The 56748-nt window shown below is 63.9% G+C and carries 55 protein-coding genes (1 of these 55 only partly in view); 38 read left to right on the forward strand and 17 right to left on the reverse strand.

The genetic code is table 11. From position 1 onward, the window contains the following. On the reverse strand, positions 1–377 hold a 377-nt coding region (locus tag F757_RS34115), incomplete at its 3' end, for a citrate/2-methylcitrate synthase (RefSeq protein ID WP_035467463.1). 217 nt (positions 378–594) lie between these two features. Between F757_RS34115 and prpR the strand changes: the two genes are divergently transcribed. Continuing rightward, positions 595–2568, forward strand: a complete 1974-nt coding sequence (gene prpR / locus F757_RS0125515; protein WP_027213851.1) for a propionate catabolism operon regulatory protein PrpR — start codon at positions 595–597, stop codon at positions 2566–2568. Here prpR and F757_RS0125520 read toward each other — a convergent pair. From F757_RS0125520 to F757_RS0125570, 11 genes are all read right to left on the reverse strand, one after another. Beyond that, positions 2525–2935: a helix-turn-helix domain-containing protein gene (locus F757_RS0125520; RefSeq protein WP_035467464.1), complete on the reverse strand. Its 411-nt coding sequence runs from the start codon at positions 2933–2935 to the stop codon at positions 2525–2527. The genes prpR and F757_RS0125520 overlap by 44 nt on opposite strands. After that, entirely contained in the window at positions 2932–4098 is a 1167-nt protein-coding gene (locus F757_RS0125525) for an NAD(P)/FAD-dependent oxidoreductase (RefSeq protein WP_027213853.1), read from the reverse strand. Before F757_RS0125525 ends, F757_RS0125520 begins: the two co-directional genes overlap by 4 nt. Beyond that, positions 4095–5474 (reverse strand): FAD/NAD(P)-dependent oxidoreductase, encoded by a 1380-nt coding sequence (locus F757_RS0125530; protein WP_027213854.1) that lies wholly within the window; start codon positions 5472–5474, stop codon positions 4095–4097. The genes F757_RS0125525 and F757_RS0125530 overlap by 4 nt, the downstream gene beginning before the upstream one ends. Beyond that, positions 5459–5773 carry a (2Fe-2S)-binding protein gene (locus tag F757_RS0125535; protein ID WP_027213855.1) on the reverse strand — a complete coding sequence of 105 codons (315 nt, stop codon included), beginning with the start codon at positions 5771–5773 and terminating at the stop codon, positions 5459–5461. Before F757_RS0125535 ends, F757_RS0125530 begins: the two co-directional genes overlap by 16 nt. Next, complete coding sequence (locus F757_RS0125540; protein ID WP_027213856.1) at positions 5770–7611, reverse strand: ABC transporter ATP-binding protein; 1842 nt, start codon at positions 7609–7611, stop codon at positions 5770–5772. The genes F757_RS0125535 and F757_RS0125540 overlap by 4 nt, the downstream gene beginning before the upstream one ends. After that, positions 7611–8561, reverse strand: coding sequence for an ABC transporter permease (locus tag F757_RS0125545; RefSeq protein ID WP_027213857.1), 951 nt, complete (start codon positions 8559–8561; stop codon positions 7611–7613). Before F757_RS0125545 ends, F757_RS0125540 begins: the two co-directional genes overlap by 1 nt. Next, positions 8558–9511: an ABC transporter permease gene (locus tag F757_RS0125550; RefSeq protein ID WP_027213858.1), complete on the reverse strand. Its 954-nt coding sequence runs from the start codon at positions 9509–9511 to the stop codon at positions 8558–8560. Before F757_RS0125550 ends, F757_RS0125545 begins: the two co-directional genes overlap by 4 nt. Positions 9512–9645: 134 nt before the next feature. Beyond that, a complete protein-coding gene (locus F757_RS0125555) occupies positions 9646–11262 on the reverse strand; it encodes an ABC transporter substrate-binding protein (protein WP_027213859.1) in 1617 nt (538 codons plus the stop codon). A 94-nt stretch (positions 11263–11356) separates the two neighbouring features. Continuing rightward, complete coding sequence (locus F757_RS0125560) at positions 11357–12631, reverse strand: NAD(P)/FAD-dependent oxidoreductase (protein WP_027213860.1); 1275 nt, start codon at positions 12629–12631, stop codon at positions 11357–11359. Positions 12632–12779: 148 nt separating this feature from the next. Continuing rightward, positions 12780–13448 carry a haloacid dehalogenase type II gene (locus F757_RS0125565; RefSeq protein ID WP_027213861.1) on the reverse strand — a complete coding sequence of 223 codons (669 nt, stop codon included), beginning with the start codon at positions 13446–13448 and terminating at the stop codon, positions 12780–12782. Positions 13449–13732: 284 nt separating this feature from the next. Then, positions 13733–15226 (reverse strand): aldehyde dehydrogenase family protein, encoded by a 1494-nt coding sequence (locus F757_RS0125570; RefSeq protein ID WP_027213862.1) that lies wholly within the window; start codon positions 15224–15226, stop codon positions 13733–13735. Between the two features lie 283 nt (positions 15227–15509). On the opposite strand from F757_RS0125570, the gene F757_RS0125575 reads away from it, so the two are divergent. From F757_RS0125575 to F757_RS0125590, 4 genes are all read left to right on the forward strand, one after another. After that, on the forward strand, positions 15510–16376 hold the full coding sequence (locus F757_RS0125575; protein WP_027213863.1) for a GNAT family N-acetyltransferase: 867 nt from the start codon (positions 15510–15512) through the stop codon (positions 16374–16376). A 6-nt stretch (positions 16377–16382) separates the two neighbouring features. Continuing rightward, complete coding sequence (locus F757_RS0125580; protein WP_027213864.1) at positions 16383–17309, forward strand: 2-hydroxyacid dehydrogenase; 927 nt, start codon at positions 16383–16385, stop codon at positions 17307–17309. A gap of 194 nt (positions 17310–17503) precedes the next feature. Further along, entirely contained in the window at positions 17504–18925 is a 1422-nt protein-coding gene (locus tag F757_RS0125585; RefSeq protein WP_027213865.1) for an aspartate aminotransferase family protein, read from the forward strand. 53 nt (positions 18926–18978) lie between these two features. Further along, positions 18979–19476, forward strand: a complete 498-nt coding sequence (locus F757_RS0125590; RefSeq protein WP_013341808.1) for an Lrp/AsnC family transcriptional regulator — start codon at positions 18979–18981, stop codon at positions 19474–19476. 53 nt (positions 19477–19529) lie between these two features. Here the strand turns inward: F757_RS0125590 and F757_RS0125595 are convergent, their stop codons facing one another. Further along, entirely contained in the window at positions 19530–20453 is a 924-nt protein-coding gene (locus F757_RS0125595; RefSeq protein WP_027213866.1) for a LysR substrate-binding domain-containing protein, read from the reverse strand. Positions 20454–20618: 165 nt separating this feature from the next. On the opposite strand from F757_RS0125595, the gene F757_RS0125600 reads away from it, so the two are divergent. The 7 genes from F757_RS0125600 to F757_RS0125630 all read left to right on the forward strand — a co-directional run bounded on the left by F757_RS0125600 (position 20619) and on the right by F757_RS0125630 (position 27391). Then, positions 20619–21701: a tartrate dehydrogenase gene (locus F757_RS0125600; RefSeq protein ID WP_027213867.1), complete on the forward strand. Its 1083-nt coding sequence runs from the start codon at positions 20619–20621 to the stop codon at positions 21699–21701. Positions 21702–21727: 26 nt separating this feature from the next. Beyond that, a complete protein-coding gene (locus F757_RS0125605) occupies positions 21728–22708 on the forward strand; it encodes a succinylglutamate desuccinylase/aspartoacylase domain-containing protein (RefSeq protein WP_027213868.1) in 981 nt (326 codons plus the stop codon). 40 nt (positions 22709–22748) lie between these two features. Beyond that, a complete protein-coding gene (locus F757_RS0125610) occupies positions 22749–23093 on the forward strand; it encodes a cupin domain-containing protein (RefSeq protein WP_027213869.1) in 345 nt (114 codons plus the stop codon). Between the two features lie 414 nt (positions 23094–23507). Then, positions 23508–24866: an MFS transporter gene (locus tag F757_RS0125615; protein ID WP_027213870.1), complete on the forward strand. Its 1359-nt coding sequence runs from the start codon at positions 23508–23510 to the stop codon at positions 24864–24866. Between the two features lie 134 nt (positions 24867–25000). Further along, positions 25001–25195, forward strand: a complete 195-nt coding sequence (locus tag F757_RS0125620; RefSeq protein WP_027213871.1) for a hypothetical protein — start codon at positions 25001–25003, stop codon at positions 25193–25195. A gap of 87 nt (positions 25196–25282) precedes the next feature. Further along, a complete protein-coding gene (locus tag F757_RS0125625; RefSeq protein WP_027213872.1) occupies positions 25283–25603 on the forward strand; it encodes a hypothetical protein in 321 nt (106 codons plus the stop codon). 312 nt (positions 25604–25915) lie between these two features. Then, positions 25916–27391, forward strand: coding sequence for an NAD-dependent succinate-semialdehyde dehydrogenase (locus F757_RS0125630; RefSeq protein ID WP_027213873.1), 1476 nt, complete (start codon positions 25916–25918; stop codon positions 27389–27391). Between the two features lie 42 nt (positions 27392–27433). On the opposite strand, the gene F757_RS0125635 is transcribed toward F757_RS0125630, so the two are convergent. After that, positions 27434–28153, reverse strand: a complete 720-nt coding sequence (locus tag F757_RS0125635; RefSeq protein WP_027213874.1) for a haloacid dehalogenase type II — start codon at positions 28151–28153, stop codon at positions 27434–27436. A gap of 78 nt (positions 28154–28231) precedes the next feature. On the opposite strand from F757_RS0125635, the gene F757_RS0125640 reads away from it, so the two are divergent. The 5 genes from F757_RS0125640 (at position 28232) to F757_RS0125660 (ending at position 32750) form a co-directional block, all read left to right on the forward strand. Further along, positions 28232–29131 carry a LysR family transcriptional regulator gene (locus tag F757_RS0125640; RefSeq protein ID WP_027213875.1) on the forward strand — a complete coding sequence of 300 codons (900 nt, stop codon included), beginning with the start codon at positions 28232–28234 and terminating at the stop codon, positions 29129–29131. Between the two features lie 126 nt (positions 29132–29257). After that, positions 29258–30580 (forward strand): MFS transporter, encoded by a 1323-nt coding sequence (locus F757_RS0125645; protein WP_027213876.1) that lies wholly within the window; start codon positions 29258–29260, stop codon positions 30578–30580. A gap of 54 nt (positions 30581–30634) precedes the next feature. After that, a complete protein-coding gene (locus tag F757_RS0125650) occupies positions 30635–31675 on the forward strand; it encodes an amidohydrolase family protein (RefSeq protein WP_027213877.1) in 1041 nt (346 codons plus the stop codon). After that, positions 31672–32340: an RraA family protein gene (locus F757_RS0125655; protein ID WP_027213878.1), complete on the forward strand. Its 669-nt coding sequence runs from the start codon at positions 31672–31674 to the stop codon at positions 32338–32340. Before F757_RS0125650 ends, F757_RS0125655 begins: the two co-directional genes overlap by 4 nt. Positions 32341–32351: 11 nt before the next feature. After that, the gene (locus tag F757_RS0125660; protein WP_027213879.1) at positions 32352–32750 is read left to right on the forward strand and encodes a hypothetical protein; all 399 of its coding nucleotides are present in this window, start codon (positions 32352–32354) and stop codon (positions 32748–32750) included. A gap of 127 nt (positions 32751–32877) precedes the next feature. Here the strand turns inward: F757_RS0125660 and F757_RS0125665 are convergent, their stop codons facing one another. Further along, the gene (locus F757_RS0125665; protein WP_027213880.1) at positions 32878–34344 is read right to left on the reverse strand and encodes an esterase-like activity of phytase family protein; all 1467 of its coding nucleotides are present in this window, start codon (positions 34342–34344) and stop codon (positions 32878–32880) included. Positions 34345–34887: 543 nt separating this feature from the next. Next, the gene (locus tag F757_RS35915) at positions 34888–35190 is read right to left on the reverse strand and encodes a hypothetical protein (protein ID WP_156923733.1); all 303 of its coding nucleotides are present in this window, start codon (positions 35188–35190) and stop codon (positions 34888–34890) included. Positions 35191–35337: 147 nt separating this feature from the next. Between F757_RS35915 and F757_RS0125675 the strand changes: the two genes are divergently transcribed. The 15 genes from F757_RS0125675 to F757_RS0125745 all read left to right on the forward strand — a co-directional run bounded on the left by F757_RS0125675 (position 35338) and on the right by F757_RS0125745 (position 50458). Then, positions 35338–35511, forward strand: a complete 174-nt coding sequence (locus F757_RS0125675) for a Flp family type IVb pilin (RefSeq protein ID WP_027213882.1) — start codon at positions 35338–35340, stop codon at positions 35509–35511. A gap of 107 nt (positions 35512–35618) precedes the next feature. Next, complete coding sequence (locus F757_RS0125680) at positions 35619–35792, forward strand: Flp family type IVb pilin (protein ID WP_013341827.1); 174 nt, start codon at positions 35619–35621, stop codon at positions 35790–35792. A gap of 93 nt (positions 35793–35885) precedes the next feature. Beyond that, positions 35886–36416 carry an A24 family peptidase gene (locus F757_RS0125685; RefSeq protein WP_035467465.1) on the forward strand — a complete coding sequence of 177 codons (531 nt, stop codon included), beginning with the start codon at positions 35886–35888 and terminating at the stop codon, positions 36414–36416. 118 nt (positions 36417–36534) lie between these two features. Beyond that, entirely contained in the window at positions 36535–37920 is a 1386-nt protein-coding gene (locus F757_RS0125690; RefSeq protein WP_027213884.1) for an ATP-binding protein, read from the forward strand. Positions 37921–37959: 39 nt separating this feature from the next. Further along, complete coding sequence (gene cpaB, locus F757_RS0125695) at positions 37960–38796, forward strand: Flp pilus assembly protein CpaB (RefSeq protein WP_027213885.1); 837 nt, start codon at positions 37960–37962, stop codon at positions 38794–38796. 78 nt (positions 38797–38874) lie between these two features. Continuing rightward, positions 38875–40725, forward strand: coding sequence for a type II and III secretion system protein family protein (locus tag F757_RS0125700; protein ID WP_027213886.1), 1851 nt, complete (start codon positions 38875–38877; stop codon positions 40723–40725). A 20-nt stretch (positions 40726–40745) separates the two neighbouring features. After that, complete coding sequence (locus tag F757_RS0125705; RefSeq protein ID WP_027213887.1) at positions 40746–41084, forward strand: hypothetical protein; 339 nt, start codon at positions 40746–40748, stop codon at positions 41082–41084. A gap of 73 nt (positions 41085–41157) precedes the next feature. After that, positions 41158–42369 carry an AAA family ATPase gene (locus F757_RS0125710; protein ID WP_027213888.1) on the forward strand — a complete coding sequence of 404 codons (1212 nt, stop codon included), beginning with the start codon at positions 41158–41160 and terminating at the stop codon, positions 42367–42369. A 19-nt stretch (positions 42370–42388) separates the two neighbouring features. Next, entirely contained in the window at positions 42389–43756 is a 1368-nt protein-coding gene (locus F757_RS0125715) for a CpaF family protein (RefSeq protein ID WP_027213889.1), read from the forward strand. Between the two features lie 42 nt (positions 43757–43798). Next, on the forward strand, positions 43799–44782 hold the full coding sequence (locus F757_RS0125720; protein WP_027213890.1) for a type II secretion system F family protein: 984 nt from the start codon (positions 43799–43801) through the stop codon (positions 44780–44782). A gap of 41 nt (positions 44783–44823) precedes the next feature. Next, positions 44824–45780, forward strand: coding sequence for a type II secretion system F family protein (locus tag F757_RS0125725; protein ID WP_027213891.1), 957 nt, complete (start codon positions 44824–44826; stop codon positions 45778–45780). Between the two features lie 65 nt (positions 45781–45845). Beyond that, positions 45846–46433 (forward strand): TadE/TadG family type IV pilus assembly protein, encoded by a 588-nt coding sequence (locus F757_RS0125730; protein WP_027213892.1) that lies wholly within the window; start codon positions 45846–45848, stop codon positions 46431–46433. A gap of 63 nt (positions 46434–46496) precedes the next feature. Next, positions 46497–47549: a TadG family pilus assembly protein gene (locus F757_RS0125735; RefSeq protein WP_027213893.1), complete on the forward strand. Its 1053-nt coding sequence runs from the start codon at positions 46497–46499 to the stop codon at positions 47547–47549. Positions 47550–47851: 302 nt separating this feature from the next. Continuing rightward, positions 47852–48433 carry a DUF3005 domain-containing protein gene (locus F757_RS0125740; RefSeq protein WP_027213894.1) on the forward strand — a complete coding sequence of 194 codons (582 nt, stop codon included), beginning with the start codon at positions 47852–47854 and terminating at the stop codon, positions 48431–48433. A 195-nt stretch (positions 48434–48628) separates the two neighbouring features. Next, positions 48629–50458: an ABC transporter ATP-binding protein gene (locus tag F757_RS0125745; protein ID WP_027213895.1), complete on the forward strand. Its 1830-nt coding sequence runs from the start codon at positions 48629–48631 to the stop codon at positions 50456–50458. 41 nt (positions 50459–50499) lie between these two features. Here F757_RS0125745 and F757_RS0125750 read toward each other — a convergent pair whose 3' ends face one another. Continuing rightward, positions 50500–50703: a hypothetical protein gene (locus F757_RS0125750; RefSeq protein WP_232221457.1), complete on the reverse strand. Its 204-nt coding sequence runs from the start codon at positions 50701–50703 to the stop codon at positions 50500–50502. Positions 50704–50967: 264 nt separating this feature from the next. Between F757_RS0125750 and F757_RS0125755 the strand changes: the two genes are divergently transcribed. The 6 genes from F757_RS0125755 to selD all read left to right on the forward strand — a co-directional run. Then, a complete protein-coding gene (locus F757_RS0125755) occupies positions 50968–51864 on the forward strand; it encodes a LysR substrate-binding domain-containing protein (RefSeq protein ID WP_027213897.1) in 897 nt (298 codons plus the stop codon). A 209-nt stretch (positions 51865–52073) separates the two neighbouring features. Further along, a complete protein-coding gene (locus F757_RS0125760) occupies positions 52074–52823 on the forward strand; it encodes an SDR family NAD(P)-dependent oxidoreductase (protein WP_027213898.1) in 750 nt (249 codons plus the stop codon). 98 nt (positions 52824–52921) lie between these two features. Further along, entirely contained in the window at positions 52922–54250 is a 1329-nt protein-coding gene (locus F757_RS0125765) for an MFS transporter (protein WP_027213899.1), read from the forward strand. Positions 54251–54287: 37 nt separating this feature from the next. Then, positions 54288–55151, forward strand: coding sequence for a transketolase (locus F757_RS0125770; RefSeq protein WP_027213900.1), 864 nt, complete (start codon positions 54288–54290; stop codon positions 55149–55151). Continuing rightward, positions 55148–56149 carry a transketolase family protein gene (locus F757_RS0125775; RefSeq protein ID WP_027213901.1) on the forward strand — a complete coding sequence of 334 codons (1002 nt, stop codon included), beginning with the start codon at positions 55148–55150 and terminating at the stop codon, positions 56147–56149. Before F757_RS0125770 ends, F757_RS0125775 begins: the two co-directional genes overlap by 4 nt. A gap of 117 nt (positions 56150–56266) precedes the next feature. After that, a protein-coding gene (selD, locus tag F757_RS0125785; protein WP_027213902.1) for a selenide, water dikinase SelD crosses the window boundary here: on the forward strand, positions 56267–56748 show its 5' end (the start). Its footprint extends 583 nt past the window's final position; only the first 482 of its 1065 coding nucleotides appear in the window; the start codon lies at positions 56267–56269; the stop codon falls past the right edge of the window.

Here is a 56748-nt window from a genome sequence, read left to right on the forward strand (position 1 = left end):
TTCTCCGGCAGCACGGTGCCGAGCACCGACACGCCGGTACGCATCACGTCCATCGGATGCGCGGCCGCCGGAATCCATTCGAGCGCAGCCTTCACGTTCGCGGGCAGGCCGCGCAGCGCCTTCAGCTTCGCCTTGTAGGCGCTCAGTTCGGCCTGCGTGGGCAGCTTGTCGTGCACGAGGAGATAGGCGATCTCTTCGAACTCGCAATTGCCCGCAAGATCGAGAATGTCATAGCCGCGATAGTGCAGGTCGTTGCCGGTCTTGCCGACAGTGCACAGCGCCGTGTTGCCCGCCGTAACGCCGGACAGCGCGACGGATTTTTTCGGTTTGAATGCACCCGCGTTGGCCGGGCTCGCGCTGTTGTCTGCTTCGCTCATCAGTATGTCTCCAGATGCGTGGGAAATTCTTTGACCGCCACCTTAGAGGCAAGGAACGGGCCGACGTTGGCCGCCTGCGCTAAGTGCCTGATTTTCAACCTTACTCACAAACCCTGAAAGCTCGACCGTTTCATAAGCGGAATTCTTACATTTCAAATATGAAACCGATGCGCGCATAATAGGCGGGCCAGCACGAGTCTACTTCCGAGCCACCACCTTGAGCACCGTCCCCTTCGACACCGCCCCGCGCCCGCGCATCTGGGCGCTCAGCATCAGCCGCCTGCGCGATCTGTTTCTCGACATCGCGGGCGAATACGTGGAGCGCGCGGATCTGCGCATCGTCGCGCAAGGTTTCGAGGACGCCGTGCGCGAAATCGAGGCTGCCGGCGCCGGCCGGCCCGACGTCGTGATTGCGGGCGGCTCGAACGGCGCCTATCTGAAGACGCGCGTGGCCGTGCCGGTCGTCATGATTACGCCGACCGGGTTCGACGTGATGCACGCGCTCGCGCGCGCCCGCCGCGACGGCGCGAAGGTTGCACTGGTCACGCATGGCAACACGCCCGACGAGATTCGCCGCTTCGTCGCGGCATTCGGGCTGGATGTGACGTTCGCCTCCCATCAATCGGCGCAGGACGCGGAAAGCGTCGTGCTGGACCTGCGCGATCGCGGTATCGACGTGGTGGTGGGTCCCGGGCTCGTCACCGATCTCGCGGCGAACGCGGGCATGGGCGCCGTGTTTCTTTACTCGCGCGCATCGGTGCGCGCCGGCTTCGAGACGGCGCTCGAAGTCGCGCAGGCGACGCGGCGCGAGACGCTGCGCCGCCAACGGCTCGACAACCTGCTGCAACATCTGCGTGACGGCGTCGTGGCACTCGATGCTGAAGGACGCGTCGAGGCGATGAACCAGCGGCTTGCCGCGGTGCTCGGCATCGACGCGGCGCATGCAGCGGGCCGCGCGCTGCTCGAACTCGCGCCCGACCTCGCGGGCAGTCTCCCCGACTCGGACGGCGACGCGTTCTGTACCGTGCGCGGCGCGAGCTACGTGGTGCATCGCGGACCGCTGGCAAGCGGCGGCGCGGCGGCAGCGGGCACGGTGCTGACATTTCAGGAATCGCGCGCGGTAGAACGGCTCGACCGCACGCTGCGCTCGCGGCAACGGGTGCAGCAGTTCAGCGCGCGCTACCGGCTGGACGATATGGTCGGCGTCTCGCAAGCGATGCAACGCGTGCGCGGGCTCGTCCAGCGATACGCGAGGTCGGACGCAACCGTGCTGATTCTCGGCGAGAGCGGCACCGGCAAGGAAATGGTCGCGCAGAGCATGCATCAGTTGAGCGCAAGGCGCGACTTCGCGTTCGTCGCGATCAACTGCGGCGCGTTTCCCGAGGCGCTACTCGAAAGCGAACTGTTCGGCTACGAGGAAGGCGCGTTCACCGGCGCGCGCAAGGGCGGCAAGGCGGGACTGATTGAAGTCGCGCATCGCGGCACTTTGTTTCTGGATGAGATCGGCGAGATGCCGTTGTCGTTGCAAAGCCGTTTGCTGCGCGTGCTGCAGGAACGCGAAGTTGTGCGGCTCGGTTCGACGGAGCCGACACGCGTGGACATCCGCGTTGTCGCGGCCACGCACCGTGCGTTGACCGAGGGCATCGCAGCGGGCAGCTTTCGTGCCGACCTCTACTACCGGCTCAACATTCTGAGCATTGCGCTGCCGCCGCTGCGCGAGCGATCAACCGACCTGCTGCCGCTCGCCGTCGAGCTGCTGTTGCAAGCCGCGGCGCGCGAGCCGCGGCTTGCCTCGCGCCTGCCCGACGCCGCTGCCGCCGAGCGCGTTCTCGCTGTGCTTGCCGAGCCGTTGCAGCGTTATGCGTGGCCGGGCAACGTGCGGGAATTGCAGAACGTGATCGAACGGATTGCCGTTGAGCTTGCGGACATGGACGCCGACAACGACGCGGAACCAGGCAATCCGCCTTTGCTGACGCGCGACATACTGCGCAGCATCGCCCCTGAAATTGCCGAACCGGCGCACACGCGCCCGAAGAAAACCGCGTTGACGCTGCGCGAGCGCAGCCGTCATGTGGAAGCCGACGAAATCCGCGCCGCGCTCGCCGCACACGGTGGCGACCGCGACGCGGTGTGCGACGCGCTCGGCATCAGCAAGACGACCTTATGGCGGAAGCTGAACGCGGCGCGTTAGCCTTTGGTGCGGCGCCGGCGTCGGCGCCGTGCTTGCCGCCGTTGGCCGCCGCGCGCTGAATGAACATGCTCGGCGTCATGCCGCAGCATCGCTTGAAATGCCGGCCAAAATGGCTCTGGTCGAAGAAGCCGACCTCGGTCGCCACCACCGAGCCCGGTACGCCTTCGAGCAGCAGCGTCTGCGCCCGCTGAATGCGCACGCCGCACAGATAGCGGTACGGCGACGCGCCGTACTGCTGCCGGAACACCGTCGCAAAGCGCGATACGCTGAGCGCGGACAGCGCGGCGAGTTGGGCGAGCGTCACCGGCTCGTTGAAATGGGCTTCTATGAAAGCCCGCGCGGCATTGAGGCTGAGGGACTGTTTCATGACGTGACGATGCCAGGGCAAGCCGCCGGCTCCTCGGCAAAACGCTGAATGGAGAATTTGTCGAGCGCAATGGGCGTGCTGCCCGTATCCACGAGTTCCGCCATTGTCTCGCCCACGCCCGGACCGATCTGGAAACCCGAACCGCTGAAACCGAACGCGTAGAAGAGCCCGTCGACCTTGCTGCTTGGACCGATCACCGGCTCGCCGTCGGGCAGATAGCTTTCGACACCGCTCCACACCCGGATCACATGCAACGGCGCCAACGCGGGCACGAGCCGCCGCATCTGCGCGAGCTGCCGCACGGTGTTCTGCGGCAGCACCGACGCCCGGCTAGTCACCGCATCGGCCGGCCCCGCAAGCCCGCCGCCGACGATGATGTTGCCGCGCGGAATCTGCCGGAAATAAATGCCCTCCTGCTTGATGGACGTGAATACGCCCATCGACGATTGAAACACATACGGCACCGGCTCGGTCACGCACATTTGCGGTCCGCTCACGGCGAGCGGCGCGCGCTCGCCGAACTGTTCGGTCAGACGCGTGGCCCACGCGCCCGCGCAGATCACGAGTTGAGCGGCGTGGTACACGTCGCCGCGCGCGCTTTCCACGCGAAAGCGGCCGCCCTCTTTTTCGACGCGCACGATCTCCGTGTTCTCCATTACCTGCGCGCCGAGCCGCGCCGCCGCGCGTCCGAACGCAGGCGCGGCGAGGCGCGGATTCGCGTGACCATCCAGCGGCGAAATGGACGCGGCCAGCACTTCACGGCCGAGAAACGGAAAGCGCTGAAACAGTGCCGGCCCTTGCAGCACTTCGAGGTCGAGTCCGTAGGCACGCGCGTCGCGCGCGTACTGCACGAAATTCTCGACGTCCTTCCCGTGATAGCACACGCGGGTATGACCCACCGGCAGAAATTCGACGTCCTTGCCGAGCAGTTGCGCCGAGCGCTGCCACGTGCGCAGCGCGCGATTGGCCATAGCGAGTTGCGGCAGTGCGCGGCCCTGGCGCCGCACGCCGCCGAAGTTCACGCCGCTCGCCTGCTGTCCGGTCAGCCCGCGCTCCAGCAGAATCACCGAGCGATTGCGCTGCCGCAGAAAGAACGTGGTCGTCGTGCCCATGATGCCGCCGCCTATCACGATGACATCAGCTTCGTTACGCGTCGCGCTCATTGCGCCTCCTCCTCGGTGAGCGCGACCGGCAGCGGCTTGACCGGCGCCTGGCCGCGCAGCCGTCCCACCGACGAAAGCGGCACGCATGCGGCCGCCGCAATGATTTCCGCGCCCGCGTGCCCGCAATAGCGCCCCTGGCAGCGGCCCATGCCGACTCGCGAAAACGCCTTGGCGCGATTGGCTTCCTGTGCGCCCGCTTCCCGCACGACGCGGCGCAGTTCACCGGCCGTGATTGCTTCGCAGCGGCACACAATGGTCTCGTCCGGCAGCGACGCGGCCAATTTCGCCGGCCACGGGAACGCGTCGCGCAAGCCGGCCGCAAAGCGTGAGAAGCGCGCGAGCTCGGCGCGCAAGGCGTCCGTATCGGCGATGCCGGGGGTTTGCACGCCGTGGTCGTGCAGCGCGGCAAGCGCGGCGAGGCGCCCGGTGCGCTCGGCCGCGTCCGCGCCGCGCACGCGTGCGCCGTCGCCGGCGAGATAGACGCCCTTCACGCTGCTGCGACCGTCGCCGTCTATTTCGGGCAGCCACTGCCGTGCATCGCCATCGAAAACGAAGCGGCAGCCGGCAAGATCCGCCAGTTGCGTTTCTGGACGCAAGTGATAGCCGAACGCCACCGCATCGCACGCGAATTCCAGACGCTTGCCGTCTGGCAACGCCACCTCCACGCCGCTCACACCCGCTCGCGGCGAGCCTTTTATCTCGACTGGCTGCACGCCGCGATAAACCGGTACGCGTGCCGCGGACAACACCCGCGTCAACGCAATGCCTTTTCTCAGCGCGGCGGGAATGGCGAGCAGGCGCGGCAACGCGGCCAGGCGCTGCATGAACGTCGAAGTGTCGAGCACCGCTGCGATCTGTGCGCCCGCCTTCACATATTGTGCGGACACCAGATACAACAGCGGCCCGCTGCCCATCATCACGGTGCGCGAGCCGATCGCACAGCCCTGCGATTTGAGCGCGACCTGCGCGCCGCCAAGACTATAGGTGCCCGCCTGGTGCCAGCCTTTGACGGGCATGAGCCGGTCGGTCGCGCCGCTGCAAATAATCAGCACGTCGAACGGCAGTGTGCCGTATCGCGTGCCGGCAACGGTATGCACCGCATTTGCCGAGATATTCCACACGAGCGTTTCCGGCAGATAGTCGATTCTGCTTTTCAGCGCATCGAAACTCTGATGCAACGATGCGGCGCGCTCAGCCTCGGTGCCGTAGAGCGTGTCGTAGCTGCGGGAAAAACCGTCCGGTTGACGCCGGTAGATCTGCCCGCCGTCGCGCCGGCCTTCGTCGACGACCGCAGGGCGCAGCCCGGCCTGAACGAATGTCTGTGCGGCGCGCACTCCGGCAGGCCCCGCACCGATGATCACTACACGCGGGGCCATACACCCTCCCCGGCTTCAGCAAGATTCGTGACGATCGACATGCCGGGCGCCGCGGGCGTGCTGCATGCGCGCAGGCGCTCGCCTTGCGCGGTCCACACCCAGCAGTCCTGGCACGCGCCCATCAGACAGAAGCCGGCGCGACGGCCGTCGCCGAATTCGGAATCGCGCAGCGTGCTGCCGCTGGTGAGCAGCGCGACTATCAGCGTGTCGCCTTCGGCGGCTTCGCGCACCTCGCCGTCGACGGTAATCGGGAAGGTCTTGCGACCGGTTTCGGCGAGCCGTACAAATCGCTGGTTCATGCCGCAATCGTCTCCAGATTCTGCAAACGGCTCAGCTCGGCCGCCGAGTGATGGCACAGAATCTCCGCGCCGGAAGGCAACTTCTTCAGCGACGGCGGCGTGACATTGCAGACACCGTCGATGCGCACCGGGCAGCGCGCGCGGAACGAACACAACTCAGGCACGGCAGCGCTCTCGCCCATCGCCGGCAACGCACAGGCGGCGACGTGACGCCGTGCGTCGAGCCAGCCAGGCTTTAGTTCGGGCACCGAATCAACCAGCAAGCCCGTGTAAGGGTGATACGGCGGCGCGGCGAGCACGTCGCGCTGCCCCGCTTCCACGCGCTGGCCTGCATACAGCACGATCACTTCGTCGCAGATCGCGCGCACCGTCGAAATGTCATGGCTGATGAACATGTACGACACGCCCAGTTCGCGGCGCAATTCGGCGAGCAGATCGAGAATCGCGGCGCCGACCACCGTGTCGAGCGCGGATGTCACTTCGTCGCAGAGAATCAGCGCAGGATCGGCGGCGAGCGCGCGCGCCAGATTCACACGCTGCTTCTGGCCGCCGGACAGTCCCGCCGGCGTGCGCGTGGCGATCGAAGCGGGCAGCTTCACGAGGTCGAGCAACGCAAGCATGCGTTTTTTCGCGGCCGCACCGCGCATGTGGTGATAGAACGCGAGTGGCCGGCCGAGAATGTCCGCAATCGAATGACTCGGATTCAACGCGGTGTCCGCGTTCTGGAACACGATCTGGATCTGTCGATAATGCTCGGGCGTACGGTGCGACAGTTGCGCAGGCAACGGCTCGCCGTTGAACAGGACTTCTCCGCGTGCGCGGTCCACGAGACCGGCCACCACGCGCGCCAGCGTCGTCTTGCCCGAACCGGACTCGCCGATCACGCCGAGCGCGCTGCCGCGAGGCAGGATCAGGCTCACGTCGTCGAGCACACGCACGGCGGGCACACCGTCACGGTCGATGCGGCCATAGCCTGCCGACAGTCCGCGAATCTCGAGGAGCGGCGGTGCCGATGCGCGGTCCTGCTGGGGCGCTTGCGGCGCCTCAGGACGGCGCGTCGCGGCGAGCAGCTGGCGCGTGTAGGCATCCGCGGGCGCATCCAGCACTTGCGCGACCGCGCCGTTTTCCTTCACCGCGCCGCCGTTCAGCACGACGATGCGATCGGCCATCTGCGCAACGACGGCCAGATCGTGCGACACATACACGGCTGTCGTGCCGAGTTCGCGCACCACCTTCTTGAAGGCCGCGAGCACTTCGATCTGCGTGGTGACGTCGAGCGCGGTAGTCGGTTCGTCGAACACGACGACCGCCGGATCGGTGATCAAAGCCATGGCCGCCATCAAGCGCTGTAGCTGTCCGCCGGAAACCTGGTGCGGATAGCGCTCGCCAATGGTCTCGGGCGCGGGCAGCGCGAGCGCTCGAAACAGCTCGATTGCCTTGGCGCGCGCAGCCTCTTTCGTCATCAGTTGATGCAGCAGCGCCGGCTCCGTCACCTGATCCATGATCGTGCGCGCCGGATTGAAACCGGCCGCGGCGCTTTGCGCAACGTAGGCGACGGCGCGCGCGCGCAACGCGCGGCGTCCTTTTGCGTCGAGCGACAGCACTTCGACGTCGCCGATTCGCACCGAGCCGCCGCTGATCTCGCAGCCCGCGCGCGCATAGCCGAGCAGCGCCAGTGCAATGGTGGTCTTGCCGGAGCCGGATTCGCCGATCAGCGCGAGCACCTCGCCCTTCTTCACCGAGAAGTCGACGCCCCTGACGATCTCTGTCACCGGCCCGTGCGCCGCGCCCGCGACGACACGCAGCCCTTTTACTTCAATCATGTCCCGCTCGGCCATCATGCGTCTCCGTGGCTACGGCTGCGACGCCGCAGGTTGTCGATCAGCAGGTTCATGCCGATGGTCAGCGTGGCAATGGCGACCGCAGGCATCAGCACGGCAGGCGCGCCTTCGGACAGGCCGCCGATGTTTTCGCGCACGAGCGAACCCCAGTCCGCATTCGGCGGCTGCACGCCGAGCCCGAGAAAGCTCAGGCCGCTCAGCAGCAGCACGATGAACACGAAGCGCAGGCCGAAGTCGGCAAGCATCGGATGAATCATGTTCGGCAAGACCTCGACCCGCGCGATATACAGCAGCCCCTCGCCGCGAGCGCGGGCCACCTGCACGTATTCGAGTCCCATCAGATTCAGCGCGAGCGAGCGTGAAATGCGGAACGCACCGGGAATGTAGGCGAGCGCCGCCACCGTAGTCAGCATTGAAATGGACGAGCCGAACGCCGCAATCACCACAAGCGCGAGCACCTTGCTCGGAATCGAAATGAGCGCGTCGAACAGGCGGCTCAGCACTTCGTCGACCCATCTGCCCGATACCGCCGCGAGCAGACCGAAGAACGTCCCGATCACGCTTGCAAGCATGGCCGCGGCGAGCGCCAGACCGACGGTATAGCGCGCACCGTAGAGAATGCGGCTCAGCATGTCGCGGCCCAGGTAGTCGGTGCCGAGCGGATACGCCGCGCTGTAACGGCCGAAAATTTCCGTGGAAGTGAGCGCACCCCCTTGATACGGCGCGACGAGCGGCCCGACAAAAGCGACCAGCAACCAGAACAGCACAATCACGAGGCCCAGCAGGCCAAGCACCGAAAAGCGCTGCACGAGCCGTTGCAAGGCGTTGGATCGAGCAGGCGTGGCAGCCGTTGCAGGCGCTTCGGCGGCCACCGCTTCGTCGCGGGCAACGTCGTACAGCTCGGTGCCCGCATGCGGGATGGGGCGACGGGTAGGTCGGCTTATCATCGGCGCAGCCTCGGGTTAGATACGATTTGACAGAGGTCCGCGATCAGCACGAGCCCCAGATACGCGGCGCAGAACACCATCACGCAGCCTTGTACGAGCGGCATGTCGCGGTTCGTCACGGCGTCCACCATCAGGCTCGCGAGGCCCGGATAGTTGAAGATGGACTCCACGATCACCACGCCGCCGAACAGATACGACAGGCTGAGTGCGACCGCATTGGCAATCGGTCCAATGGTGTTGGGCAGCACGTGGCGTAACACCACGCGCACGGGCGAAGCGCCCTTGAGTATCGCCATTTCCACGTACGACGAATTCAGCTGATCGAGGACCGCGGCGCGCGTCATGCGCGCCATCTGCGCGACGATCACGCAGCACAGCGTCATGACCGGCATGGCGTAGATACGCAGCAGCGCGCCGAACGAATTGACCTCGGACAGGTAGGAGAGCGCCGGCAGCCAGCGCAGCTTGACGGCGAAAATCAGCACGGCGATGGTCGCCACCAGAAACTCGGGCACGGCAACCGTGGAAAGCGTGAGTACATTCAGCACACGGTCGAGCAGCGAGCCCCGGAACATTGCGGACGAAATGCCGATCAGCAACGCGAGCGGCACCGACACGACCGCTGTCAGTCCGGCGAGCACCAGCGAGTTCGGCAGGCGCGTGGCGATCAATTCGCTGACGGGCAGGTTATTCGACAGCGAAGTACCGAAGTTGCCGGTGACGATATGAACGAGCCACTCGCCGTAGCGTTGCAGCGCCGGCTGATCGAGCCCGAACTGATGCCGCAGCGCGGCGACGGCCTCCGGCGTGGCCGCCTGGCCGAGCGCCTGCTGCGCGGCATCGCCAGGCAGCAATCCCGTCACGCCGAACACGATGGCCGAAACCAGCAGCAGCGTGAGCAGCGCGAGACCGAGGCGCGCGGCGATGAGTCGTTGCGCGTGTGCTTTCATTGAAAGTCGCCTCCTTTTCAAAGCATGCGCGCCGCCTGTAAAAGCGACGCGCCAGACATGTAGTGCGTGTATTGCGGGAAATTGCGGAAAAAGCGGCGCTGCGGCCCGCAAGCCTCAGCGCCCTGACTTCAAGGTCACGCCTCCAGCCAGACGTTTTCGGCGAATGCAAAACCCATCAGACCGGCCAGCGGAATCGAGCCGAGACCCTTGAGCTTGCTCGTGTACGCGTCGAGCGAACTGTGAAAGAGCGGAATGCCGATGCCGCCGTTTTCATGCACGAGCACCTGCATGTCGCCGTAGATGCTCTTGCGCTTTGCGTCGTCCGGCTCGCCGCGTGCGGCGACCAGCATCTGGTCGAACTTCGGGCTTTTCCAGTTGGCTTCGTTCCACGGAGCGTCCGATTTGAAGAACTGCGTGAAGAGCACGTCCGCGCTCGGGCGCGCGTTGATGTTGCCGAAGCCGAGCGGATGCTTCATCCAGTGGTTGGACCAGTAGCCGTCCGCCGGCACGCGGCTCACCTGCAGATTGAGGCCCCCGCGCGCCGCCGCCTGTTGCAGCAGCATCGCCATTTCGACGGAACCGTCCGCTGCCGGGGACGCATAGACCTGCAGCGGTGTCGAGCCGAGCTTCGCCTTCTGGAAATAGAACTTGGCCTTGTCGGGGTCGAACGCGCGTTGCGGCAGTCCCGCAAGGTAGTACTTGTTGGTCGGATCGATCGGCTGGTCATTGCCGATTGCACCGTAGCCACGAAACACCGAGCGGCGAATCTGCTCGCGGTCCAACAGGTTCATCATGCCGCGGCGGAAATCGTCGTTGCCGGTCAAGCCGCCCTCGTCGCGCATGATCAGGTCTGTGTAGCCGCCCGTCTTCGTTTCGAGCACCTTGAAGCCCGAAGCAGTCTTCAGGCGTTCCGCCGAGTTCGGCGAGAGACCGCTGATCAGTTGCACGTCGCCCGACAGCAAAGCGTTCACGCGCGCCGATTCGTCACCGATACCGATCAGTTCGATCTCGTCGAGATACGGCATGCCCGGCTTCCAGTACTTGTCGTTTCTCACGCCGACCGTGCGCACACCCGGCGAAAACTCTTTCAGTTTGTACGGCCCCGTACCCACGGCCGTCTTGAAGTCGCTCGTGCCTTCCTTGATGATCAGAAAGTGCGACGTGGCGAGAATCACCGGAAGGTCTGCATTCGCACCTTGCAGCGTGATCGTCACTTCGTTCGGACCGGTGGCCTTCACTTCCTTCACCTGTTCGGCGATGGTCTTCGCCTTGGAAGCCGTGGCAGGGTCCTTGTGGCGCATGATCGAATAAACCACGTCGGCGGGCGCGAGCGCCTTGCCGTCGTGGAACTGCACGCCGTTGCGCAGCTTCACGACCCACACGGTCGCGTCTTTCGTGTCGATCGATTCGGCAAGCGCCATCTTCGCGCCGAGGTGCGAATCCAGCTCGGTCAGGCCGTTGTAGAACATGTTGCAGCGAACGTAGTCGGTGCTGAGCGAACCCTTCGCCGGATCGAGCGTGTCCGCGGCGGAGGCCGACTGCGTGGCCACGCGAATCTTGCCGCCCTGCTTCGGCTTCGCTTGCGCGAGCGCCGAACTGCTCGCGGCCAGCAGACCTGCGCCCGTCATCGACATCATCCCGGCTGCGGCCAGCGCACGCAGCACGTCGCGCCGGGACGCGCCTTTCGCCGTCAATTGCTCGAGCCCGTTGCCGAGGTCAAGGGCGCCATGTGGTGAGTTTTCCTTATTCATCGAACTTCTCCGCGAGATGGGCAGTTGTGGGGGCTGCGGGGTTGAGTGGCGACTACAACAGCGGGACTGCAACGACGAATGCGTCAGCGGGACCTCAGTAGAAAAGATCCTTGATACGGTAATACGTGCCCACGAGGGGCAAAAACCACGGCTTGCCGGTGTGCCCCGGAATCGCGCTCCATTCGGACTCGTCCCAGGGGTTGCGATCCGTGCGGCCGTCCATCACGTCCGCCATCACCTGGCCCATGTGCGTGGACATCTGCGTGCCGTGGCCGCTGTAGCCCATCGAAAAATAGATGCCATCGTGTTGGCCCGCGTGCGGCAGACGATCGGCGCTCATGTCGACGAGACCGCCCCAGCAATAGTCGATGCGCGCAGCGGCGAGCAGCGGAAACATCGTGGCGAGTCCCTGCTGAAGGATGCGCCCGCTCTTCGCATCGGAGGGCCGCTCGGAGGCCGTGAAGCGCGCGCGGCCGCCGAACAGCAAGCGCGCATCGGGTGTCACGCGGAAGTAGTTGTGCATCAGGCGCGTGGTCGTGTAGGCGCGCCGGTTCGGCAGCATCTGCGCGAGCAGCGCGGGCGACAGCGGCTCCGTCACCACGATGAACGAGCCGACCGGCGCGAGGCGCCGCCGATACCAGCCGAACGGCCCATGCCGCGACGGCCCGGTGGCGATGAACACCTGCTTCGCGCGCACTTCGCCGCGCGCGGTGACGACACGGTGCGCCGCGCCGTCCTTCACTATCGACGTAACCGGAGCGTGCTCGAATATTCTTGCGCCGCGCCGCACCGCGGCGTCTGCAAGACCGACCACGAAGCGGCCCATATGCATCTGGCCGCCGTGACGCTGCAGCAATCCGCCGTAAAAGCTATCGGACTGCACTTCGGCACGAATGCGCTCGCCGTCGATCAGCTCTACGTGCGGGTCCACCGCGCGTCGGATCAGCTCCGCCGTCTTCTCGAGGTGCGCGAAGTGATGCGGCTTCGCGGCCAGCTTGAGCTTGCCGCTCGCCACGTAATCACAGTCGATGTTCTCCTCGACGATCAGACGCTCGACCGTATCCACCGCATCCGCATACGCGCGGTAGCACGCGCTCGCGCGCTCGATGCCAAGTTGCGCGACAAGCGCCACGAAGTCTTGCGCCACGCCGGTATTCACCTGGCCGCCGTTGCGTCCCGACGCGCCGCCGCCCACGCGCCCCGCATCCACCACCGTGACGGACGCGCCACGCTTGCCGAGCGCCTGCGCCGCCGACAGGCCGGTGAAGCCCGCGCCGATCACGACCACATCGGCGTGGCCGTCGACCGGACCTTCGCAGGCCGCGATGAACGGCGGCGCGGTGTCGAGCCAGTACGAATCGAGCTTCATCGTATGCGTGTCCATGGTTGCGGTCAGCGGGCCAGCGGTCGGCGGACGAGCGGTCGGCGGCGCGGCGGCAGCGCCGGCTTGCAGGGCGGCCTTGTAGCGCGCCTTGGTTGCCCAGCCGTTGCCCGGCCTTCGCGCGCGCCTGTGACAATTAAAGGCCGAGTTCGGCAGCCAGTTCCGGAATGCCCTTCACTTCGTAGTACTGGTAATACGGCGTGGACGGTTCATGGCCGCGGTTGATGAACGCCTTGTGCCTGATGCCCATGTCATGCGCGGTCATCAGGTCATAGCGCAGGCTCGACGACACGTGCAGCACGTCTTCCGGATTACAGCCGAGCTTGTCGAACATGTACTCGAAGCCCTGCATGCGCGGCTTATACGATTGCGCCTGCTGCGCGGTGAACACCGCATGGAAAGGCGCGCCGAGCTTGTCGACGTTGCTCTGGATCTGGTCGTTCGACGCGTTCGAGAGGATCACCAGCTTGTACTTCTTCGCAAGGCGCGACAGACCTTCCGGCACGTCCGGATGCGGGCCCCACGTCGGCACTGCTTCGTAGATCTTTTGCGCGCCGGCTTCGTCGAATTCCACGTTCATGCGCGCGCACGCACGGCGCAGTGCATTGACCACCACGTCGCGATACGGCTTCCACGCACCCAGCACTTCGTCACGGCGATAACCCGCGTAGAACGCGACGAGCTTTTCGAGGTCGTCGCTCTTCAGGATGTGGCCGTACAGCTCGCGTGTCATGTCGGCCATGCGGAATTTGGTCAGCGTGCCATAGCAGTCAAAGGTGATGTATTTCGGTTCGAAATCGATCATGGTGTAGTCCTATCGTGGTGGTGAACTCGCGTCGAGCTCATTGGCGAAAACAGCAACTAGCTTGCAAGGGGCCAGGCGAGGCGCTGATGCATACGCGTCCGGTCGGCAGTAGAAAGCTCATTCCTGTAAAAGATTTAATCAGCGCAAAAACATAGATGCTCCTGATTCGCGCGCTGCCCGTGACACAAACCATGCGTTTTTGGGCCACTGCGCAGCAGAGTCTGCCGTGCTCCGGCGTAACCCTTAGCCGGCTTGGGCTCGCGGCATGCCGAAGCACGCGCTCGTCATTCCCGCAGGTCGATCAGCACGCTCTTGAAACGCAGGTTGGCCTCGTAAGCCTGACGCCCGAGATCCTTGCCGATGCCCGAACGCTTGTAACCGCCCGTGGGGATCATGAAGTCCGACGTGCGGCCATAGCGGTTGACCCATACCGTGCCCGCTTCGAGTGCGCGCACGCAGCGCAGCGCCCGGCCGAGGTCGGCGGTATGCACGCCGGCCGCAAGCCCGTATTCGGGATGCTGCGCGAGCGCGAGCGCTTCTTCTTCGGTGTCGAAGGTTTGCAGCGTGAGCACCGGGCCGAATACTTCCTCGCGCACGGCCTCCGACTGGGCGTTGACGTCGGTAAGCAAGGTCGGCATATAGAAAGCGCCCGCCGATGCGCCGCGCACTTCGGCCCGCTTGCCGCCGTGCCGCAATGTGGCGCCCGCGTGAAGCGTGCGCTCCACGATGCTTTCGATGCGCGCCGCCTGCGGCTCGGAGATGATCGGCGAGAGCGTCGTGCCCGCAGCCCATGTGGCGCCCGGCTTCATCTCCGCGAAAATCCTGCCGATGCGCTCCGCGAGCGGCTCCGCAAGGCTGCGTTCCACCAGCAGCCGCGAGCCCGCCACGCACACCTGCCCCGCATTGCCGGTGATCGCGCCCGCGATGCGGCGCGCCACATCGTCAAGCCGCGGCGCGTCGGCAAATACGATCTGCGGGCTCTTGCCGCCCAACTCCAGCGTGACCGGCTTGGTGCCGCTTGTCGCGCAGGCCGCCATGATCGCGGCGCCTGTGCGCGTCGAGCCGGTGAACGTGACCTTGCCGATCTTTGGATGACGCACGAGCTCGTCGCCGGTCGCGCGCCCGTCGCCCTGAACCACGTTGAAGATGCCGGCGGGCACGCCCGCCTGCACCGCCAGCTCGGCTAAGCGCAGCACGGAAAATGGCGTCATTTCCGAGGGCTTGAGCACGACCGCGTTGCCCGCGGCGAGCGCGGGCGCGATCTTCCACGAAGCCATCACGAGCGGGAAATTCCACGGTGCAATCGCGCCGATCACACCATACGGCTCGGCAATCGTCATGCCGAGATGATCGTGGTCGGTGGCGGCGACGTCGCCGCCCAGCTTGTCGGCGAACTCCGCGTAGAAGCGGATGCCCTCGGCGGTGAAAGGCACGTCCCACGAAACGGCCTGGGCGATCGGCCGGGTCGAGCCAAGCGCCTCGAGGCGGCCGAGCGCGGGGGCGTCGGCTTCGACGAGATCCGCGAAACGGCGCAGAATCTTCGCGCGCTCGCGCGGCGCCATGCGAGCCCAGCCGCTCGTGCGAAACGCCTGCCACGCATTCTGGACCGCGCGGTCCACCATGTCGGCATCCGCTACCGGCACGCTCGCGTAGACCGTGCCGTCGGACGGCCGCGCCACGTCCAGGCGGCGCGCGCCGTGCCCGCTGCCTTCCAGATACTCGCCGCCGATGAAATGGCCGCTGCGAATCGCGACGTCGTCCGGATTGAAGCTGTCCATGAGAAAGTGCCCTGAGTAGATGACCTTTGAATGGAACCGCGAGCGTCGCGACATCGTCGCCGCGCTCGTCATGACAAAATCGTAGAGCCGCGCGCCTGGCATATGTCGCCGACAAAAATCGCGCGGCAGCAGAACCCGCCTGTAATGCGCGCCCAGACGGAGCGTTTTGCATCGAATTGCGCTGCGGCCCTATTCGGCGCGGCGGATAAAAAGATCGTCCTAGTCACACCGCGCCCCGGATGACACAGTGACGCGTAAGTCTTTAGCCATTCAGGAGCACGGCGTGCCCGACCCGATTACATATAGACGCTTTACCCTCGACGACGTCGCCGCCGCGCATGCGTTGACGGTCGAACTCAAATGGCCGCATCGCCCGGACGACTGGAAGTTCGTCGCACAACTGGGCACGGGCTTTGTCGCCGAAGATGCGAGCGGCGTGATCGGCACCGCGCTTTGCTGGAAGTACGGCGTGGATCGCGCATCGCTCGGCATGGTGATCGTGTCGCCAGCGCGGCAAGGACTCGGTATCGGCAGAAGACTGATGGAGTTGCTGCTCGAGGAACTCGGTGGCCGCATCACCTTCCTGCACGCGACCGCCGCCGGTCAGCCGCTTTACGAAAAGCTGGGCTTTCGCTCGACCGGCACGCTCGATCAGCACCAGGGCGCCGCGTTCCAGCCGCCGCTCGTCTCGTTGCCGGCGGGCGAACGCTTGCGGCCGCTTGGTTCGAGCGACACCGCGCGGCTCGTCGAACTGGCTTCGCAGGCAAGCGGCCTCGACCGCAGCGCTGTGCTGCCGGCGCTGCTCGATAACGCGGACGGCATTGCATTGGATCGCGATGGCGAACTGATCGGCTTCGCGCTCTTTCGCCGCTTTGGTCGCGGCTTTGCGATCGGCCCGGTGGTCGCGCCCGCCTCCGCGGATTCGAGCCGTGCGAAGGCGCTCATCAGCCACTGGCTCGCGCTCAACGAAGGCGTGTTCGTGCGCATGGACACGCCCGGCGACAGCGGCCTGACCGGCTGGCTCGAACAACTCGGCCTGCCGCGCGTGGACACCGTGGTCCGAATGGTGCGCAACGCAGAGCCGCAGAGCGTGGCGGCCAACGCGTCGCCTTATTTGCAATACGGCATCATCAATCAGGCAATTTTCTGACCCGTCATGGCGTTACTCTATAAAGCCGACCCCGCGCGCGGCCTGCAATGGGCGAGGCTGTTCGCCGAGAAGGCGCCCGAGCTGCCGTTTCATATCTGGCCCAATCACGGTGATCCGGCTGCGATCCGTTATCTGGTCGCGTGGCAGCCGCCCGAGGAGCCGACCCGCACGTTTCCCAATCTGGAAGTGGTGTTTTCCGTGGGCGCGGGCGTCGATCAATTCGACCTGTCGGGCGTGCCGGAGCACGTGCCGGTGGTGCGCATGATCGAGCCGGGGCTCGTGGAAGGCATGGTCGAATACGTCACGCAGGCGGCGCTCACCATTCATCGCGATCTGTTCGACTACGCGCTTTCGCAGCAGCAGCAGGTGTGGCGCGAACTGCCGCTCAAACCGGCCGCGCAACGGCGCATCGGCGTGCTGGGGCTTGGGGTGCTAGGCACCGCGGTGTTGGAGCGGCTGCGGCTCTTCGGCTTTGGGTGTGCGGGCTGGAGCCGCTCGCCGCGTGAAATAGAGGGCGTCGACTGCTATGCGGGCGAAGCCTCGCTCGACGCATTCCTTGCCCGCACCGACATTCTGGTCTGCCTGCTGCCGCTCACGCCGGCCACGCGCGGCCTGCTGAATGCAAGCCTGTTTGCAAAGCTGCCGCCCGGCGCCTCGCTGATTCAAACCGGCCGTGGCGCCCATCTGAATCAGCAAGATTTGCTGGCGGCGCTCGAGAGCGGCCAATTGCGCAATGCGATCCTTGACGTGACCGACCCCGAGCCGTTGCCGGCCGGTCATCCGCTGTGGACGCATCCGCGCGTGCGCATCACGCCGCACATTGCCAGCGCGACGCGGCCCGACACCGCCGTCGAGGTCGTGCTCGAGAACCTGCGCCGTCATCGCGAAGGCCTGCCGATGCTCGGTCAGGTCGACCGCACCCGCGGCTATTGAGCCTGCCGGACCGGATCGACTGCGGCGCAATCCGCGCGCACCGCCGCTTTCCGGCCTTTGCAGCACAAAATGCTAAGGGCCTGCATCAAAACGCGTCGCGCGCGCTTTTCAGGCAATTGTTTAGGTAAGCGGGCAATCGGCCTCAGTCAGTAGTATGGAACCGTCAACAGCCCATTCCGCGACGAGAACCCACCATGCCGATTCAATCGCTCATTGAAGCCGACCGCCAGCATCTGATTCACCCCGTCATCAACTACCGTGCGCACGAGGCGCGCGGCGTCACGGTGCTCGAATCCGCGAGCGGCGCGTTCCTGCGCGACGCGGCCGGCAACGAACTGCTCGACGCTTTCTCCGGCTTATGGTGCGTGAACGTAGGCTATGGCCAGCAGAGCATTGTCGAAGCGGCCACCGCGCAAATGAAGAAACTGCCTTATGCCACGAGCTATTTTCACTTCGGCTCGGAGCCCGCCATCGAGCTCGCACAAAAACTCGTGCAAGTCGCGCCCGCTTCGCTTCAGCATGTGTACTTCACGCTCGGCGGCTCGGATGCGGTGGATTCGGCAATCCGTTTCATCACGCATTACTTCAACGCGACGGGCCGTGCGTCGAAGAAGCACATTATCGCGTTGCAGCGCGGCTATCACGGCTCGTCGAGCATGGGCGCAGGGCTGACCGCGCTGCCCGCGTTTCACCGCAATTTCGATCTGCCGCTGCCGAACCAGCATCACCTGCCCTCGCCGTATGCCTACCGCAATGATTTTGCCGACGACGCCGCGCTGATCGCCGCCTCCGTCGCCGCGCTCGAAGCAAAGGTCGCGGAACTGGGCGCGGACAACGTCGCAGCGTTTTTCTGCGAACCGATTCAAGGCTCGGGCGGCGTGATCGTGCCGCCGGTCGGCTGGCTCACGGCGATGCGAGAAAGCTGCCGCAAGCTGGGCATTCTGTTCGTTGCGGACGAAGTGATTACGGGCTTTGGCCGCACCGGTCCGCTCTTCGCGTGCCAGGGCGAGCGCGTCGAGCCGGACCTCATGACGGTCGCCAAAGGCTTGACCGCAGGCTATGCGCCGATGGGTGCGGTGCTGATGTCCGACGAAATCTATCAAGGCATTGCCGACGGCGACGCCGAGGCGATTGTCGGCCACGGTCACACGTACTCGGCGCATCCGGTCAGCGCGGCGATCGGTCTGGAAGTGCTGCGTCTTTATCACGAAGGCGGTCTGCTCGCGAACGGCGTGGCACGCGCACCGCGTTTCGCCCGCGGTCTGGATGCGCTGCTCGCGCATCCACTGGTGGGCGACTCGCGTCACCGCGGCCTGCTCGGCGCGCTCGAACTCGTCGCCGACAAGAACACCAAGGCGCAGTTCGACCCGGCGTTGAAACTGTCCGAGCGTATAGCCGCGGCCGCGTATCAGAACCGCCTGATTTTCCGTGCGTTCGGCGATAACATTCTCGGCTTTGCGCCCGCGCTCTCGTACACCGAATCGGACTTCGACCTGATGTTCGAGCGGCTCGAGAAGACCCTGAACGACGTACTCGCGCAAGCCGAGGTTCGCGCTGCGTTGAACGGCACAACCACGGCCAATCACCAGGTCAAAACTACTGCCGCTGCATGCTAGAGTAGAGGGCACCCTCAGTCCCTTTCCTCAACCGCCGGAGCCACAACGTTACGATGAGCAGCGACTGCAAGCTAGACCGTATCGACCTGCGCATTCTTTCCCAGTTGCAGAAGAAAGGCCGCATAACCAACGTCGAGCTTGCCGATGCGGTCGGCCTTTCACCCAGCCCTTGCCTGATTCGCGTGAAGCGGCTGGAGAAGGCGGGCTACATCGTCGGCTACGGCGCGCAGATCCAGCTCGAAAAGCTCGGTGACGTGCAGATCGTTTTCACTGAAGTCACCCTGGCCGATCATCGGCGGGAAGACTTCATCAAGTTCGTGAATGCGATTCGCGACGTGGATGAAATCGTGGAGTGCCACCTTGCGAGCGGCGGCTACGACTACCTGCTCAAGTTCGTCACACGCAGCGTGAGTCACTACCAGAGCATTATTGAAGGCTTGCTGGAACGCGACATTGGCATTGAAAAGTACTTCAGCTACGTGATCATCAAGTCGCCGTTCGTGAAGAGCCACTATCCGCTGGAAACGCTGTTCTCGCAGAATCATCATTAGTCAGGCATTAGTCGGGCATTCACCACGCATTAGTCGCGACCAGCAAACCCCAATCACGCGCCCGCCTCAGGCGGGCTCCATTGCGCGAACTCTTCGCTGAGAAAGTCCACGCAAACCCGCACCTTCGCCGACTGGGCAAGCCGCGCCGGATACACCGCCCAGAGGTTCGCCGGCTGCGTCACCTCGGGCAACACCTGCTGCAACTGGCCGCTTTCCAGGAGCGGCCGCACGTCCCACATCGAACGCAGCACGATGCCGCGCCCGGCCAGCGCCCATTGCACCGCAACCTCGCCGTGATTGGTGGACAAGGGTCCGGTGACTTTGATGGACGCCGCCTCGCCGCGCACGGTCAAACGCCACAAGCCGAATGGATGATCGCGCTCCTTGATCGCGAGACACGCATGCGACGACAGCTCCGCCAGTTGACGCGGTGCGCCATGCCGCGCGAGATACTCGGGCGACGCGCACAGCACCCGATGATTCGACGCGAGCCGCCGCGCGATCAGATGCGGCGCGATCTCGTCGCCGATGCGAATGTCCAGGTCGAAGCCTTCGCCGGCCACGTCCACGAGCCGGTCGAACAGGTCGAGCCGCACGCTCAGTTGCGGATAACGTTCGGAAAAACGCGCGAGCGCGGGCGCCACGAAGCGCCGGCCAAAACCGAAGCTGCTCGAAATGCGCAGCTTGCCGCCCGGAATGCGACGTGTAGTGGAAACGTCTTCAACGAGCTGGTCGACGTCGTCGAGAATTTTTTCGGCCCACGTGTAGACGCGCTCACCCGCCTCGGTAATCGCGACGCGGCGCGTGGACCGATGCAACAAACGCGTGCCGAGCGTAGTCTCCAGCACATTGATGCGCTTGCTGACATACGCCGCGGACACCTGCAGCGACTCGGCCGCCGCGCTGAAACTGGCTTTGCGCGCGACTTCGCAGAACACGCGCAAATCGCCGAGATCGGGTGACGGAACGGCGTTCATGGCTCGCTTATGTTGCTTAGTGGCGCTCAGTAGCGCTCAAGGGCGCCCGGATTTGTACACGGATCGTGCACAGTGGCTTAACTAAAGCGATCATTTTAGAGCCAAACAGCAGGAATAAAATAACTGTGATCGAATCAGCAACGGCATTTCATGGAGGAGCGCAACATGTCGAAGAAATATCGGATCGCAGTCATTCCCGGCGACGGCATCGGCGTGGAAGTCATGCCCGAGGCGCTGCGCGTGCTCGACGCGGTGAAGACACGCTTTGGCCTCGAGCTCGAGTACCAGCACATCGAGTGGGCAAGCTGCGACTACTACGCGAAGCACCGCCAGATGATGCCGGACGACTGGAAGGCGCAACTGCAATCGGCCGACGCGATTCTGTTCGGCGCGGTGGGCTGGCCCGACACCGTGCCCGATCACGTTTCGCTGTGGGGATCGCTGCTCAAGTTCCGCCGCGAGTTCGATCAGTACATCAACCTGCGCCCGGCGCGGCTCTTTGCCGGCGTGCCTTCGCCGCTGGCGGGCCGCAAGGCCGGCGACATCGACTTCTGGATCGTGCGCGAGAATACAGAGGGCGAGTATTCGTCGGTGGGCGGCGTAATGTTCGAAGGCACGGAGCGCGAGTTCGTTTTGCAGGAATCGGTATTCACGCGGCACGGCAGTGAACGCGTGCTGAAATTCGCGTTCGACCTCGCGCAACGCCGCGAGCGCAAGAAGATCACGGTGGCCACCAAGAGCAACGGCATCGCGATCAGCATGCCGTGGTGGGACAAATGCGCGGCCGGCATCGCGGCGCAGTACCCGGACGTGACGTGGGACAAGCAGCACATCGACATTCTCTGCGCGCGCTTCGTGCTGAACCCCGACCGCTTCGACGTGGTGGTGGCCACCAATCTGTTCGGCGACATCCTGTCCGACCTCGGTCCGGCATGCACCGGCACCATCGGTCTTGCGCCGTCGGGCAATCTGAACCCGGACCGCAAGTTTCCGTCGCTGTTCGAGCCGGTGCACGGCTCGGCGCCGGACATCGCCGGCAAGAACATTGCGAATCCCATTGCAATGATCTGGTCCGCCGCGATGATGCTCGACTTCCTCGGCAATCACCAAGGCAAGGAGCGCGAGGCGCACGACGCGATTCTGGCCGCCATCGAAGCGACGCTGATCGAGGGTCCGCATACCGGCGACCTCGGCGGCAAGGCGAACACCACCGAAGTCGGCCAGGCGATTGCAGCGAGGCTCGGCTAAGCATGAGCGCGGACACGAACACGAGCATGGAAAGCTATCCGATCGAAGTCGAGTTCCCCGACATTTCGGCGCATGAGCAATCGTCAACGGGCATTGCTTACGTTCACTCGTTCGACTCGGGCCTCGCCGGCCCGCACGTCATGATCAACGCGCTTACGCACGGCAACGAGGTGTGCGGCGCGATTGTCGTGGACGACCTGCTGCGCCGCGGCTTGCGGCCGCGCCGTGGGCGGCTCACGCTCGCGTTTGCCAACGTGGAAGCATACCGGCGTTTCGATTCCGGGAAGCCGGACGCAGCCCGCTTCGTCGATCAGGATTTCAACCGCGTGTGGACCGCGGCGGTGCTCGACGATGCAGCGCGCCAGTCCAGCGAACTTGCACGCGCCCGGGCGATGCGGCCGGTAATCGACAGTGTCGACGCGCTGCTCGACCTGCATTCGATGCACGAGAAGAGCAAGCCGCTGATCGTCGCGGGGCCTTTGCAAAAAGGCATCGAACTTGCCGTGCGGCTCGGCACGCCCGCCACCGTGATCTGCGACGAAGGGCATCCGGAAGGCCGCCGCATGCGCGATTACGAGGGCTTCGGCGACCCGGCGAGCGCGAAGAACGCATTGCTGATCGAATGCGGACAGCATTGGGAGAAGAGCGCCGTCTCAGTGGCGCGTGACACTACTGCGCGCTTTCTGCTGCTCGCGGGGGTAGTCGACGAGAGCGATTTGCCAGCGGATTGGCTCGCGCCCTTGCCGCCTGTGCAGCATATCGTGCGGGTCACGCAACCGGTGGTTGCCACGAGCATGGATTTCCGCTTTGCGGGGCCTTACACCGGCCTCGAAATCTTTCCCGAAGCGGGCGCCGTGATCGGCTGGTCCAACGGCGAAGCAGTCACCACGCCTTACGACGACTGCATGCTCGTCATGCCTTCGTTGCGGCAGTTGCGCCCCGGCGTGACGGTCGTGCGCCTCGGCAAGATCGAGCAGACTATTGACACTTCAACCCGCGGCCTCTGACCAGGCGCGTGCATTCATATAGTGAAGGGCGAATCAAGCCATGAAGGTTCAACAAATCACACAAAGCGTGAATCTGGACAATCTCGAGGACTGGGGCACGGCCGGCTTGCCGGGCACCACGCCAATCCGCGTCCGCGGCGTGCAGCGGGTAATCAGGGGCACTAAGGCGATCGACACCGGCATCTTCGAATGTTCCGCCGGCACGTACCGCCGCTCGGTCAAACAGGCGGAGGTCATGCATATCCTGTCCGGGCGCGGGCGCTTCACGCCAGACAATGAAGAGACAGTTCATTTCGCGAGCGGCGACACGCTGTTTTTCGAAGCCAATACCGAGGGCCTGTGGGAAGTGGATGAGACCATGCGCAAGGTCTACGTGATTCTCTGACCCCGCCGTCATTTCAGCCTTACCTCCGCTTTACTTTTTCGTCTGACCCGGCGCGCCCTGGCGCGCTGCGGCTTCTGTTTTTCACTTTCCCTTTTCCGCCTTCCCTTCTTCGGTCCCATCTCCGTCCCCTCGCCGGCCCATTGTCGCTTTCGACGCAAACTGGCCACGGTGTCGGGTAATCCCGCGTTGACCCGTTGCCCCGACACTCCTTACAGTGGCGCCTGTTCGCTATGAGAATCTGAGTTCTATATACGAACACATCGAAATTGATGGCGACGACCTATCCGTCCGCATACCATGAATCATGCAGCGGCCGGGTGCGAGGCGCAGGCATCGCGCGGCGCCAACGGCGCGCGCCCGTCAGGTAAGACAAGGCTCGCTCCGACGAGCCTTTTTGCAGTCAGGAGACACATCATGAATCGCAGCGACGCTGTGAACGTTCAGACCTTCCTCAATGAGCACCCGTTTTCGCCGTTCCAGTGGCTCGTGTTTTTCATGTGCTTTGTGATCGTGCTGCTCGACGGTTTCGACACGGCCGCCATCGGCTTCATTGCCCCGTCGTTGCTGGCTGAGTGGGGCATTACCAAACCGGCGCTCGCACCCGTGCTGAGCGCGGCGCTGTTTGGGCTCGCCTGCGGCGCGCTGGCCTCAGGGCCGCTGTCCGACCGGCTCGGGCGCCGCTCGATGCTGCTCGGCTCCGTGCTGCTGTTCGGCGCCGCGTGCCTCGGTTCGGCTTTCTCGGCGAGCATCGAGCAGTTGACGGTGCTGCGCTTCGTCACTGGCGTCGGGCTTGGCGCCGCCATGCCGAACGCCGTCACGATGATGGGCGAGTACTGTCCGGATAGCCGCCGCGCCACCATCATCAATCTGATGTTTTGCGGCTTTCCGCTTGGCGCGGCATTCGGTGGCTTCCTCGCCGCGTGGATGATTCCGCATTTCGGCTGGCGCAGCGTGCTGATTCTCGGCGGCATCGCACCGCTCGTGCTGCTCGTGCTGTTGATGGTCAGCATGCCGGAATCGGTACGCTATATGGTCGCCAACAACAAGCCCGCCGCGCGCATTCGGGCCGCGCTGGCGCGAGTGTCGAGCTCGGCCGCACAGGCAGAATCGTTCACGATGACCGAGACTGCGCCGCAAACCGGCGGCAAAGGCGCCGCTGTGGTGGTGTCGCGCGCGTACATCGTAGGCTCGGTGATGTTGTGGATCACGTACTTCATGGGTCTCGTCATCTTCTACGCGTCGATCAACTGGATGCCGATTCTGCTGAAGGATGCCGGCCTGACGCCGCAGCGCGCGACGCTAATTTCCGCATTGTTCCCACTGGGCGGCGTGGGCGCGGTGGTGTGCGGCGTGCTGATGGACCGCTTCAACGCAAACCGGATCATCGCGGCCTGCTATGCGCTGACGGCGGTAAGCGTCTATCTGATCGGCCAGGCGGCGGGCAATGTCGGCGCGCTGGTGCTGATCGTGTTCGTGGCGGGCGTGCTCATGAACACCGCGCAATCGTCAATGCCGGCGCTCGCCGCCGCGTTCTACCCGACGCAAGGCCGCGGCACCGGCGTCGCATGGATGCTCGGCATTGGACGATTCGGCGGTATCGCCGGCTCGTTCCTCGTGGCGGAACTGACGCGCCGTCATTTCACGTTTGCCGGCATCTTCGCGACGATTGCGGTCGCCGGCATCATTGCGTGCATCGCGCTGCTTATCAAGCAGGCGGCCCGGCCGTATGTGTCCAATACGGCCGTGTCGAAAGCCGAGTCGTTCGGGCATTGAGTGCGACGTGGTTTGCGGGTTTGGATGGAGCCGCCTTCGCAGGCGGCTTTTTCTTTGCACGCAAACAAACCGCCAGTTCGGCGCGGGCTCGCGGTTTGCTCAAACGCATACGATCCCACGACCGGAGCACTGACATGATGCCAACCTCAATCCACCTGACCGCGCCCCTTCACCCCATCGCCGCTTCGTTCATGGCCACGCAAGCAGAACCGCCGGCCGACGAGAACGACGACGACCTCGACGACCAACTCGACGAAACCGGCGCCGTCACCAATCGAAGCAACGGCAAGAGCGGCACGAACACAGAAGCGGAGCCAGACAAGAAGTAGCCGTCTTGCAGCGACGAATCGACGCGGGCAGCAATGCTGCGCTGCCGCGTTAAACTGCGGGCTTTGCGCCCAACGGGATTTGTCTTGATGAAACGCGTCGTCATGTCGGCATTGCTTGCAGCATGCCTTGCGCAAGCGGCCGTTCCAGCCGCAGCACAAACGGTCAGCGAGCAGTGCTTTGCGATTGGAGATATTGCCGGTCAGGTCGCCTCATGGCGCGCCCACAAAAAGACGAAAGCGCAGGCGCTAGACCAGGCCGCCAGGTACTATCACGACGATGCGGACCGGCGGACCTTTGCTTCCATTATCGAAAAGGTCTACGCGCCAGACGCGCCGCGCATGACGCCCGATCAGGCCAGCATGGCGTTTACGTCTGAGTGCGCGAAGGCGCGGAAGCGGCGGGAGTAGCTCGACGTCCCAGAATCGTTCCAAACGCTGACACATTTCCCGCGCGGGATCACCATCTTGCGCGGCACGAGAAAGAGAACGCTTCGCAACGTGACCGAGAGCAGCCACCCGATTCAGCAGAATATGCTGTAGCCGCCCGAAAAAAAGCGATATACGCACCGTACGCCACTTTTTGAGGCGATTCATTGACTGCGCGACACGCGTAGCATCGGCTTATCGCATGGCCGCATGCATGCCGCCCCGGCGCGCGATGCCACGCCAAACAAACCGCAGCCCCGCTTCTGCGAAACGGGCAAGCCAAGGAGCAACGCAATGTCTCTCGCACTGACGCGCACTGAACTGATCCGGCCGCTCAATCTGATCGACGGCCAATGGATCGCCGCCACGAGCAGCGCGCGCTTTCCTGTGATCAATCCCGCAACAGGCGAGACGATCGTCGAAGTCGCGAACAGCAGTGCCGCGGACGCGCGCGCCGCCACCGACGCCGCCGCTCGCGCGTTGCCCGCGTGGCGCGACAAGCTGCCCCGCGAACGTGCCGAGATTCTGCGCCGCTGGCACGCGCTGATCGTCGCGAACACCGAAGACCTCGCGAGGCTAATGTCGACGGAACAAGGCAAGCCGCTGGCGGAAAGCCGTGGCGAAGTGGCATATGGTGCCTCGTATGTCGCGTGGTTCGCAGACGAAGCAACGCGCATTTACGGCGACATCATTCCGCAGCAGCAGCGCGGCAAGCATATGAGCGCCGTGAAGGAACCCATCGGCATAGTCGCTGCAATCACGCCGTGGAATTTCCCGCTCGCCATGATCGCCCGCAAGATCGCGCCCGCACTCGCAGCCGGTTGCACAGTCGTCGCAAAGCCCGCCGAAGACACACCGCTCACCGCGCTTGCACTCGCTGCGCTCGCGCAGGAAGCCGGCGTACCCGACGGCGTGTTGAACATGTTGTCGGCTTCGCGCGAGCAAGGCATTGAAGCGGTGGCCGACTGGCTCGCCGATGCCCGCGTGCGCAAGATCACGTTCACCGGGTCGACGCCGGTCGGCAAGCATCTCGCGCGCGAATCGGCCGCCACGTTGAAAAAGCTCTCGCTCGAACTGGGCGGCAACGCGCCGTTCATCGTCTTCGACGACGCCGATCTCGACGCAGCGGTCGCCGGCCTCATCGCGGCCAAGTTCCGCAACGGCGGGCAAACCTGCGTATGCCCGAATCGCGTGTATGTGCAGAAGGGCGTGTATGAGCGGTTTGCCGATCTGCTCGCGAAACGCGTGGCCGCGCTGAAGGTTGCGCCCGCAACGGATCCGGACGCGCAAATCGGCCCGATGATCAACGCGCGCGCCATCGACAAAATCGCGCGTCACGTGGAAGACGCCGTAAAACAAGGAGCAAACGTGCTGACGGGCGGCAAGCGCCTGACGGAACTTGGCCCGAACTACTATGCGCCGACAGTGCTGACCAACGCGCAGGACGGCATGCTGGTGTGCTGCGAAGAGACCTTCGGACCGGTGGCACCGCTGTTCCGCTTCAACGATGAAGCACAGGCGCTCCGCCTCGCGAACGATACGCCCTTCGGCCTTGCCGCTTACTTCTATACGCAGGACGTACGGCGCATCAACCGCGTGGCTGCACAGCTGGAAGCGGGCGTGATCGGCATTAACGAAGGCGCTGTATCGAGCGAGGCGGCGCCCTTTGGCGGCGTGAAGGAATCAGGCTACGGCCGCGAAGGCTCCAAGTACGGACTCGACGACTATCTGTCGATCAAATACCTGTGCCAGGGCGGACTCGATCAGTAACGCTTCGCCGGCGCACGACGCGCAGGCGTGACGCCGCGGGCGTTACGCCAATGCGTTGCGATGGCCTTCCACCAGTTCGGCCATGCTGTTAAAGCGAAAGTCGATCTTCGGCTGTGAGCCCGGGTCCATCGTCGCGCCAAAGCCCTGCTTCGCATGCCGGCGATAAATCCAGCACGAAGCGAGGCCGAACGCATTCGCGGGCTTGTGATCGTGAAAGAGACTTTCTGCGGTATGCAAAATGGTCTCTTTGCGTATGCCGCGTTCGCCGAGCTTCTCCAGCATGTACTCGAAATTGCGCGGCGACGGCTTGTATGAACCGATATCCTCCGCGGTGAATATCGCGTCGAACTCAACCCGCAGCTTCGCATTGCTATAGCTGAAACTATCATTGTCTACGTTCGAGAGAATGACCAGCTTGTAGTGCTGCTTCAGGTACTGCAACGCTGCCGCGGAATCGTCGAATGCAGGCCAATTCCGGATCGACTTGCCGTACGCGTCGCAATCGGCGAGCGTATACGGCACGCCCCATTCTTCTGCAAGGCGCTTGTAGACCACGGGCAGCAAGTCCTGATAGCGCCGGTAAGGCGTGTACCTCTGCTGCGACGATTCGTGTCGCGCATGCGCCTCCAGTACCTGGTCGCGCGTGAGCGTTCGCCCGACACGCTCCAGCAGCGGCCGCAAGCCCTCGAAGATGCCTGTTTCCCAATCGATCAAGGTGCCATAGCAATCGAAGGTCAGCGTGTCGAAGTCGGTCAGGCGCATGGCTTTCTCCTCGTCTTTCAGCGGATAAAAGCGACAGTGTAGGTTATCCTGCGCGTACTGAGGTCAAACAGAATCGCTATGAATCTTAGGGCTCTACAGTGCTTCGTGATTCTTGCCGAGGAGCTGAATTTCAGCCGCGCCGCAGAGCGGCTGCATATTGCACAGCCCGCTTTGAGTCAGCAGATCCGTTCGCTGGAAGAGCGGCTCGGCACGCAACTCGTCGATCGCGCGCGACGTCCGCTCACGCTCACGGAAGCGGGGCACTATCTCTGCACTGAAGCGCGTCAGATACTTGGCGCATTGGAACAGGCGAGCCTCGCGACACAGGAAATCGGCGTGGGCAGGCGCGGCTGGCTTAGCATCGGCTTCACGCGCTCGGCTATGTACAGCATTCTGCCGCCCGCGCTGAAGGCGTTTCATCATGCGTATCCGCAAGTCGAACTGAAGCTTTTCGAAATGCTCACCGAGGAGCAAACCGACGCACTTCGCGACATGCGCATTCACATCGGCATTGGGCGGCAACCGTTGGCAATCGAAGGCTGCACGTCCTATCCGCTGCTGCGCGAGCGGGTAATGGCCGCGCTTGAACCCGGGCATCCGCTCGCCTCGCGCAAAACGGTAACCATCGCCGATCTCGCGGATACGCCGTTGATCCTCTATCCGAAGCACCAGAACGCGCAGTTCAAGCGCTCCGTTCTATCGTTGTATCGCGACGCGGGCCTGACGCCGCTCGTCGCTCATCAGGCATATGAAATTCAAACTGCAATCGCGCTGGTCGCAGCGGGGCTCGGCGTGACGTTCATTGGCGAATCGGTCGCGCAGCTTGGGCGCAGCGACGTTGTCTATCGACACCTGGCGGGACCGGGTTCCAGATACCGCTCGACGCTCGCAGCGACGTTCAGGACCGAGGACGCCTCGCCCCATCTGCGTGCGTTCCTCGCTTGCCTGCCGCCGCCGATTGCGCACGCCGCACTATAAGCAAAAGCCTATACAAGCATAAGCAACCGGTCTTGGACTGCTCACCGGCGCGTTCTTATCATTGAGCCACACATGACAAAGAACGCAGGCACGGCCACGTCGCCGTGCCGCCAGGTAGGAGACAGCATGAACCGGAACGACGAAGCCGCCACCATGCGAAAGGTATATGGGCGCCTGATGCCCTTGCTATTCGCGATGATGTTCTTCAATTATCTCGACCGTATCAACATCGGTTTCGCCGCGTTGGACATGAACAAACAGTTGGGCTTCAGCCCCGCTGTGTTCGGCTTTGCGGGCAGTATTTTCTTCGTCGGCTACATGCTGCTGGAAGTGCCGAGCAATCTGCTGTTGCATCGGGTCGGCGCGCGGCGCTGGATCGCGCGCATTCTTCTGACCTGGGGCGCCGTGGCCGCGCTCACCGCGTTCGTCTTCAACGATACAAGCTTCTACGTGTTGCGCTTTCTGCTTGGCGTGATGGAAGCAGGCTTTTTGCCGGGCGTCGCGGTGTATCTGACCAAATGGTTTCCCGTGCGTTACCGGGCGCGCGCAGTGGGTGGCTACATCATTGCCGGTTCGTTTTCGGCGGTGCTCGGCGGTCCCTTGTCCACGGCGCTGATGACGGGGGCCGACGGCGTTCTCGGTTTGCATGGCTGGCAATGGATGTTCATTCTGGAAGGCGTGCCGGCCATGCTGCTCGGTCTTGTTACGCTGCGCCTCATGACCGAGCGCCCAGCAGACGCCGATTGGCTTTCCACCGATGAAAAGCACTGGCTCGAATCGACGCTCGCCGCCGAGCGAGACGCCTTGGGCGGCAACACTCATTATCCGCTGCTGCGCGTGGCGGGCGATATACGCGTGTGGAGTCTCGCATGCCTGTTCGGCTGCGCGCTGGTCGGCATTTATGGGCTGTTTCTGTGGCTGCCGCAGATCGTCAAAAGCCTGGGACATCTCACCAACCTCGAAGTCGGCTTTCTGTCCGCCGCGCCGCCTCTGCTCGGAGTACTCGGCACATTTCTGATCAGCCGCAGTTCGGATCGCACCGGCGATCGCAAGAAACACCTCGCGTTCGTGTACTTCATGAGTGCGCTGGCAATTGCGGGCAGCGCATATGCGCCGAATCCCGTCATCGCCTATGTGCTGCTGTGCGTGACCGGTCTCTTCATCTATGCGGGCAACCCGCTGTTCTGGAGCCTTGCGTCTTCGTTCAGAACGGGCGCCGCGGGTGCCGCGACCATTGCACTCATCAACACCATCGCGCAATTCGGCGGACTGGTCGGGCCCTGGAGCATTGGCCTCGTGCGCAGCGCGACCGGCAACTTCAAGCTTGCGTTGCTGACGATTGCCGCGTTTCTGCTGGTGTCGACGATCATCGCGCTCGCCATGCGAGTCACGGCACGCGAGGACGAAACGGCCTCGCTCGCAACCGGCGAGGCGGCGAAGCGCGCCTGACGCAGCGAACCGGCAACCGCACATTGCGACAACCAGACGAAGGTATTGCAGACCATGATTATTGATTGTCACGGGCATTACACGACCTCGCCACCGCAGCACGAAGCATGGCGCACGCAGCAGATCGCCGCCGTGAGAGAGGGGCAGACGCCGCCACCCCGCCCCGGCATCAGCGACGACGAAATCCGCGAAAGCATCGAAACCGGCCAGTTGCGCATTCAACGGGAACGCGGCACCGACCTCACGATCTTTTCGCCACGCGCCGCCGGCATGGGCCATCATCTCTCGACAGCAGAAGCCAACGCGCAATGGTCGCGCGAGTGCAACGACCTCGTGCACCGCGTCTGTTTGCTGTTTCCGCGCAACTTTGTCGGCGTATGTCAGTTGCCACAAGCGCCAGGCGCACCGCCCGCAAACTGTGTCGACGAATTGCGGCGCTGCGTGGAAGAGTTGGGCTTTATCGGCTGCAATCTGAATCCCGATCCGTCGGGTGGACACTGGTCGGGGCTGCCGCTCACGGACCGCTCGTGGTATCCGCTTTATGAAGCAATGGTCGAGCTCGACGTGCCCGCGATGATCCACGTGTCCTCGTCGTGCAACCCCAACTTTCATGCAACGGGCGCGCATTACATCAACGGCGACACATCCGCTTTCATGCAGTTGCTCACCGGCGATCTGTTCGCGGACTTCCCTACGCTGCGCTTCATCATTCCCCACGGTGGCGGAGCGGTGCCGTATCACTGGGGACGCTATCGCGGCCTCGCACAGGACATGAAGCGGCCGCTGTTGCGCGACCATCTGCTCAACAACGTGTTCTTCGATACTTGCGTGTATCACCAGCCGGGCGCTGAACTGCTCGCCAAAATAATCCCCGTCGAAAACATTCTGTTTGCTTCGGAAACGATAGGTGCCGTGCAAGGCATCGATCCGGAAACAGGCCACCACTATGACGACACCCGCCGCTACATCGACGCTATCGAATGGCTCAGCGACGTGGATCGGCAACGTATCTACGAAGACAACGCGCGTGCGGTATATCCGCGACTAGCGCGTCAACTCGATCGACAACTCGCGGCCCAAGGAGCTATTGCATGAATCCAATCGGATGGCGGGAATTCGAATCCGCGCCGCAGGCACTGCCTGCAACACTCGATGCGTTGCGCGAACTCGCCGTTTCACTGCTCAGCGACAACATGGCGCGCGCAAGCGGCATGCTGGGCTTGCGGCCGTATCATCGGCCGAAGCCTCTCGTCGGCACCGCCGTGACGGTTCGCACGCGCGCGGGCGACAACCTCGCGATTCATCGCGCGTTCGACTTCTGCAGACCCGGCGACGTGCTGGTGATCGACGGCGCGGGCGACCTCACGCAAGCACTAATGGGCGAAATCATGGCGAGCTTCGCAGAGAGCCTCGGCGTACATGGGCTCGTCGTCGACGGCGCAATTCGCGACGTCGGCGCCCTGCGTCAGCGCGATCTTCCGGTGTATGCACGAGGCGTCACGCATCGTGGTCCCTACAAGAACGGACCTGGCGAAATCAACGTGCCGGTCACCGTGGGTGGCATGGTGGTGCATCCTGGCGATATCATTGTCGGCGATGAAGACGGCCTGCTCGCGATCCCACCAGCCGATGTCGATGCCGTCATTGAAGGCGCGCGCCGGCAACATGCAAAAGAGGTAACGGCCTTGAAGTCGATTGCCGAAGGCAACTTCGACCGCTCCTGGGTTGCTCCTCAACGCGACCGGATGATGAACACCTGAATGTGAGCCACATGGCGCAATATCTGAACGCTGCAACGCTTCTCGAACTCGCACGCCTCGCCGAGGCGCGCGCAAGCGCCCCATGCGCATGCGCGAAAACACCGCTCGACGGCTGGCAGTCGCAACCGCTTTCTCTGGACGAAACGCAGTTCGACGAGATCGGCACACTGCGGCCCGAAGAGCACGCCGAGCCGACCTTTAGCGAATATCTGCCGGAGAAGACAAGCTACTGGTCCCCCAACGCGCCCATTGCGCCTCGCTTCTTCCCATACAACCAATGTTCTGTATGGGCATGCAAGCTATGCGGGCGCCTCTACCTGCACTACACGGAAGGCGGCGGGTATTTCGTCGACAGAAGAATCCGCGCTGTAAAAGCCGAGCTTATCGAAGACGTACCCTTGCCGCCGTAGTCTGCTTTTCGCTTGCCAGTTGGACAACATGCGGCGCGCAAATCGGGCGCACGTGACTGGCCAGCGCAGTGCACGGGCGCCGCCGCGCAGCGCCCCGCCTTCGCGCACGCGCTACGTGAACAGTCCATCAGTGATCGTCGTCGTGACCTGGCATGCAGGCCTGGTCATCGTGACCACGCCCTTTGCCCGCATTTGCGCCGGCGAGTTTTTGCGCGACGTAGGCCGGCAGTTCGCTCGCGTCCCATGCAAACACGAAAAACTGATTGGGATTGGCGATACCCGCCGGATGATTCATATCGGTGACCGTGCCGAGGAAGTCGTTGTCGTTCGCGATAAAGAGCGTGTGTTTCTTTACGCCGCCGACCATGACGTCCGGGCCGAACGCGAGCCCTTCGAGCTTCGCGGGAATGTCGTTCGCGTTGTAGCCGTGCGCGGTCAGTTGCGCGACCACGTCGAGGAACAGCGCTTTTTTTACGGCGTACGGCGCGAGGCCAGCTTGACCGCTCGTATTGCTGACGTCTTGCGCGCCGGCCAGGTCGATATGGAACACTCGCTTGAAAGCAGCCGTCGAATTGTCGCCCAGGCCTTTGCCGTCGCGTTCGTCGACCAGCAGTTCATGATCGTTCACGGCCACCACGTCGCTGATGGTGGGATACTTCGGCTTCGTCGTGGTCCCGATGTTGGTGAGCGGATACGCGAACTGCGTGGTTTTTCCGGTGCGCGGGTCGATCCTGACAATGCGCGTGTATGCGCCGTCTGTGCCGCCGTCCTGAATCAATGGGCTTTGCATGGCGCCGAACAGCGTCTTGCCGTCCGGCGAAATTGCGAGACCTTCCATGCCCTTGTTCGCAACGCGGCCTGCGGTGTTTTGCGCGATTTCATCGTTGCCAACCGGGCTTAACGTCGAAACAGCAAACATGTCCGGCAGCTTGTAAGCGTCAATGCGCCGGCCGGTGCGCCGATCAAAGCGGTAAACATACGGGCCGTATTCGTCGGAGATGTATACGCTTTCGCCGTCATTGCTCACGCGCACGCTTTCCGGATCGAAGCGCCCGTCCCGATCATTGGTCGACAGGCGCGTCGGATCGAAATTGTCTGAACGCCCCGTGAAGTAGTGCGTGTGATTGCGGCTGTTCAGCGCCGGGGCACCGTCGGGCACGCCGGCCGCTGCGCCCGATCCGTAAACCAGTTTCTCCGAGGTATGCAGCAAAGTGGTGGCAATCAGCTTCGGCGTCAGCGAATACGGCAGCGGCGCGCCAGCCGCGCTCGGCTGCAAGCGCAGGTGCAAGGTCTGGAAGCGGTTGATGTACGACGCCGTATCGTCGATGGCCGCGTTATACGACACGGCATTCGGGCCGCGGTCCGGCACGGCGACGAACGTATGGCATCCCGCGTACGCTATGCCCGAACCGAGGCCGCCGAGCAGGTTGCCCGCTACGCCGTTCTCGAGCGGCGCTGCCGTTTCCTTCGAGAGGTCGCCGGTCAGGCCGCCAAGCTGACCAACCGCGATGAGATCGACCGCAGCATGCGCGGCCGTCGCGAACATGAGCGACGAGGCAATCGCTGTCAGAGCAAACAGTCTTGAACGAGACACGATGTCTTCCTTGAATGGAATGCTTGTTTTAGACGTGTCTGGCGCCGGGCATCATCCAGGTGCTTGCCGGCATGGATGTTCGAAACACGACATGAACGGCCGGCGCGCAGCCTGTTGGTGTTGTTGGCCGAGGGTGGCCGCCCATCATATTGCGTGACACATATGACGCAACGGTGACGCACTATCTGCAGTGTCCGCTGAAGACCCGTGCAAAAGCGCCAGATTCCGGTCTGAAGCGCATGCTTCAACTAGCCAGGTTTCAAAGTTGCAACGAATCGGTCAACCTCCACGCTCGAGAACGGCCCTAATTTAACGGCCCGATTCACTTTTGGCTCACCTGGGTCAAATCCCTAAGTCTGGGTTCCAGGCCATGCGCATCGCGGAAGAGCGCGACTTTCGACGGTGCGGGGCATGACGCGCCAATGATGCAGTTCTGAGTCAAGTCGGTCACATCTGCGCTCCCCCTCGTCGAGAAAAACGCAGTTGGAGGACTGTAAGCCCGATGCTTTCGAGACTCCATGCAAGCTGGCCCACTCCTTGCCTTTATGTTTGCGCACAGCCGGCGACACGATCAACGACCAGATCGATGCCGACGGGGGTTCCCTTGCTACCCGCACACCGGGTAGCAACCAGAACATTCCGGCTGTGAAAGAAGAAAACAAGGAGTAGTGGAAGATGCGGTCTTTCATTCAGATTCTTACGGCGTTGCCCGGCGCAATTCGCATTGCGCGTCGCCTGACGGCGCGGCATTTCGCGGCCGTTGTCAATGCGCCGTTCCCAACCCTGGCTCATCGCCAGTCCGTTCTGCTGCCATGCAGGCAGCACGCCCATCAGCACATGAATCATAGCGAGCCCATTGCGGCTCGTGCCCGGCCGCGTTCTCACGCAGCGTAGAGGCGCCATTTCGTGTAGCACCTTGTAGTCAAGCAGCACGCTGTACCCAACCGTCGTCATCCGATGACATTAAATTAGCCATCCTAAGGGAGATAAACCATGAAATCGCTCATCAACAGCACCAAGGCATTCATTCGCGACGAACAAGGCGTGACCGCCATCGAATACGGCCTGATCGCGACGCTCATCGCGCTCGTCATCATCACGGGCGTGACGGCTGTCGGCACCAACCTCGCCGCCAAGTTCCTGTTCATCTCCACGAAGCTCGCGTAACGCCGTGACGGGGCAGGCGGATGAAGCGCGCAAACGCACGGTCCGCCCCGCCTCCCCGACTGTAACCCGGCCGCCAAAGCCGTCTTCAAGTTCAAAGGAGAGTCGATATGCAATCGCTCATTCAATCTATTGACGCATTCGTGCGCGACGAAGAAGGCGTCACCGCAATCGAGTACGGCCTGATCGCCACGCTCATTGCGCTCGCCATTATCACTGGGGTAACCGCCATCGGCACGAACCTCGAAGCGAAGTTCATGTTGATTGCTGGCTATCTGACCTGATCCGCGCAAGGTGCCGATGGACTGGGTGCGTTCGACCCTTCGTCCATCGCACCGCCCGATTTTTTCCCTGTGGCCTATTCAGGAGAGCTCGCCATGCTGATTACCGCCAATGTTCTGCCGCCAATTGCGCCTTGCGTCATCGCATTCGTGGTAGCTGCTGCAAGCACGGACATGCAGTGCCGGCGCATTCCGAACCTGCTGGTCGCCGCGGGTCTGATCAGTGCGCTGATCGTGCAGTGCTGGCTGAAGGGAATCGGCGCCGGTGCCATTGCATGGCTCGCAGGTGCTGCCGCCGGCCTCGTGCTGTTTCTTCCGCTCTACCTCGTGCGCGGCATGGCCGCCGGCGACGTCAAGCTGCTCGCCATGGTGGGCGCATGGATCGGTCCGCTGCTCGTGCTCTACGCGGCGCTCGTGACGTGCGTGGTAGGCGGCGTATGGATGCTCGCGCTGATTGCGCGGCGTCATCAGTTGGGAAAGGTGTGGGCCAACCTGCGTGTCATCGCGCATCCCGCGTTGCAGGGCTCGGGCACGGCAAGGGATTCCATCGAATCAGTGGGCTCGGTTCCCTACGGCGTTGCTATCGCGGCAGGAACCATCGCGGTGCTGCTGACGGGAACGGCATGAGCGGCTCGTAAGAGCAGGCCGGACAGCGATCCGGCGAGGCAGATGCAAAGACGCAACGGAAGCAACGGACGCAACATTCGCAGCGCACAAAGCGGCGCGCGACATCGGGGAGCAAGACATGAACGCGAACAACCCAGGCACGGACCACGCCACGCAGTCCGGGCAGGCCCCTGTAGCGGGAACGCAGAGCACCTGCGCGACGCTATTGCGCGCACCGCGCAGCATTGCGGACACTGGCCTGCCTGCGCTCTTCATCGCGCAGCTGTTGCTGAAGTCCATTTTGCAGAATGGCAAATCTTCGCTGGGCGATCTGATGGCGAGGCACTGCCTGACGGCCGCGGTACTCGAGGAAACCATCGGCTTTCTCGTGCGCGAGCATCTCGTCGAGATCGCGCACCGGGGCAATAGCGACGTCGACGTCCATCTGCGCCTCACCGAGGCGGGCCGCGAACTGGCCGCTCACGAAGCCAGCCGCTCCACCTATTGCGGCCCCGCGCCTGTCTCGCTGGAAACGTACGTTAGCGTGGTCAACGCGTATTCGGTGAAAAGTATCCATATTGCGCAGTCGGACGTCCGCGCGGCCTTTGCAAGGTTCATCGCCGACATGTCGTTGCTGGATTGCGCCGTAGCCGCGCTGAATGCGGGGCGCCCCGTCATGCTGTACGGCCCGGCAGGCAGCGGCAAGACGTACCTCGCCGAGCGCCTCGGCAGACTGTTGCAAGGCGCCGTGCCCATCCCGTATGCGCTGTATGTGGCCGGCGACGTGATCCAGATACACGACCCGCTGCTGCACAGGGACGCGGCCCCCGGCGCGCTCGCCGGCGTGACCGACCGCCGCTGGCGCGTGTGCGAACGCCCGGTCATCATGTCAGGCGGCGAGTTGACGCTCGCGCTGCTCGATCTTCAGTACAACGCCAATAGCGGCTTTTATCAGGCGCCGCCGCATATGAAGGCCAACATGGGCCTGTATGTCGTGGACGATCTGGGTCGTCAGCGCGTCGCGCCGAACGAACTGTTGAACCGCTGGATCACCCCGCTCGATCGCGGCGTCGACCAGTTCGCACTGCAGTCCGGAGCGCGCTTCGTAAGCCCGTTCGATGTATGGCCGGTGTTCTCCACCAACCTGACACCCGCCGAACTGAACGACAACGCCTTCTTGCGCAGACTCGGCTCGAAAATCCACGTCGGCGCGCTTTGCGCCGACGACTACCGGCGCGTCTTCGACGCTCAATGCGCGGCGCTTGGCGTCGAAATCGAAGCTGGCGCGTTCGAGTATCTGCTGAACCAGTTGCATCAGCGTAGCCGCACGCCGTATCTCGCGTGCTACCCCGCCGATCTGCTCGGCGTGCTGCGCTCGTTCGCGCTGTATCACGGCGACGTACCCACGGTTACCGAATACCGGCTGACGCACGCATGGCATTGCTACTTCGGCGCCGCGCCTGAGCATGACCAGACCTATCCATCCCATAGCGGGCAATCCGACAAACGGCATGCCGGCGCTTGATCCGCAGCTGCCCCAGCAACCCATGAAAGGAGTCTCACCATGAAAACCAGTCGCGCAATTGTGATGTTAGGAATGGCTCTGCTGGCGGGTCTTGCCGCTGTCGCCTTCGCCTCGCGATGGCTGTTGCAGACATCGTCGTCGGCCGTCACCCCGGTCGCGGTGGCCACCGCCGAAGTGAGCCTAGGACAGCCGCTCAATGCGAACATGATCCGCACCGTGAACTGGCCGACCGCGAGCGTGCCGCCCGGCGCATTCAAGGACCCGAAGGCGCTGGACGGGCGCGTGGTGCGCACGAGCCTCGAACCCGGCGAGCCGGTGATCGAGTCGAAGCTCGCGCCGCAAGGCACGAAGGGCGGTCTCTCGGCGGTAATCGGCGAAGGCAAGCGCGCCATCACGGTGCGTGTGAACGATGTGGTCGGCGTAGCGGGTTTTGCGCTGCCTGGCAACTATGTCGACGTTATCGTCAACACTCAGGAACCCGAAGCAAAAACGGCCGACCCGCAACACAGCATCTCCAAGATTGTGCTCGAAAAGATACTGGTGCTCGCGGTCGCGCAGCAGGTAAGCCGCGACGACACGCAGCCGAAAGTGGTCAACGCGGTCACGCTCGAAGTTACGCCGGACCAGGCGGAGAAGCTCGACCTCGCGCGCAGTGTGGGCAGCCTCTCGCTCGTGCTGCGCAATCAGATCGACGACCGCCCGTTGCCCACCGGCGGCGCCACCAAGATCACGCTGCTCGGCAAGCCCGCCGCACCGGCGCCTGCAACCGTTGTTGCGGCAGCACCCGCACGGGTGAAATACGTCGCGCGCCCGGCGCCGAAGCGCGACTGTGTCGGTGTGCTGTCGGGAACACAAGGCAGTCAGGAATGCTTTTAATCACACACGCAATCAAGCGACACCGCGGCGTCTGACGCACGACGGCTTGCTCGCAGCGGGCTACGGGGAGATAACGAAATGAAATCGAGTCAACAGAAGTTCGGCAAGGACAGCGCCATTCGCGCCGCGCTGCTGACCACCGCGGTATGTATCGCGCTGCTCGCGGCACGCGGCTTGTATGCGCAGGAAGCACCGGAGAACACCAGAGCCGCCGCGATGCCCCTGCCGCACGGCCCGGTGCAGATGACCATCAGCATGAATGCCGCGCCGCCACAGCCCGCGAGCGCAATGCAAAGCGCTGCCGCACGCGGCCCCGCCTGCACGCGCACGCAGAGCGACCAGCGCACCGTGGTGGTCCCCGTCGGCAAGTCCACGCTGATGCCGACCGCGGAACCGGTGCGCAATCGCACGCTAGGCAACCCGCTCGTCGCGCAAGCGACCATGGTTTCGCCGCAAACGCTGTATGTGGTCGGCATGGCGGTGGGCACCACCAACATGATCGTGCAGGGCAAGAGCGGCGCCTGCGAAGTCATCAACGTCGTGGTGAACGCCGATTCGGGCGGCCTGCAAACTTCGCTGTCCCAACTGATGCCAGACGAGCCTAACATCCGCGTCTCCACGGTGGCGGGCGACCTCGTGCTCGCGGGCCGAGTGTCCAGCGCGCAGGCCGCGGCCCAGGCGCAGGAAATCGCAAAAGCGTACGCGCGCAGCACGCTGCCGGGCGCCAACGGCGGCGCGAACGGCAACGGCAATGCGGCCGGCAAGACCGCCACCGTGCTGAACATGATGAGCGTCGACTCGCCGCAACAGGTGATGCTGGAGGTGAAGGTTGCCGAAGTCTCGAAGACGGTGCTCAACCAGTTGGGCGCGGCGATGAACATTCAGGGCGGCTTCGGATCGTGGAGCGGCGCGCTGCTCAGCAGCCTGCTCGCAGGCGTGTCGAGCATCGTCGACGTGAACAAGGCGAACAACCGGCCGTTCAATGTCGCGATAGACGGCCAGCATGGCGACAACCTCGTGAAGATTCTCGCCGAGCCGAATCTCGTCACGCTGAGCGGGCAGGAAGCCACCTTCCTCGCGGGCGGCAAAGTCTTCATTCCGATTCCGCAGAGCAACCTGAACGGCGTGTCGACCATCATCCTGCAGGAAGAGGAATTCGGCGTGGGCCTGAAGTTCACGCCGACTGTGCTCGCGGGCGGCCGCATCAACCTGAAGGTCGCGCCGGAAGTGTCGGAGCTGTCGTCCACGGGCGTCACGGTCGGCGCAACGAACACCAACAACCTCACCGTACTGCCGCTGATCACCACGCGCCGCGCCTCCACCACAGTGCAGATGAACGACGGCGAGACCTTCGCGATTGGCGGGCTCATCAAGAACAACGCGTCGGGCACGTTAAAGGCGATACCGGGCGTTGGCGAAGTGCCGGTGCTCGGCGCGCTCTTCAGAAGCACGTCGTATCAGCAGGACCGCACGGAACTGGTGTTCATCATCACGCCGCACCTCGTGAAGCCGCTGCAGACCGCCGCCAGTCTGCCGCTGCCAACGGACCGTCTGAAAACGCCGAACGAAGCCGACGTCTACCTGATGGGCAACATGGAAGGCCGCGATCCGGCGGGCAGCACAAAGCCCGCGCCGCCGATGCCGGCTCCGGCACCTGCGCCGGCCATGGCTCCCGCACCGTCGCAACCGCAAGCGCCGGCCATGCCGCCCGCGGCTGAACCGCCCGTCTCCGCGATGGTGCCCACGCCCGCCGCAAGCGCTGCGCCGCTGCCCGAGCCGCAAGCCGTCACGCCCGCGCAAAACGGCAAGCCCGCCGACGACGCTGCAGCGCACGCCGCGCAAGTGGAAGCAAGGGCCGCGCAGATCGCCGCACGCGAGGCGCAGCCCTCAGACAAACCGCGCTCGCCGTCCGCTCGCGCTCACAACTAATGCGTCTTCCGGAGAACATCATGACCAATCGCATCGTTTCCTTCTCGCGCTGGGCTGCGTTTCTCGTGCCGGCGTGCCTCGCGCTCAACGGCTGCATGTCGACGACGCCCGACTTCGACCGCCACTTCGGCGAATCAGTGAGGAGCTTCACCGCCGCGCAGATCATCGATCCGGACGCGGCAACGAAAAACCCGTACACGCCCGGCGTGGACGGCAAGGCCGCCGTCGGCGCCATGGCCAACTACAGCGCGTCGTTCAAGGCGCCGCCAAGAACCGCGAATGCGTTCGTGATCGGCGTGGGTGGGCGCGGCGCCGCCGGCGAAGGCGCGGCCATGCCCGCGGCCGGCAACGGCGACTAGGCGACCCCGTCCCGCGCGCGGCGAGAGCCGCCGCGGGGGCCCACCAGCCAATGAATCCGCGGATGACAACATCATGATCAATATCCTCATCAACTCCGAGCACACGGGGCGAATGGCCGAGATCGTTCGTCTCGTGACGGACTGCGGCAATTGCACCTCGACCCGCATGCAGGGCGCGCCTTCCGCGCTGCTCGAACGCGGCGACAGTCTGGATGCGTTCGATGTCCTGATCATCGACGCAGCTTCGCCGGAGCGCGCCGAACTCGACTCGGTCAACGTGCTGGTGCACCGCTATCCGCGCCTCACTTGCCTGCTGCTGTTGCCGCAGACATCGCCGGATACGTTGATCGCCGCGATGCGCGCCGGCATTCGCGACGTGCTGAACTGGCCGCTCGACGCGCGCGCTCTCGGCGACGCCGTGCAGCGCGCAATGGCTCCGCACGCCGCCGACGCGCGCCACGAAACGCACATGGTGTCGTTCATTTCGTGCAAAGGCGGCGCCGGCACCAGTCTGATCGCGGCCAACGTGGGCCACGCAATCGCGACGCTGCACGGCAAGCGCGTGTTGCTCGTCGATCTGAACCAGATGTTCGCGGACGCCGCGTTTCTTGTCAGCGATCAGGAACCGCCCTCGACCTTGCCGCAAATGTGCGCGCAGATCGAGCGCATGGACGCCGCCTTTCTCGACGCATCGCTCTCGCACGTGACGCCGGGCTTTCATGTGCTCGCGGGCGCGGGCGATCCAATCAAGGCGCTCGACATTCGCGAAGAGCAACTGGAATGGATTCTCGGCGTTGCGGCGCCGCGTTACGACGTCGTGCTGTTCGACCTGGGTCAGAGCATTAATGCGCTGTCGATTGTCGCGCTCGACCGCAGCGCGGAAATTCACATGGTGCTGCAGGCCAGCATGCCGTATGTACGAGCCGCGCGCCGTCTGCAGGAAATGCTGGTGTCGCTCGCGTATTCGCCCGAGCGTCTGCGTCTTTTGCTGAACCGGCACCGCCGCCATGACGAACGGGCGGCGAGCGCGCTCGAACAGGTGCTAGGCAAACGCCCTTCGCACGTGATTGCCGACGACCCGCAAGCCGCTACCGAGGCCGTCAATCTCGGTGAACCCGTGCTGAAGGTGGCGCGCAGCAGCGCGCTCGCGCGCGGCGTGCGGGCGCTCGCCCAGAGCATCGTCAATCAGTCGGCGGGCGCCGTTGCGCAGAAGAAGCGCGAAGAACCGCTGCTCAGCCGGCTGTTCAGCCGCTCCGCGACACAGCGGCAGTCGACGGCGTCATAACGTCAGCCAGGAGAATCTCATGTCACTTCGCGAACAGATGTCGTCACAGGCAGTGCATGCGCTGCCGGAACGCCAGCCAGGCGCACGCGCGCCGCTCGGCCTCGCCCGCACCGCCTACCAGACGCTCAAGCGCAAGGTTCACGAGGCCGTGCTCGACCGCGTCGAACTCGAACGGCTCGCGCGTTTGCCGGCCGAACAGGTCCGCCAGGAGATCGGCGGACTGATCGCGCGTATCCTCGAAGAAGACAAGGCGCCCGTCAACGATCTGGAACGCAGGCAACTGACCACCGACATTCACGACGAGATGTTCGGCTTCGGTCCGCTCGAAGCGCTGCTGCGCGACCCGACCGTGTCGGACATTCTGGTCAACACGCACCGCACCACTTACGTCGAACGCCGCGGCCGTCTGGAACTGACGGACGTCACGTTCTACGACGACGCGCACCTCATGAAGGTGATCGAGAAGATCGTTTCGCGAGTCGGGCGGCGCATCGACGAATCCAGTCCGATGGTCGATGCGCGTCTGCCTGACGGCTCTCGCGTCAATGCGATCATCCCGCCTTCCGCCGTGGACGGACCGTTGATGTCCATTCGCCGTTTCGCGGTGAATCCGCTGCAAATGAGCGACCTGATCGCGTCGCAGAGCCTCACGCCGCCAATGGCAGAACTGCTCGACGCGCTCACGCGCGCGAAGGTCAACGTGCTGGTGTCGGGCGGCACGGGCAGCGGCAAGACAACGCTGCTCAACATCCTCTCGGGTTTCATTCCGGAGGGCGAGCGCGTGGTGACCATAGAAGACGCGGCCGAACTGCAGCTGCGCCAGCACCACGTACTACGTCTCGAGACGCGGCCGCCGAATGTCGAAGGACGCGGCGAAGTCACGCAACGCACACTGGTACGCAATGCGCTGCGGATGCGGCCGGACCGCATCATCCTTGGCGAAGTGCGCGGCGCCGAAGCGCTCGACATGCTCAATGCAATGAACACCGGCCACGAAGGCTCGCTCGCGACGATTCACGCCAACACGCCGCGCGACGCGCTCACGCGCCTCGAAAACATGATCAGCCTCGCCGGTCTCGCACTGCCGCCGAAAAATCTGCGCCAGCAGATCTCGTCGGCAATCTCGGTGGTGGTTCAGGTCGCCCGCCTGACCGACGGACGCCGCAAGGTGGTCAGCATTCAGGAGTTGACCGGCATGGAAGGCGAGATGGTGAACATGCAGGAGATCTTCACGTTCAGACGGACCGGCGTGGATCAGACCGGCGCGGTGCGCGGCCACTTCTGCGCGACCGGCGTGAGACCGAGATTCACCGAGCGGCTGCAGGCCTTCGGCATTGCGCTGCCCGACAATCTCTACGATCCGGCCAGGCATTTCGACACGGCATGATGCCGGCGTCGGCGGCATGCGGCTCATCTTTGTGAGGCTTTCATGAATCCGATTTTCTACGCCTTCGCTTTCCTGCTGTTCATCGCCGTGGTCCTCGGGATCGAGGGGCTGTATCAATGGTGGAACAGTCATCACGGACCCGCTGCGCGCCGCCTCGACCAACGCATCCGGGCGCTGTCGGCCGGCGCCCAGGTGAACGGCGAGCGCCTCTCCATTCTCAAGGAGCGCATGCTGAGCAGTTCCGCGCCGGTCCATGCGCTGATGATGCGTGTGCCGCGCATCCATCTGCTGGACCGGATCATCGTGCAATCCGGCTTGAATCTCACGGTGGGACGGCTTGCGACGCATAGCGTGGTGGCCGGCGTGGCCGTGCTGCTTGCGGCGAGCTTCTCGCCTTTGCCGTTGCCCATGCTCGTGACGGCGCTCGCCGCTGCGGGGGCTTTCGCCTTTCCGACGCTGCGCATGCTGCGCGCTCGCGGCAAACGTCTGCGCATGCTGGAGCGTCAGTTGCCCGAAGCGGCGGACATGATTAGCCGCGCTTTGCGAGCCGGGCATTCGTTTTCGAGTGCGATCGGCATGCTCGGCAACGAGTTCGCGGAGCCGACGGGCGGCGAGTTCCGCATTGTGTTCGACGAGATCAATTACGGCGTCACGCTCAACGAAGCGCTTCTCAATCTGGCGACGCGCGTGCCTGTTTCCGATCTGCGCTACTTCGTGATCGCGGTGCTGATACAGCGCGAAACCGGCGGCAATCTCGCCGAAATTCTCGACGGCATCGCCTCGCTGGTGCGCGAACGGCTGCGTCTGTTCGATCAGGTCCGCGTGCTGTCCGCCGAAGGACGCCTGTCCGCGTGGATCATCGGCCTGTTGCCGTTCGCGGCGGCAGGCGCAATGAACCTGTTGAATCCGAGCTTTCTCTCGGTGCTCTGGGAAGACCCGGCCGGCCTCAAACTGATCGAGGCGGTGCTGGTTTCCATGGTGTTCGGCGTGCTGTGGATGCGGCGCATCGTGCGGATTCGCGTCTGAGGCTGGCATCGCGTGGTCACGACACACACTGGAGAATCATGATGCAAACGCTCGACTCACAAAACATGCTGCTGCTCGGCGGCGTGTTCATGGTGGTATTCGCGGCCGTCGTCGCAGTCATGTGGTGGATGACGCCCAGGGACATGCAGCGCCGCATCGAACAGGCCGGCGGCGTCTCCCTCGCGCCTCAGGCACTGTCTGCAGGCTCTCCGGGATGGGCCGAGAAAATTGCCGACATCTCCCGGCCCATCTCGCAGTTGTCCATTCCCAAGGAAGGCTGGGAAGACTCGCCGCTACGCCTGCGTCTGATGAACGCGGGCTGGCGTTCGTCCACTGCGGCCGCGCTCTATTTCGCGGCCAAGACCGTGCTTGCGTTGCTGCTGCCTTCGTTGGGTCTCGTCGCGTTGCTACAGATGCCGTTCATCAACGCACAGTTCGAGGTGAGCGCACTGATTCTCGCGATGCTCGCCGCCATCGGTTACTACCTGCCCAACGCTGTGCTCGCACGCTGCCGTGCGCGGCGCCAGCGCGCGATTGTCGAAGGCTTTCCGGATGCGCTAGATCTGCTCACAGTATGCGTGGAAGCCGGTCTCGGCATGGATGCAGCGCTCATGCGGGTGGCCGGTGAAATCGAGCTGGCGAGCCCCGAGGTCGCGGGCGAATTGCAATTGATGCTGCTCGAACTGCGTTCGGGCTTCACCAAGGAGAAGGCGCTGCGCAATTTCGCGTTGCGCACGGGCGTCGAGGACATCGACACGTTTGCGTCGATGCTCGTCCAGGCGGATCGTTTCGGCACGAGTATCGGCGCTTCGCTGCGCGTGATGTCGGACACGCTGCGCACGCGCCGCAGAATGCGGGCGGAAGAACGCGCCGCGAAGATCGCGCTGAAGCTCCTGTTTCCGCTGATCTTCTGCATTTTCCCTGCACTCATGACGGTGCTGATGGGGCCCGCGTTCATTCACATTTACCGCGTGCTGCTGCCCACGCTCGGTACGTGAGGGCATGAAGAAGCAACAGCGCCATACAGCGCAAAGAAAACAGCAACGCGCACAGGGGACAGCAAATGAACCATAAAACAAGGGATTTTCCTGCACGGGAAGGAGCGGAGCCGGCAGCTTGCGCTGACGTGCCGCCTCGTCAACCCCGCGGCGTCGCAGGCGACATGGGGCGCGCGCAGCAGCGGCTCGCGGCAGCGCGTACACCGCCTACAGGGCGTGCATTGGCCGCTTCGCGCAGACGCGGGCCGCGCCGCGAGGCTGGCGTCGCCGTGGTCGAGTTCGGTCTCATTCTGCCTTTGCTGTTGCTGCTCGTGTTCGGCATGGTCGAGTTCAGCATCGCGCTCTACGACAAGGCCGTCATTACCAATGCGAGCCGGGAAGCGGCACGCGCCGGCGTCATGTACAAGGTGCCGCCGCTCACGCCCGCGCAGATCACCACCGTCGCGCAGAACTATGCGTCCACGTACCTGATCACCTTCGGGACGTCGACGCCGGTGAGCGTGGCGGTAGATCAATCGTCCGGCACGACGACGGGCCAGCCGCTCAAAGTGACGCTCACGTATTCGTATAGCGGCGTCGGACTCGGCTCGATCGTCACTCAGCTGGTGGGCTCGGTGCCGATCAGCGCCGTGACAACGATGAACTACGAATAGCGGGCGGCGCACAGGTCTCGACGCTCGAGTAGCGGCGCAATCCACACGCGATGGAGGTCCAACATGCAAACCAGAAAAGTTCATGAACCCGCGCTCAGTCATCAACGCGGCGCGGTCGCCGTGATGACCGCGTTGTGCCTGACTGTGCTGATCGGTACCACGGCACTCGCTGTCGACCTGGGCCGCGCGTGGGTGGTGCGCAACGAACTGCAAAACGCCGCCGACGCCGCCGCGCTTGCCGGCGCAGGCTCGCTCGGGCCGAACTACGCGAGTCCGAACTGGACCCAGGCGCAAACCAAGGCGCAATCCGCGATTACGCTGAACAAGACCGAGGGCACCTCGCTTTTGACGGCCCAGGTCCAGACCGGCTACTGGAACGTGACCGGCACGCCGGCGGGCATGCAGGCGCTGCCGGTCCCTTCGCCGGGCGCCTACGACAAACCCGCGGTGCAGGTCACGGTGAGCCGCGCCGCCGGGCAGAACGGCGGACCGCTGTCGCTCGTGCTCGCGCCGGTTCTCGGTATCAGCACGATGCCGATCAGCGCGACCGCGGTCGCGGTCATTTCGGCGCCCGGTTATGCAGGACCAGGCGCGCTGTTTCCCACGGCTATTTCGCTGTGCCTCTATACCGCGTACTGGAACGCCTCGACCGGGCAGCCCGTGAACGATCCGGCGACCGGTCTGCCGCAGGTTTTCAAAATCGGCTCCACCTACCAATACCCCGGCTGCGCGGCAGGCGTGGGCTCCGGGCAGTGGACTTCGTTTCAGTACAACGTGCAGGACGTCACTTCTATTCGCAACCTGATTGCCAACGGCAACCCTCTGCCGATGAATATCGGCGACCAGACGTGGATTCAATCCGGTGTGAAGAATACGATCTACAACGCAGTGCCTTCGCCTGCGGATGTCCTGCTGCCCGTCGTCAATTCGCTCGATACCGGCAGCCCCGTACCGGTTGTCGCGTTCGCGCCGTTTCACATCGACGGCGCGGTGAACGGCAGCAACCCGTATATCTACGGGCACTTCATCGCGGGCTATAAGGCGCCGTCGGCGACAGGCGGCTCAGGCGCGGCGACCTATTACGGCGCCGTCACCGCCCCCAGCCTCGCATACTGACGCGCGAAACTACCCGCCACCTCCGCGGCGAACGCGCGTTCCGGGAACGTTCGCTGCGAGTATCCGCCAGGGCGCCCGCCATCGCGACGACGCAAGCCGATCGCGACTCGGGCGCCAGTCAATTTTTTCAACGCTTCACGTAAGCCTTTCTTATGCGCAGTTACGCGTGCTTTGCACACCTTCCGGCCCGGAATGAGTGCACAAGCTCTTGAGCGGACATCGCACAGCGGCAGCGGCTATAACGGCGCTAGCGGAAAACCACGCACGCCGTCAGGCGTCGAGTCCTCACGGCAGGAGCAAAAATGCAGAACGCAGAACAGAACCCCACCCAGAAACAGCAGAACGAAATGGCCGCAAAAAGTCCGGCGCACACGCCCGCGGCCGGCACGGCTTCTCCGGATGCGCACACGCAGGCGAAGGAATTCGGCAGTTCGAGCAACGCCGGCTCTGCGGAGCCGAGCGCGCGCAAGGACAACGCGGCCAATCTGCCGCCCGTCGATCTGGACGCGCTCACCTCCGATTCGCCCGACCCGCTGCAGCGGGCGAGAAGCCGCACCGTTTCCGTGGATGTGGCGAACACGGCGTCGATGGACAACACCGTCGACACCGACGGCAAAAACCTCGAGGCGAGGAAAGACGAGTCGGCGTGGCACGACAACGTGATCTCGTCGAACGCGACGCTCGCGAACAGTGTGCCCGCCCCTGCAACGGGGCTTGGCGGCATCGACAGCCGCGCGGGCGGCAACCTGCCGCTCGTTGCCGCCCGCGACGGCTGGCAGGTGACGTATCGCGGCACCGTGTACATAGAGCGAAGAAACGGCTCGCTGGCCGAGCACGTGATTCAGTTCGACGCGCGACCCGAAGACGACGAAACGCAAACGTAAGCGCGGGAGACATGCCGCGACGAACGGCCACCCCAAGCGCATGTCTGGTCACATAGGGCAAATCAGTCCATACGGCTCGAGCGTCGCGAGGGGAGGCATGGCGCTTGCGCCGACTCTTCGCCGGTCACACGGAATACCTTGCAACATGCAAGGCACGCCTGTCGCCTGCCGGCGCGCAAGTTCGAAAGGGGCATCATGAAACGCGTCGGGCACGGCGATCGGGGGCGCGCGAGACGCGTACGCGGGCGGCGGCATTCGCGCATCCTGTCGCGCTATGCAGGCCGGCCGGTGCGCCTCATCTGGCGCTATGTCGCGCGCCGCAAGGTGGCGCATGTCATCGTGCTGGCGAGCGTGGTCGCCGCAGTCGGCTTCGCGCTTGCCTCGCAATACGGGATTCGCAATCTGGTCGACGCGCTCCCTCAGGGACGCGCTCATCCGCAAACCGTCGCGTACGCATTCTTCGTGCTGGTCGCTCTCATCTTCGCGGACAACCTCATGTGGCGCGTCGCCGGCTGGGTCTCGTCACGCGCTTTCGTGCGCGTGACAGGCGACATCCGCCAGGACATGTTCGGCTATCTGCTGGGCCACGCGCCGACGTTCTTCGCGGACAAACAACCTGGCGTGCTGTCGAGCCGCGTGTCGGCGACGGCAAACGCCGTGTACGTGATCGAAAACACCGTTGCGTGGACCGCGTTGCCGCCCACCCTCACCGTGATCGGCGCGATTGTGATGGTCGCAACGGTCAGCCTGCCGATGAGCATTGCGCTCGTCGCGATCTCCGCGCTGCTGAGCGCGTGTCTTTTCTGGCTCGCGCGCAAAGGCACCTCACGGCACGAAGCGTTCGCGAGCCAGGCCGCTTCCGTGGACGGCGAGCTTGTCGATGTGATCGGCAACATGGGCCTCGTGCGCGCGTTCAGCGCGGTGCCCGCGGAATTGCGGCGCTTCGACGGACATCTGGATGCCGAGGCCGCCGCGCGCAAGCGCAGCCTGCTGTATCTGGAGAAGCTACGCATTCTGCATGCGTTTGCCACCGCGTTGCTCTCGGCGGTTCTGCTCGGCTGGACTCTCTGGCTCTGGACGCAAGGCCGGGCAAGCACGGGCGACGTGGTCCTTGTAGGCTCGCTCGGCTTTGCGATTCTGCATGGCTCACGCGATGTCGCCGTTGCGTTCGTCGATTTGACGCAGCACGTGGCGCGTCTCGCCGAAGCATCGCAAACCCTGCTGATGCCCTATTCGATGCCCGAGCCGCCCAAGGCGATACCGCTCGTCGTGTGCGAGGCGACAATCGACTTCGAGAATGTTTCGTTTGCTTATCCGGGTCGCAAGCGCGTGTTGAGCGACCTGGCACTGCATATCGAAGCAGGCGAGCGCGTGGGCCTGGTGGGCCCGTCCGGCGCAGGAAAGTCGACGGTGCTCGCGCTGTTGCAGCACTTTTACGAGCCCGCCAATGGGTGCGTGCGCATTTCAGGGCAGGACATCTCGTACGTAACGCTGGAAAGTCTGCAGGCGGCGATTTCCGTGGTGCCGCAGGACGTCACGCTGTTGCACCGCTCGCTACTCGATAACATCCGCTACGGCCGTCCCGATGCGACCGAAGCCGAAGTGCGGCGCGCATGCGAGGACGCCAGTTGCATGGACTTCATCGCCGCATTGCCGGAGGGCCTCAATGCGATAGCCGGCGACCGCGGTACCAAGCTCTCCGGTGGACAGCGGCAACGCATCGCGATTGCGCGCGCCATACTCAAGGACTCGCCGATATTGCTGCTGGACGAGGCGACCTCGGCGCTCGACACCGCGTCGGAGATCGTCATACAGGCTGCGCTCGAACGTCTCATGAAAAACCGCACGGTGATTGCAATCGCGCATCGGCTTTCGACGTTGCAGTCGTTCGACCGGATCATCGTGCTCAATCGCGGCCGCGTGGTGCAGGAAGGCTCACCCGCGCAACTGGCGCTTGTGCCGGGCATCTATCGCGACACGCTCGCGCGCCACAGCCGGCGCGCGCCGGCGCATACGGTGAACTGAAGCGTTCGGTATTAGCCGGGCGGAACACACCGCGCAAAACACTAACCGTCCATCCGTTCGCCCTCTTTTCTGATCAGCTCGATCAGGCGTTCGGCAGGCAACCGGTAACTGGTTTGCTGCTGCACGCCCCATTCGGAACGCTCCGTTTCCACTAGCACGACGAACCTGCCGTCCGGACTCGCTTCCAGGTGCTGCATGTTGAGCATTTCCTCGCCGGCAATGTCCGTTTCCTGCCTGAGCGTCATGACACCCCTCGCGCCACATCCCATGCCACGCCTCCATGCCCTGTCGCCAGCGATCCGCGTCTGTCCCGACGCCCGCATCGCCCCGGACAGATGACAGCAAAGCGCGTACCGGCCGGGCATTCACACGCGATTGACGGATAATCACGACTGGGTTCGCGCCGTTGCTGCACCGCACGAGCCGCTTCATGGTTTACCGCACTACTGCCCTTGGGTGGCCGAGGACAGCATCGGGAACACTTCACAACGAACACGAAACGACTTCACATGCGCATCCCGCCCGTCAAAGCCATCATCGCTTTCGAAAGTGTGGCCCGTACCGGGAGCGTCAATCGCGCGTCGGAGGAGCTCGGCCTGACCGCTTCGGCGGTGAGTCACCAGATCAGCAATCTGGAGTCGGTCATCGGCCAGGCGCTGTTCTATCGCTCGGGCCGCGGCCTCGTCTTGACGCCGACAGGCGAGCGCTACCTGTCGGACGTAACAGGTTCTCTGGCGGATCTGAGCCGGGCGACCGAACGCGCGTCGAGCCGCACCGAGGTGCAGATTCTGCGCGTGCACTCGAGCCCGAGTTTCGGGCTTATGTGGCTGTTGCCGCGGCTTGCATCGTTTCAGGAAGCAAACGGCGACATTCAGTTGAATCTCGCGTGCTCGTACGAGGACGTCTCGTTCACGAGCGGCTATTACGACATCGACATCCGGCACGGATACGCGAACTGGCGCGACCTGGAAGTGCGCACGCTGCGCAACGAGTTCATCGCGCCGCTCGCGTCGCCCTCTTACTTGCGCGACCACCCGGTCAACGCGCCGGACGATCTGCTCGCGCATCGCCTCATCTATTCGGAAACGCCGCTCCTGCAGTGGAAGCAATGGTTCGGGCGCACCGGCGTCTCCGCCAAGCACAAGACTTTCGACTTCTCGTTCGACCGCTCGTACATGTCGCTCGAAACCGCGGCGCTCGGTCTCGGCATCGCGCTGGAAAGCCTGATGCTCGCGTCGGTCCGCATCCGCGAAGGCGCGCTCGTGCCGGTGTTCGATCACTCGCACGCGGTCGAAGTCGGCGCGCATCATCTGGTTTATCCGCCGCAAAATGCGGAGTTGCCGCGCGTGGCGCGGTTCATTGCATGGATCGAGCGGGAAATCGGCCAGCAGCAGCGCGCGGCCTGAAAAATACGGCCGGCTCGCACCAGGGTATTCCATCATTCCGCCCCTTGCGTGTGCCGGCTGCCGGCCCGCAAACGTCCGCCCAGCAAGCCTCGCACTAGCGCGAGCGAACACCTGAAAATTTCTCAACCATAGTTGAGCCGTACCGCGTTGATGGAGGCCGCGGGCTGCCCGACACTTGCGCCATCACATCAACATTCAGGAGACACGTGATGCTGCTCGAGAACAAGGTGGTTATCGTGACGGGCGCTGCTTCGCCGCGTGGAATCGGCAAGGCGACGGCCAAAGCGCTGGCGGCACAGGGCGCGAAGGTCGTCATACTCGATCTGCGCGAGGAAGACGCCAAAGCGGCTGCCGCCGACCTCGGCGCGGGACATCTCGGCCTTGCCTGCGACGTCACCGACAAAACCGCCTGCCTGAAGGCCGCGAGCGCGACGCTCGAACGCTATGGCCGCATCGACGGCCTTATCAACAACGCAGGCATCACCCAGCCGGTGCGCACGCTCGACATCAGCGCCGAGGGCTTCGACGCGATCGTCGACGTCAATCTGCGCGGCACGCTGTACATGTCGCAAGCGGTGCTGCCGGCGATGAAGGAACAGAAGAGCGGCAGCATCGTGTGCATGTCGTCGGTGTCGGCGCAACGCGGCGGCGGTATTTTCGGCGGCCCGCATTACAGCGCGGCGAAAGCCGGCGTGCTTGGTCTCGCCCGCGCGATGGCCCGCGAGTTCGGCCCGGACCGCGTGCGCGTCAACTCGATCACGCCAGGCCTGATCCAGACCGACATCACCGGCGACAAGCTCACGCCCGACATGCGCGCCGACATTATCAAGGGCATTCCGCTTGGCCGCCTGGGCGAAGCCGCGGATGTCGCCAACGCGTGCCTCTTCCTCGTGAGCGACCTGTCGACGTATCTGACGGGTATCACGCTCGACGTAAACGGCGGCATGCTCATTCATTGACAACAGCACCGCCGGTAGGCGGGCCATGTTCCTGGCACCGGGGCCAACTGAGGGGCCAACTGAGGGGCCAACTCCGGGGCACATGGAAGGAGACAGACATGAAATCGAAATACACCGCCTCGGCGATCGACGGCGAGGTGCACGCGCCTGCCGGCGCGACGAGCTTCGAGTCGCGCACATACGCGAAAGTCAGCCGCCGACTGATTCCGTTCCTGATGCTGTGCTATCTCGGCGCCTATCTGGACCGTGTGAACGTGGGCTTTGCAAAGCTGCAGATGCTCAACGATCTGCGCTTTAGCGAAACGGTCTACGGCATGGGCGCGGGTATCTTCTTTCTCGGCTACTTCCTGTTCGAGGTGCCGAGCAACGTGATCCTGCATCGTGTCGGCGCGCGCAAGTGGCTCGCGCGAATCATGCTGACATGGGCCGTGATTTCCGCGTCGTTCGTGTTCGTGAAGACGCCTGCCGCGTTTTATGCGCTGCGCTTTCTGCTCGGCGTCGCCGAAGCGGGCTTCGCGCCGGGCGTGATTCTCTACCTGACCTACTGGTTTCCTGCCACGCGCAGAGCCAAGGCGCTGTCGCTCTTTTTCATGGCGATTCCGCTTGCCGGCATACTCGGCGGTCCGCTGTCGGGCTGGATCATGCATTCGCTGCAAGGCGCGATGAACATGGCTGGCTGGAAGTGGCTGTTCCTGCTCGAAGCGCTGCCCTCGCTCGTGCTGGGCGTCGCGATTCTGTTCTATCTCGACGACGGCATTGCGAAAGCGAAGTGGCTCACGGAGTCGGAAAAGAGTCTGCTTGCCCGCAACGTGGCCAGCGACAACGCGCACACCACTGCACATGTGTCGATCCGCTCGTTCATCGGCGACCGCCGTTTGTGGCTGATGGCTGCGATCTATTTCTGCGTGGTGCTGGGCCAATACGGCCTGACCTTCTGGCTGCCGACCATCATCCGCAAATCGGGTGTCGCCGATCCGCTGTGGGTGGGCGTGTTCACGGCGATTCCGTATCTGTGCGCCATCGTCGCGCTGCCGCTGATCGGCATGAGCGCGGACCGTCGCCGCGAACGCAGGTTTCATCTCGCGATTCCGATGCTCGTCGCCGCAGCAGGCTTTGCGGTTCTGCCCACGCTAGGCAGCGTGCCCGCTTCGATTATCTGCCTGAGCATCGCGGCGGCCGGCATTCTCGCCTCATCGTCGCAGTTCTGGTCGTTGCCCACAGCGCTGCTCGGCGGCATGTCGGCCGCGGCCGGTATCGCGGCGGTGAACTGCTTCGCCAATCTCGCCGGTTTCTTCTCGCCGGCAATCGTCGGCTGGCTCAACGACCTGACGGGCCGCTCGACCGCAGGACTCATCTTCATCTCGACGGCTGTCACGCTCGGCGCGTGCCTCGTATTCCTCGTGCCCGCCAGATCCGTGAACCGCTGACCTTTTCCGAACTATTCGACTGAATTCAGGAGAGCAAATGAACAGTCCATCCAATGCGTCCACGGCAGTGCTTGCCGGGCATGCTTATCAAATCCGCAGAAACGCGCTGTTAATGGGCGAAGTGCAAGGTCAGGGTTATATCGGACAGGCGCTCGACATCGCGGACGTGCTGGCCGTCGCGTACTTCGGCGCAATGCGTTATTGCCCCGAAGATTCCGAATGGGAAGAGCGCGACCGCTTCCTGCTCTCGAACGGACATTACGCGATCGCGCTGTATGCGGCGCTGCTCGAAGCCGGCATTCTGCCCGCCGAAGAACTGGAAACCTACGGCAGCGACGACAGCCGCCTGCCCATGTCCGGCATGGCGAGCTATACGCCAGGCATGGAAATGTCGGGCGGCTCACTCGGCCACGGCCTGACTATCGCGGTAGGCCGCTGTCTGGGCCTCAAGCGCAAGGGCTCGAAGTCGTTCGTGTACACGCTCTTTTCCGACGGCGAACTCGACGAAGGCGCGATCTGGGAAGGCATCATGTCCGCGAGCCACTGGAAGCTGGACAACCTGATCGCCGTGGTCGACGTGAACAACCAGCAGGCGGACGGACCGTCCACGCAAATCATGGCGTTCGAGCCGCTCGTCGAAAAACTCGAGGCATTCGGCTGGTTCACGCAACGCGTGGACGGCAACGACATCCGCGCAGTGGCCGCCGCATTCGACGCGGCGCGCAAACATCCTGGCCAGCAACCGCGGATGATCGTCGCCGACACGCGTATGGGCTGCGGCGTGCCGTTTCTCGAGCAGCGCGAGAAGAATCACTTTATTCGCGTGGACGCGCACGAATGGCAACTCGCGCTGGAAGCACTGGAAACCACGAAGTCGCAAGAGATCGGGAGTCAGGCATGAGCAACGCAACCCTCAGCAAAACGCGCCTGAAAACCTCGGCGATGATCGCGTCGATTGCGGGCGAAGGCCAGCTCACGCGCCCGGCGCCGTTCGGTCACGCCCTCGTCGAACTGGCCCGGCAGAAAACCAATGTGGTCGGCATGACGGCCGACCTCGGCAAGTACACGGACCTGCATATCTTCGCGAAGGAATTTCCCGAGCGCTACTACCAGATGGGCATGGCCGAGCAACTGTTGATGGGGGCGGCAGCCGGCCTCGCGCACGAAGGCGCACAGCCGTTCGTCACGACCTACGCCGTGTTCGCCACGCGTCGCGCCTACGACTTCATGCACCAGGCCATTGCCGAAGACAATCTTGACGTGAAGATTGTCTGTGCATTGCCGGGCCTGACGACCGGTTATGGCCCGAGCCACCAGGCCGCGGAAGATCTCGCCCTGATGCGCGCGATGCCCAACATGACCGTCATCGATCCGTGCGACGCGCTCGACATCGAGCAGATGGTGCCCGCGATTGCCGCGCACAACGGCCCTGTCTATGCACGCCTGCTGCGCGGCAACGTGCCGGCGGTGCTCGACGAATACGATTACACGTTCGAGCTCGGCAAGGCGAAGATGCTGCGCGACGGCGCCGAAGTGCTCGTGATCTCGTCGGGCATCATGACGATGCGCGCTCTGGAAGTCGCGAAAGCGCTCGAGAGCGATCGCATCGGCGTGGGCGTGCTGCACGTGCCGACCATCAAGCCGCTCGATACGCAAACCATCGTGCGCGAGGCCAGGCGCTCCGGGCGGCTCATCGTGGTGGCGGAAAACCATACGACGATTGGCGGCCTCGGCGAAGCGATCGCCGCAGAACTGATGCGCCAAGGCGTGTCGTGCCCCTTCCGTCAGGTCGCGCTGCCCGATGCGTTCCTCGCCGCGGGTGCGTTGCCGACATTGCATGACCGTTACGGCATTTCAACGTCTGCGATGTGCGCGGCGATCAAGGGCTGGCTCGCCTGACTCACGGCAGTCGCATGAAACGACCGGCGTGGCGCGCTGCCTCGCGGCGCGGATCGCAGCGCGCCACGCCGTCAGGCTTCATAATGCGAACATTCGAAGCCAGAAACACGCGCCAATATGATCGACACTCACGCAGCAGCCAGTTCCTCGCCCCGCCTGACCAGCCTCTCGCATGGCGGCGGCTGCGGCTGCAAGATCGCCCCCGGTCTGCTCGCGGACCTGCTCAGGCGCAGCGCGCCGCTGCCGTTCTTTCCCGACCTGCTGGTCGGCAACGATACCGCCGACGACGCCGCCGTCTACAAGCTCAATGACGAGCAGGCGATTGTCGCGACCACCGACTTCTTCATGCCGATCGTCGACGACCCGTTCGACTTCGGCCGCATCGCCGCAACCAATGCGCTCTCCGACGTCTACGCAATGGGCGGCAAACCGCTGATGGCGCTCGCCATCGTCGGAATGCCGATCAATGTGCTGCCGCACGACGTGATCGCGGCGGTGCTCAAAGGCGGCGAATCCGTGTGCGCGGACGCCGGTATTCCGCTCGCGGGCGGCCATTCGATCGACTCCGTGGAGCCCATCTACGGTCTGGTCGCGATCGG

The organism is Burkholderia sp. WSM2232 (assembly GCF_000472545.1).
GTDB lineage: Bacteria > Pseudomonadota > Gammaproteobacteria > Burkholderiales > Burkholderiaceae > Paraburkholderia.

Excerpts from the sequence above, each read along its gene's own strand:
- cpaB (WP_027213885.1), top strand. The coding sequence starts at position 37,960 with ATGAAAACCAGTCGCGCAATTGTGATGTTAGGAATGGCTCTGCTGGCG.
- F757_RS0125625 (WP_027213872.1), top strand. The coding sequence starts at position 25,283 with ATGAAACGCGTCGTCATGTCGGCATTGCTTGCAGCATGCCTTGCGCAA.
- F757_RS0125565 (WP_027213861.1), bottom strand. The coding sequence starts at position 13,448 with ATGATCGATTTCGAACCGAAATACATCACCTTTGACTGCTATGGCACG.
- F757_RS0125605 (WP_027213868.1), top strand. The coding sequence starts at position 21,728 with ATGGAAAGCTATCCGATCGAAGTCGAGTTCCCCGACATTTCGGCGCAT.
- F757_RS0125600 (WP_027213867.1), top strand. The coding sequence starts at position 20,619 with ATGTCGAAGAAATATCGGATCGCAGTCATTCCCGGCGACGGCATCGGC.
- F757_RS0125655 (WP_027213878.1), top strand. The coding sequence starts at position 31,672 with ATGAATCCAATCGGATGGCGGGAATTCGAATCCGCGCCGCAGGCACTG.
- F757_RS0125705 (WP_027213887.1), top strand. The coding sequence starts at position 40,746 with ATGACCAATCGCATCGTTTCCTTCTCGCGCTGGGCTGCGTTTCTCGTG.
- F757_RS0125710 (WP_027213888.1), top strand. The coding sequence starts at position 41,158 with ATGATCAATATCCTCATCAACTCCGAGCACACGGGGCGAATGGCCGAG.
- F757_RS35915 (WP_156923733.1), bottom strand. The coding sequence starts at position 35,190 with ATGATTCATGTGCTGATGGGCGTGCTGCCTGCATGGCAGCAGAACGGA.
- F757_RS0125725 (WP_027213891.1), top strand. The coding sequence starts at position 44,824 with ATGCAAACGCTCGACTCACAAAACATGCTGCTGCTCGGCGGCGTGTTC.
- F757_RS0125635 (WP_027213874.1), bottom strand. The coding sequence starts at position 28,153 with ATGCGCCTGACCGACTTCGACACGCTGACCTTCGATTGCTATGGCACC.
- F757_RS0125770 (WP_027213900.1), top strand. The coding sequence starts at position 54,288 with ATGAACAGTCCATCCAATGCGTCCACGGCAGTGCTTGCCGGGCATGCT.
- F757_RS0125740 (WP_027213894.1), top strand. The coding sequence starts at position 47,852 with ATGCAGAACGCAGAACAGAACCCCACCCAGAAACAGCAGAACGAAATG.
- F757_RS0125700 (WP_027213886.1), top strand. The coding sequence starts at position 38,875 with ATGAAATCGAGTCAACAGAAGTTCGGCAAGGACAGCGCCATTCGCGCC.
- F757_RS0125570 (WP_027213862.1), bottom strand. The coding sequence starts at position 15,226 with ATGGACAGCTTCAATCCGGACGACGTCGCGATTCGCAGCGGCCATTTC.
- F757_RS0125520 (WP_035467464.1), bottom strand. The coding sequence starts at position 2,935 with ATGAAACAGTCCCTCAGCCTCAATGCCGCGCGGGCTTTCATAGAAGCC.
- F757_RS0125765 (WP_027213899.1), top strand. The coding sequence starts at position 52,922 with ATGAAATCGAAATACACCGCCTCGGCGATCGACGGCGAGGTGCACGCG.
- F757_RS0125530 (WP_027213854.1), bottom strand. The coding sequence starts at position 5,474 with ATGGCCCCGCGTGTAGTGATCATCGGTGCGGGGCCTGCCGGAGTGCGC.
- F757_RS0125580 (WP_027213864.1), top strand. The coding sequence starts at position 16,383 with ATGGCGTTACTCTATAAAGCCGACCCCGCGCGCGGCCTGCAATGGGCG.
- F757_RS0125775 (WP_027213901.1), top strand. The coding sequence starts at position 55,148 with ATGAGCAACGCAACCCTCAGCAAAACGCGCCTGAAAACCTCGGCGATG.
- F757_RS0125680 (WP_013341827.1), top strand. The coding sequence starts at position 35,619 with ATGCAATCGCTCATTCAATCTATTGACGCATTCGTGCGCGACGAAGAA.
- F757_RS0125620 (WP_027213871.1), top strand. The coding sequence starts at position 25,001 with ATGATGCCAACCTCAATCCACCTGACCGCGCCCCTTCACCCCATCGCC.
- F757_RS0125540 (WP_027213856.1), bottom strand. The coding sequence starts at position 7,611 with ATGGCCGAGCGGGACATGATTGAAGTAAAAGGGCTGCGTGTCGTCGCG.
- F757_RS0125585 (WP_027213865.1), top strand. The coding sequence starts at position 17,504 with ATGCCGATTCAATCGCTCATTGAAGCCGACCGCCAGCATCTGATTCAC.
- F757_RS0125690 (WP_027213884.1), top strand. The coding sequence starts at position 36,535 with ATGAACGCGAACAACCCAGGCACGGACCACGCCACGCAGTCCGGGCAG.
- F757_RS0125610 (WP_027213869.1), top strand. The coding sequence starts at position 22,749 with ATGAAGGTTCAACAAATCACACAAAGCGTGAATCTGGACAATCTCGAG.
- F757_RS0125615 (WP_027213870.1), top strand. The coding sequence starts at position 23,508 with ATGAATCGCAGCGACGCTGTGAACGTTCAGACCTTCCTCAATGAGCAC.
- F757_RS0125550 (WP_027213858.1), bottom strand. The coding sequence starts at position 9,511 with ATGAAAGCACACGCGCAACGACTCATCGCCGCGCGCCTCGGTCTCGCG.
- F757_RS0125715 (WP_027213889.1), top strand. The coding sequence starts at position 42,389 with ATGTCACTTCGCGAACAGATGTCGTCACAGGCAGTGCATGCGCTGCCG.
- F757_RS0125535 (WP_027213855.1), bottom strand. The coding sequence starts at position 5,773 with ATGAACCAGCGATTTGTACGGCTCGCCGAAACCGGTCGCAAGACCTTC.
- F757_RS0125720 (WP_027213890.1), top strand. The coding sequence starts at position 43,799 with ATGAATCCGATTTTCTACGCCTTCGCTTTCCTGCTGTTCATCGCCGTG.
- F757_RS0125545 (WP_027213857.1), bottom strand. The coding sequence starts at position 8,561 with ATGATAAGCCGACCTACCCGTCGCCCCATCCCGCATGCGGGCACCGAG.
- F757_RS0125555 (WP_027213859.1), bottom strand. The coding sequence starts at position 11,262 with ATGAATAAGGAAAACTCACCACATGGCGCCCTTGACCTCGGCAACGGG.
- F757_RS0125590 (WP_013341808.1), top strand. The coding sequence starts at position 18,979 with ATGAGCAGCGACTGCAAGCTAGACCGTATCGACCTGCGCATTCTTTCC.
- F757_RS0125735 (WP_027213893.1), top strand. The coding sequence starts at position 46,497 with ATGCAAACCAGAAAAGTTCATGAACCCGCGCTCAGTCATCAACGCGGC.
- F757_RS0125685 (WP_035467465.1), top strand. The coding sequence starts at position 35,886 with ATGCTGATTACCGCCAATGTTCTGCCGCCAATTGCGCCTTGCGTCATC.
- F757_RS0125525 (WP_027213853.1), bottom strand. The coding sequence starts at position 4,098 with ATGAGCGCGACGCGTAACGAAGCTGATGTCATCGTGATAGGCGGCGGC.
- F757_RS0125640 (WP_027213875.1), top strand. The coding sequence starts at position 28,232 with ATGAATCTTAGGGCTCTACAGTGCTTCGTGATTCTTGCCGAGGAGCTG.
- F757_RS0125755 (WP_027213897.1), top strand. The coding sequence starts at position 50,968 with ATGCGCATCCCGCCCGTCAAAGCCATCATCGCTTTCGAAAGTGTGGCC.
- F757_RS0125760 (WP_027213898.1), top strand. The coding sequence starts at position 52,074 with ATGCTGCTCGAGAACAAGGTGGTTATCGTGACGGGCGCTGCTTCGCCG.
- F757_RS0125645 (WP_027213876.1), top strand. The coding sequence starts at position 29,258 with ATGAACCGGAACGACGAAGCCGCCACCATGCGAAAGGTATATGGGCGC.
- F757_RS0125595 (WP_027213866.1), bottom strand. The coding sequence starts at position 20,453 with ATGAACGCCGTTCCGTCACCCGATCTCGGCGATTTGCGCGTGTTCTGC.
- F757_RS0125675 (WP_027213882.1), top strand. The coding sequence starts at position 35,338 with ATGAAATCGCTCATCAACAGCACCAAGGCATTCATTCGCGACGAACAA.
- F757_RS0125560 (WP_027213860.1), bottom strand. The coding sequence starts at position 12,631 with ATGAAGCTCGATTCGTACTGGCTCGACACCGCGCCGCCGTTCATCGCG.
- F757_RS0125630 (WP_027213873.1), top strand. The coding sequence starts at position 25,916 with ATGTCTCTCGCACTGACGCGCACTGAACTGATCCGGCCGCTCAATCTG.
- F757_RS0125745 (WP_027213895.1), top strand. The coding sequence starts at position 48,629 with ATGAAACGCGTCGGGCACGGCGATCGGGGGCGCGCGAGACGCGTACGC.
- F757_RS0125660 (WP_027213879.1), top strand. The coding sequence starts at position 32,352 with ATGGCGCAATATCTGAACGCTGCAACGCTTCTCGAACTCGCACGCCTC.
- F757_RS0125750 (WP_232221457.1), bottom strand. The coding sequence starts at position 50,703 with ATGACGCTCAGGCAGGAAACGGACATTGCCGGCGAGGAAATGCTCAAC.
- F757_RS0125650 (WP_027213877.1), top strand. The coding sequence starts at position 30,635 with ATGATTATTGATTGTCACGGGCATTACACGACCTCGCCACCGCAGCAC.
- F757_RS0125730 (WP_027213892.1), top strand. The coding sequence starts at position 45,846 with ATGAACCATAAAACAAGGGATTTTCCTGCACGGGAAGGAGCGGAGCCG.